The 57671-nt window shown below is 58.7% G+C and carries 47 protein-coding genes, 1 tRNA gene and 5 pseudogenes (1 of these 53 cut by a window edge); 28 read left to right on the top strand and 25 right to left on the bottom strand.

Annotation, left to right across the window (positions count from 1 at the left end):
• The first annotated feature begins 382 nt into the window (after window positions 1–382).
• Together F475_RS10535 and F475_RS10530 are read left to right on the top strand one after the other, a co-directional pair.
• Window positions 383–2041 carry a nitrite/sulfite reductase gene (locus F475_RS10535; protein WP_096480604.1) on the top strand — a complete coding sequence of 553 codons (1659 nt, stop codon included), beginning with the start codon at window positions 383–385 and terminating at the stop codon, window positions 2039–2041.
• The gene (locus tag F475_RS10530) at window positions 2025–2519 is read left to right on the top strand and encodes a DUF934 domain-containing protein (protein ID WP_018927639.1); all 495 of its coding nucleotides are present in this window, start codon (window positions 2025–2027) and stop codon (window positions 2517–2519) included. Before F475_RS10535 ends, F475_RS10530 begins: the two co-directional genes overlap by 17 nt.
• Window positions 2520–2561: 42 nt before the next feature.
• Here the strand turns inward: F475_RS10530 and F475_RS10525 are convergent, their stop codons facing one another.
• Both F475_RS10525 and sohB read right to left on the bottom strand, forming a co-directional pair.
• Window positions 2562–6392, bottom strand: coding sequence for a dermonecrotic toxin domain-containing protein (locus F475_RS10525; protein WP_111453872.1), 3831 nt, complete (start codon window positions 6390–6392; stop codon window positions 2562–2564).
• Between the two features lie 189 nt (window positions 6393–6581).
• Window positions 6582–7604, bottom strand: coding sequence for a protease SohB (sohB, locus tag F475_RS10520; RefSeq protein WP_018927637.1), 1023 nt, complete (start codon window positions 7602–7604; stop codon window positions 6582–6584).
• A 326-nt stretch (window positions 7605–7930) separates the two neighbouring features.
• Here sohB and F475_RS10515 point away from each other — a divergent pair, with 326 nt between their 5' ends.
• From F475_RS10515 to F475_RS10485, 7 genes are all read left to right on the top strand, one after another.
• On the top strand, window positions 7931–8641 hold the full coding sequence (locus F475_RS10515; protein ID WP_018927636.1) for a histidine phosphatase family protein: 711 nt from the start codon (window positions 7931–7933) through the stop codon (window positions 8639–8641).
• A gap of 64 nt (window positions 8642–8705) precedes the next feature.
• Window positions 8706–9020 carry an SCP2 sterol-binding domain-containing protein gene (locus tag F475_RS10510; protein WP_007941766.1) on the top strand — a complete coding sequence of 105 codons (315 nt, stop codon included), beginning with the start codon at window positions 8706–8708 and terminating at the stop codon, window positions 9018–9020.
• A 305-nt stretch (window positions 9021–9325) separates the two neighbouring features.
• On the top strand, window positions 9326–11173 hold the full coding sequence (locus tag F475_RS10505) for an amidohydrolase (RefSeq protein ID WP_064621239.1): 1848 nt from the start codon (window positions 9326–9328) through the stop codon (window positions 11171–11173).
• Window positions 11174–11371: 198 nt separating this feature from the next.
• Window positions 11372–13090 (top strand): hydrogenase maturation protein, encoded by a 1719-nt coding sequence (locus F475_RS10500; RefSeq protein WP_111453871.1) that lies wholly within the window; start codon window positions 11372–11374, stop codon window positions 13088–13090.
• 157 nt (window positions 13091–13247) lie between these two features.
• The gene (locus F475_RS10495; protein ID WP_007941771.1) at window positions 13248–14111 is read left to right on the top strand and encodes a LysR family transcriptional regulator; all 864 of its coding nucleotides are present in this window, start codon (window positions 13248–13250) and stop codon (window positions 14109–14111) included.
• A 114-nt stretch (window positions 14112–14225) separates the two neighbouring features.
• Complete coding sequence (locus tag F475_RS10490) at window positions 14226–15371, top strand: SRPBCC family protein (RefSeq protein ID WP_111453870.1); 1146 nt, start codon at window positions 14226–14228, stop codon at window positions 15369–15371.
• Window positions 15368–16456: an SMP-30/gluconolactonase/LRE family protein gene (locus F475_RS10485; RefSeq protein WP_018927631.1), complete on the top strand. Its 1089-nt coding sequence runs from the start codon at window positions 15368–15370 to the stop codon at window positions 16454–16456. Before F475_RS10490 ends, F475_RS10485 begins: the two co-directional genes overlap by 4 nt.
• 136 nt (window positions 16457–16592) lie before the next feature.
• Here F475_RS10485 and F475_RS10480 read toward each other — a convergent pair whose 3' ends face one another.
• The 7 genes from F475_RS10480 to F475_RS10450 all read right to left on the bottom strand — a co-directional run bounded on the left by F475_RS10480 (window position 16593) and on the right by F475_RS10450 (window position 25990).
• Complete coding sequence (locus F475_RS10480) at window positions 16593–16835, bottom strand: DUF465 domain-containing protein (RefSeq protein ID WP_019649197.1); 243 nt, start codon at window positions 16833–16835, stop codon at window positions 16593–16595.
• Between the two features lie 175 nt (window positions 16836–17010).
• The gene (locus tag F475_RS10475) at window positions 17011–19122 is read right to left on the bottom strand and encodes a PAS domain-containing sensor histidine kinase (RefSeq protein ID WP_111453884.1); all 2112 of its coding nucleotides are present in this window, start codon (window positions 19120–19122) and stop codon (window positions 17011–17013) included.
• Between the two features lie 180 nt (window positions 19123–19302).
• On the bottom strand, window positions 19303–22401 hold the full coding sequence (locus tag F475_RS10470; protein ID WP_218281482.1) for an error-prone DNA polymerase: 3099 nt from the start codon (window positions 22399–22401) through the stop codon (window positions 19303–19305).
• Window positions 22377–23792: a DNA polymerase Y family protein gene (locus F475_RS10465; protein ID WP_018927626.1), complete on the bottom strand. Its 1416-nt coding sequence runs from the start codon at window positions 23790–23792 to the stop codon at window positions 22377–22379. Before F475_RS10465 ends, F475_RS10470 begins: the two co-directional genes overlap by 25 nt.
• Before the next feature lie 7 nt (window positions 23793–23799).
• Window positions 23800–24417: a translesion DNA synthesis-associated protein ImuA gene (gene imuA / locus F475_RS10460; RefSeq protein WP_019578465.1), complete on the bottom strand. Its 618-nt coding sequence runs from the start codon at window positions 24415–24417 to the stop codon at window positions 23800–23802.
• Complete coding sequence (gene lexA, locus F475_RS10455) at window positions 24417–25034, bottom strand: transcriptional repressor LexA (RefSeq protein WP_111453868.1); 618 nt, start codon at window positions 25032–25034, stop codon at window positions 24417–24419. Before lexA ends, imuA begins: the two co-directional genes overlap by 1 nt.
• Before the next feature lie 38 nt (window positions 25035–25072).
• Window positions 25073–25990, bottom strand: a complete 918-nt coding sequence (locus F475_RS10450) for a LysR family transcriptional regulator (RefSeq protein ID WP_111453867.1) — start codon at window positions 25988–25990, stop codon at window positions 25073–25075.
• A 103-nt stretch (window positions 25991–26093) separates the two neighbouring features.
• Here F475_RS10450 and F475_RS10445 point away from each other — a divergent pair, with 103 nt between their 5' ends.
• Both F475_RS10445 and F475_RS10440 read left to right on the top strand, forming a co-directional pair.
• Window positions 26094–27836, top strand: a complete 1743-nt coding sequence (locus F475_RS10445; RefSeq protein WP_111453866.1) for an amidohydrolase — start codon at window positions 26094–26096, stop codon at window positions 27834–27836.
• Between the two features lie 104 nt (window positions 27837–27940).
• Window positions 27941–28678, top strand: a complete 738-nt coding sequence (locus tag F475_RS10440; protein ID WP_111453865.1) for a TorF family putative porin — start codon at window positions 27941–27943, stop codon at window positions 28676–28678.
• Between the two features lie 100 nt (window positions 28679–28778).
• On the opposite strand, the gene F475_RS10435 is transcribed toward F475_RS10440, so the two are convergent.
• A complete protein-coding gene (locus F475_RS10435) occupies window positions 28779–29666 on the bottom strand; it encodes a Dyp-type peroxidase (RefSeq protein WP_111453864.1) in 888 nt (295 codons plus the stop codon).
• Window positions 29667–29882: 216 nt separating this feature from the next.
• Between F475_RS10435 and F475_RS10430 the strand changes: the two genes are divergently transcribed.
• Together F475_RS10430 and F475_RS10425 are read left to right on the top strand one after the other, a co-directional pair.
• Window positions 29883–31508 (top strand): NADP-dependent glyceraldehyde-3-phosphate dehydrogenase, encoded by a 1626-nt coding sequence (locus F475_RS10430; protein WP_086946267.1) that lies wholly within the window; start codon window positions 29883–29885, stop codon window positions 31506–31508.
• 86 nt (window positions 31509–31594) lie between these two features.
• Window positions 31595–32614: an FUSC family protein gene (locus tag F475_RS10425; RefSeq protein WP_019578458.1), complete on the top strand. Its 1020-nt coding sequence runs from the start codon at window positions 31595–31597 to the stop codon at window positions 32612–32614.
• An 8-nt stretch (window positions 32615–32622) separates the two neighbouring features.
• On the opposite strand, the gene F475_RS10420 is transcribed toward F475_RS10425, so the two are convergent.
• Window positions 32623–33516, bottom strand: a complete 894-nt coding sequence (locus F475_RS10420) for a DMT family transporter (protein ID WP_019649207.1) — start codon at window positions 33514–33516, stop codon at window positions 32623–32625.
• 135 nt (window positions 33517–33651) lie between these two features.
• Between F475_RS10420 and F475_RS10415 the strand changes: the two genes are divergently transcribed.
• Complete coding sequence (locus tag F475_RS10415; protein ID WP_007941786.1) at window positions 33652–34089, top strand: Lrp/AsnC family transcriptional regulator; 438 nt, start codon at window positions 33652–33654, stop codon at window positions 34087–34089.
• A gap of 88 nt (window positions 34090–34177) precedes the next feature.
• Here the strand turns inward: F475_RS10415 and F475_RS10410 are convergent, their stop codons facing one another.
• Window positions 34178–34849 (bottom strand): Bax inhibitor-1/YccA family protein, encoded by a 672-nt coding sequence (locus tag F475_RS10410; RefSeq protein ID WP_018927616.1) that lies wholly within the window; start codon window positions 34847–34849, stop codon window positions 34178–34180.
• Between the two features lie 123 nt (window positions 34850–34972).
• Here F475_RS10410 and F475_RS10405 point away from each other — a divergent pair.
• The 4 genes and pseudogenes from F475_RS10405 to F475_RS30725 all read left to right on the top strand — a co-directional run.
• Window positions 34973–35060: transfer RNA gene (locus tag F475_RS10405), tRNA-Ser, on the top strand.
• A 205-nt stretch (window positions 35061–35265) separates the two neighbouring features.
• A pseudogene (locus F475_RS10400) lies at window positions 35266–35474 on the top strand (hypothetical protein).
• Window positions 35475–35785: 311 nt separating this feature from the next.
• Window positions 35786–36139 (top strand): annotated as a pseudogene (locus tag F475_RS30730) (hypothetical protein); the annotation flags it as partial.
• Between the two features lie 168 nt (window positions 36140–36307).
• A pseudogene (locus F475_RS30725) lies at window positions 36308–36496 on the top strand (integrase); the annotation flags it as partial.
• A 1098-nt stretch (window positions 36497–37594) separates the two neighbouring features.
• On the opposite strand, the gene F475_RS30340 reads toward F475_RS30725, so the two are convergent.
• From F475_RS30340 to F475_RS10375, 3 genes are all read right to left on the bottom strand, one after another.
• The gene (locus F475_RS30340) at window positions 37595–37762 is read right to left on the bottom strand and encodes a hypothetical protein (protein WP_156523284.1); all 168 of its coding nucleotides are present in this window, start codon (window positions 37760–37762) and stop codon (window positions 37595–37597) included.
• 239 nt (window positions 37763–38001) lie between these two features.
• Entirely contained in the window at window positions 38002–38538 is a 537-nt protein-coding gene (locus F475_RS10380) for a dihydrofolate reductase family protein (protein WP_018927610.1), read from the bottom strand.
• Window positions 38539–38705: 167 nt separating this feature from the next.
• Window positions 38706–39305 (bottom strand): TetR/AcrR family transcriptional regulator, encoded by a 600-nt coding sequence (locus F475_RS10375; RefSeq protein WP_026331592.1) that lies wholly within the window; start codon window positions 39303–39305, stop codon window positions 38706–38708.
• A 149-nt stretch (window positions 39306–39454) separates the two neighbouring features.
• On the opposite strand from F475_RS10375, the gene F475_RS10370 reads away from it, so the two are divergent.
• From F475_RS10370 to F475_RS30455, 5 genes are all read left to right on the top strand, one after another.
• Window positions 39455–40555, top strand: coding sequence for an alkene reductase (locus F475_RS10370; RefSeq protein WP_111453862.1), 1101 nt, complete (start codon window positions 39455–39457; stop codon window positions 40553–40555).
• Between the two features lie 52 nt (window positions 40556–40607).
• Window positions 40608–41396 (top strand): SDR family oxidoreductase, encoded by a 789-nt coding sequence (locus tag F475_RS10365; RefSeq protein ID WP_111453861.1) that lies wholly within the window; start codon window positions 40608–40610, stop codon window positions 41394–41396.
• A gap of 81 nt (window positions 41397–41477) precedes the next feature.
• Entirely contained in the window at window positions 41478–42347 is an 870-nt protein-coding gene (locus F475_RS10360; protein WP_111453860.1) for an alpha/beta fold hydrolase, read from the top strand.
• A gap of 67 nt (window positions 42348–42414) precedes the next feature.
• Window positions 42415–43413: an NADP-dependent oxidoreductase gene (locus tag F475_RS10355; RefSeq protein ID WP_111453883.1), complete on the top strand. Its 999-nt coding sequence runs from the start codon at window positions 42415–42417 to the stop codon at window positions 43411–43413.
• Between the two features lie 349 nt (window positions 43414–43762).
• Window positions 43763–43924: a hypothetical protein gene (locus tag F475_RS30455; RefSeq protein ID WP_018927603.1), complete on the top strand. Its 162-nt coding sequence runs from the start codon at window positions 43763–43765 to the stop codon at window positions 43922–43924.
• Between the two features lie 270 nt (window positions 43925–44194).
• Here F475_RS30455 and F475_RS10345 read toward each other — a convergent pair whose 3' ends face one another.
• From F475_RS10345 to F475_RS30335, 3 genes are all read right to left on the bottom strand, one after another.
• A complete protein-coding gene (locus F475_RS10345) occupies window positions 44195–44764 on the bottom strand; it encodes a DJ-1/PfpI family protein (protein WP_111453858.1) in 570 nt (189 codons plus the stop codon).
• Between the two features lie 153 nt (window positions 44765–44917).
• Complete coding sequence (locus F475_RS10340) at window positions 44918–45574, bottom strand: HAD hydrolase-like protein (RefSeq protein WP_018930324.1); 657 nt, start codon at window positions 45572–45574, stop codon at window positions 44918–44920.
• Between the two features lie 130 nt (window positions 45575–45704).
• On the bottom strand, window positions 45705–45860 hold the full coding sequence (locus F475_RS30335; protein ID WP_158538461.1) for a hypothetical protein: 156 nt from the start codon (window positions 45858–45860) through the stop codon (window positions 45705–45707).
• Window positions 45861–45939: 79 nt separating this feature from the next.
• Here F475_RS30335 and F475_RS30225 point away from each other — a divergent pair.
• Window positions 45940–46101: pseudogene (locus F475_RS30225) on the top strand (EamA family transporter); the annotation flags it as partial.
• A gap of 259 nt (window positions 46102–46360) precedes the next feature.
• On the opposite strand, the gene F475_RS10335 reads toward F475_RS30225, so the two are convergent.
• From F475_RS10335 to F475_RS10305, 6 genes are all read right to left on the bottom strand, one after another.
• A complete protein-coding gene (locus F475_RS10335; protein ID WP_064617068.1) occupies window positions 46361–47971 on the bottom strand; it encodes a gamma-glutamyltransferase family protein in 1611 nt (536 codons plus the stop codon).
• Between the two features lie 81 nt (window positions 47972–48052).
• On the bottom strand, window positions 48053–48832 hold the full coding sequence (locus tag F475_RS10330) for an amino acid ABC transporter ATP-binding protein (protein WP_018930320.1): 780 nt from the start codon (window positions 48830–48832) through the stop codon (window positions 48053–48055).
• A 2-nt stretch (window positions 48833–48834) separates the two neighbouring features.
• Complete coding sequence (locus F475_RS10325; RefSeq protein ID WP_086946256.1) at window positions 48835–49608, bottom strand: amino acid ABC transporter permease; 774 nt, start codon at window positions 49606–49608, stop codon at window positions 48835–48837.
• Window positions 49609–49620: 12 nt separating this feature from the next.
• Window positions 49621–50427 carry an ABC transporter substrate-binding protein gene (locus F475_RS10320; RefSeq protein WP_007941906.1) on the bottom strand — a complete coding sequence of 269 codons (807 nt, stop codon included), beginning with the start codon at window positions 50425–50427 and terminating at the stop codon, window positions 49621–49623.
• A gap of 72 nt (window positions 50428–50499) precedes the next feature.
• Complete coding sequence (locus tag F475_RS10315; protein ID WP_018930317.1) at window positions 50500–51168, bottom strand: GntR family transcriptional regulator; 669 nt, start codon at window positions 51166–51168, stop codon at window positions 50500–50502.
• A gap of 1793 nt (window positions 51169–52961) precedes the next feature.
• Window positions 52962–53417, bottom strand: coding sequence for a tautomerase family protein (locus F475_RS10305; protein ID WP_064617066.1), 456 nt, complete (start codon window positions 53415–53417; stop codon window positions 52962–52964).
• Window positions 53418–53513: 96 nt separating this feature from the next.
• Between F475_RS10305 and F475_RS10300 the strand changes: the two genes are divergently transcribed.
• The 3 genes from F475_RS10300 (at window position 53514) to F475_RS10290 (ending at window position 56056) form a co-directional block, all read left to right on the top strand.
• Window positions 53514–54473 (top strand): GlxA family transcriptional regulator, encoded by a 960-nt coding sequence (locus F475_RS10300; RefSeq protein WP_111453856.1) that lies wholly within the window; start codon window positions 53514–53516, stop codon window positions 54471–54473.
• 291 nt (window positions 54474–54764) lie between these two features.
• Window positions 54765–55406, top strand: coding sequence for a LysE family translocator (locus F475_RS10295; protein ID WP_052964729.1), 642 nt, complete (start codon window positions 54765–54767; stop codon window positions 55404–55406).
• 212 nt (window positions 55407–55618) lie between these two features.
• Window positions 55619–56056, top strand: coding sequence for a VOC family protein (locus tag F475_RS10290; RefSeq protein ID WP_111453855.1), 438 nt, complete (start codon window positions 55619–55621; stop codon window positions 56054–56056).
• A gap of 213 nt (window positions 56057–56269) precedes the next feature.
• On the opposite strand, the pseudogene F475_RS10285 reads toward F475_RS10290, so the two are convergent.
• Window positions 56270–56560, bottom strand: a pseudogene (locus F475_RS10285) (transposase); the annotation flags it as partial.
• A 259-nt stretch (window positions 56561–56819) separates the two neighbouring features.
• On the opposite strand from F475_RS10285, the gene F475_RS31015 reads away from it, so the two are divergent.
• On the top strand, window positions 56820–57671 hold the 5' portion of the coding sequence (locus tag F475_RS31015) for a sensor histidine kinase (protein WP_111453854.1). 276 nt of this gene lie beyond the right edge of the window; 852 of the gene's 1128 nt are visible here — the first part of the coding sequence; its start codon is at window positions 56820–56822; the stop codon falls past the right edge of the window.

The following is a 57671-nucleotide window of genomic DNA, read 5'->3' as shown; positions in this document are numbered from 1 at the left end:
CCGCCGTACCCACGACCAGGATGATCAGGAACAGAATCGCCCAAGCATCGACCGTGCTATCGCTTTTCCTTGCTTTGGTTGGGTTGCTCATTGCATCGCCTCTTGTCGGTTTTATCGGTGATTGCATAAAGACTCGAGCACAGTTAAGACGATGATTGCCCGCACGACAAATGAGGGTTTTATCACAACGACTTTCATTAGTCGTTTTGGTTCTTTGCATATACTCAAACATCACTTTTGCGCATAACTGCAAACTGGTATCTTGCGTCGGCTCCGTTGGGAGTGCGCGGCCGTGCGCGCAGAATTGCCGAGGCAGAATCGGATGAAAGCTTGCGAAAACGCAGCTGTATCCGACCGGCCCAAGCCTGAGAACAGGACTTATATGTACGTATACGACGAGTACGATCAGCGGATCATCGAGGACCGCGTCAAGCAGTTCCGTGATCAGACCCGACGCTATCTGGCAGGCGAGCTGAGCGAAGAAGAATTCCGCCCCCTGCGCCTGCAAAATGGCCTTTATATCCAGCGCTTTGCCCCGATGCTGCGGGTGGCGGTGCCTTACGGCCAACTCACTTCGCGCCAGACGCGAATGATGGCCAAGATTGCCCGCGACTATGACAAGGGCTACGCCCACATCAGTACCCGGCAGAACGTGCAGTTCAACTGGCCGGCCGTGGAAGACATCCCGGACATCCTGGCTGAGCTGGCGACCGTGCAGATGCACGCGATCCAGACCAGCGGCAACTGCCTGCGCAACGTCACCACCGACCAGTTCGCCGGTGTCGCCGCCGACGAGTTGATCGACCCGCGGCCATGGTGCGAAATCGTCCGTCAGTGGACCACGTTCCACCCGGAATTCGCTTACCTGCCGCGTAAATTCAAAATTGCCATCAACGGTTCGACGTCCGACCGTGCGGCCATCGAAGTCCATGACATCGGCCTCGAGCCGGTGCACAACGCCGCGGGCGAACTGGGCTTCCGTGTGCTGGTCGGTGGCGGCCTGGGCCGTACTCCGGTGGTGGGCGCGTTCATCAACGAATTCCTGCCGTGGCAGGACCTGTTGAGCTACCTCGACGCCATTCTGCGGGTCTACAACCGCTACGGCCGTCGCGACAACAAGTACAAGGCGCGGATCAAGATTCTGGTCAAGGCCCTGACGCCTGAAGTGTTCGCGCAGAAAGTCGATGCGGAAATGGAACACCTTCGCGGTGGCCAGACCACGCTGACCGAGGCCGAAGTGCATCGCGTGGCCAAGCACTTTGTCGATCCGGACTACAAGGCTCTGGAAAACCAGACGGCCGAACTGGCCGACCTCGACAAGCAACACCCGGGTTTCGCCCGCTGGCGTGCCCGCAACACCCTGGCCCACAAAAAGCCGGGTTACGTCGCCGTGACGCTGTCCCTGAAACCGACCGGCGTTGCACCGGGCGACATCACCGACAAGCAGCTCGATGCCGTTGCCGACCTCGCCGACCGTTACAGCTTCGGTCAGCTGCGCACCTCCCACGAGCAGAACATCATTCTGGCCGATGTCGAGCAGAGCCAGTTGTTCGCCATGTGGGGCGAGTTGCGCGAGCAAGGTTTCGCCACGCCGAACATCGGCTTGCTGACCGACATCATCTGCTGCCCTGGCGGCGACTTCTGTTCCCTGGCCAACGCCAAGTCGATCCCGATCGCCGAATCGATCCAGCGCCGTTTCGACGACCTGGACTACCTGTTCGACATTGGCGAGCTGGACCTGAACATCTCCGGCTGCATGAACGCCTGTGGTCACCACCACGTCGGCCACATCGGTATTCTCGGAGTGGACAAGAAAGGCGAAGAGTTCTATCAGGTGTCCCTGGGTGGCAGCGCCAGCCGCGATGCGAGCCTGGGCAAGATCCTCGGCCCTTCCTTCGCCCAGGAAGCCATGCCTGATGTGATCGAGAAGCTGATCGACGTGTACATCGAACAACGTACCGAAGACGAGCGCTTCATCGACACTTATCAGCGTATCGGCATCGACCTCTTCAAGGAGCGCGTCTATGCAGCGAATAATTAAGAACAACGAAGTCGTCGACGAAACCTGGCACTTGCTGCCGAAAGATTTCAACATCGACGAGATCAGCAACTGCGACGACCTGATCGTCCCGTTGCACATGTGGCGCGAACACAGCCGCATGCTCATGGCCCGCGATGGCGGCCTGGGTGTATGGCTGGATGCCGATGAAGAAGCTGAAGAAATCGGTGATGACGTGGCGAACTTCCAGGTCATCGCCCTGAACTTCCCGGCCTTCACCGATGGTCGCAACTACTCCAACGCCCGTCTGCTGCGTGACCGCTATGGTTTCAAAGGCGAACTGCGGGCAATTGGCGATGTGTTGCGCGACCAGCTGTTCTACATGCACCGCTGCGGTTTCGATGCGTTTGCCATTCGCGCCGATAAAGACCCCTACGAGGCCCTTGAAGGCCTCAAGGACTTCTCGGTGACCTATCAGGCCGCCACCGACGAACCGCTGCCGCTGTTCCGTCGCCGTTGATCGTCACACCTTGAACCCCTTGCGGGGTTCAAGGTTTTTCCCTTATTGCGTGCCTATCGGAAACGGTCGTCCCATGGCCTCCCAGTTCCGATAAAACCGGGCACGGTCCTCAAGTGCCGTGAACAGCGCAAACGGGTTTTCAGGATCGACCTCGGCCGATTCAATATCCTGGACCAGTCTTTCCCAAAGCGCTTGCGAAGCATCGGCTTCACCGAGCAGTCGCCACACCCTCGCCTGAAGCGGCAGATAATCGACCCGGAAGTCCGCCGTCAGGCTCAGTCCATCCATTACCCTCAAGAACCGGGCGCCAAGGGGCCTGGCTGCCAGCCTCTGCCAGATCAATCGTCGCGTCGCTTGCAACTCCCCATCGCCCTCGCGCAACCACTCGATGACATTCCCGTAATTAACCCCGGGATCACTTAACCACAGGTTGATACCCGTTCGCCGCCGATGATCGACAATGCGCAACAAGGTGTCCTCATCCGTCAATGGATTGCCCTGCAGCAGCACACGGTCCCTCGAGATAGCCTGGTTCAGCACTGCTGGCGGCACTCGGGTTATCTGGTTATTACGCAGGTCCAATGACGTCAGATAGGGCTGCTCCATGATTCCGACTGGGCAACCAGTGATCCCGGTGTTGCTCAGGTTCAGACAGCGCAAGTCGTTCATTCCGAGCACCAAAGGCGGGACGCCCAGCGGGTTGTTGCTCAGGTCCAGTGTCTGCAAGTGTGTCAACCCGGTCAATTGAGAGGCGGCGCGCTCATTGAACGTCAGATTCGTCGACCTTAGATTCAGCGAAGAGAGACGCGTCATCTGGTTGATCGAAGGAGGCAATGCACACTCCGCAAGGCCGCCATGGTTGAAGTGACTCAGGTCGACATTTTCCAGGTTCAGCGCTTCAAGATTTGGAAAACACTCGAGAAATCCGTTCAGACTTTCTTCTTCAGTCAGGTGAAAGCCGCGCATCGATAACTCGAGAATATTATTGAACCGGACATTCAACGTGGGTAACCGGTGATAATTCTCGAAGTCGAGATCCAGCCTGACGCCGCGTATCTGATCAGCAGGCAGTAACGGATCCTGCGGCGCCCTGCGTCGTTGCCAGATGGAGACCAGCTCCTCGGCCAACTCATTTCGAATCGCTCGCTCCTGTTGCATTTCGGTCTGCACCAACTGAATGTTATAGGCCTCGATTTGTGCAGCGCTCAATCCCGCTGCTTCGGGATCATTCGGGGCCAGGAAATCGATAGCCATGTCATGAATGTCATCCGCCACCTGATCTACCCAGGCGGTCAGGTCGATGTCGAGTTGCTGCAGCTGTTGCTTCAACCACTCAATGTGCGCCTGCGCGTTTACACCTTCGCGTTGAAGAACCGCATCTGCCTGGGCATCGGTGAAGTCTGGATAGACCTCTTTGAGTTGCAGCCTCATCATCTGGTGCGTCAGCGCCTCGGCCTGGGGCGTTCCCGGAAAACCGCCGCCGCTGAGCCCGTGGGCATCGAACGGCAACCCACCGTCCATTCTTCGCAGCCCGAGTATCACCTGTGATCGGGGCAACGCCTGGTCGCTGATGGCGAGTCGTAGTTCGTCGACTGAACCAGGCGACGTCAGGAGCAGCGCTGAACGGTCGTCGTCCGTCAACACACCGAGAAGCGCCGTATAAAAGTCTGTTGGCGAGGCCTGATGCAGATAGTGCTGTCCGACTCTGACCAAGCGCCGGACCTCCGTGGCATCCTGCGCGCCGATGCGGTCCAGCACTCGCCCCGCGACGGATTGATCAAGGACATCGATCCGCAGGTTCCGCGGCCAGCCCGGCAGGTTTTGCAGCGAGTGCAAGGCCAGGATGTCCGAGTCCGGGCTCGCCACCGAACGCAGATAAAGACCTTCATAAGCGCGATTGAGCCGCACATGCTGCTGGTACTGCCGCGCCTTGCTGTCCAGACGCGTGAACACTTGCCTGACCTCGGTCACATCGGGGGCTTGCTGGATATCCACGCCATAGCGGTCGAGCATTTGTTCGATGGCACCTTTGGGCAGCGCCGGGTATTGCTGCTGAAACAGCCGCACCCATTCATGTTCCGACTGTTGAAGTGCGGCGTAACGCCTGTTGAATTGCTCAGGCGTGCCGGCCGCCCCCAGATCCTGATCGATCTTGAAGCGACTGATCGTATCCGTCAGTAAAGGCGTTGGTGGACGCCCCGTTTGCATCAGTCGCAGCATGTCATCGTCAATCACACTGACCTTGCCGATCTGTGCCAGGACTTCATCGCTGAAAGACGCCACAGTCGGGCCGATTCCGCGGATCAGCTCCACGCGGGAGGACAGTACGGAAACCGGTGGCTCGGGCGTCGGGGCAACGGCGATTTGCGAAGACGGACGTACTGACTCGACAGCCGCTTCATCCTTCAGCGCCGCTTGTGCGCCGATCGGCAGCGCATTAAGCAAACCGAACACGGTGCGCGACACGCCCTCCGACCGTTCACGTGGTGTCTCACCGTTTACTGCCTGATCAAGACCGTAACCGGCGTCAATAAGCCCGGCCAGCGCCAATATGCCTTCGCCTCCCGGGACGAACAACGCCAATGGCCCGAACCGGTTGATCCATTGCACCACCGGTTCGACCACCGCACTTAAATTGTCACGATTGACCTGTGCATCGGTACGAATGCTTTCGATGCTGGCGTGGGCGGCCTGCTTCATCGTCAGCACCAGTTGCGCAAACGGATCGGTCGCCGATGGCGGATTGTCGTAGCCAATATAATCGGCGGGGTCCCAGTAGCCGTCGTTATTGAAAAAACCGGCGTTGTTGGTCAGCCGATGCATCGCGGGGTACTGCGCCATGCCGTCCAATGCCGTCAGCACCCCCGCATGAAACGTACCGTCCTCGCGATCATCTTCGGCAAAATGGGCGGCCAATGCCTGTTTTGTCTCGCTGAGTTTGCCCTGCGCGACGCCCCATTGGTGCAGTTGAGTGGCATCGGTGAATTCGTGCAGCGGGGAAGAGTTGCCTGGGATGTACAGCAGCACTCGGGTACTGGCAGTGTCACGGAACGCCCAGATATCTGTTGCGGTGTAACGGTATAGCTTCAAACGGCCGGCCCTGATGGACAAAGGGGTGCGCGTCGCCGCTTGCAGTTGTTCGATGGTCAGCGTTTCCCATGCCTGACCGGGCGGCAAGCCAGCCGCCTCCATCGCGAGCTCAAGTCCTTTTTTCGACAGGCAGCGCTCCTTGAACTGCAACCAGGCCGTCATCACAAACGCTGCCTTGACCGATGTCCTCAAGGCGTACGGGCCGGACGCAGTGAGCACCTCGTCAGAGGGCCAGACCTTTTCAAGATAGGTCTCGTACACGTGCTTGAAGTCCAGCTCCCAGACCCATTTCTTGAAATCGGCCGGCCTCAGCTTCAGTTGTGAGGCGGGACCGTAAGTCTGCGGCGTCGTTTGCCGATAGATGCCTTCATAGGTGTCGTGATTGCCGCTGCCGTAATCAGCGAACTCATCGACATGCTCGACAATCCGCACCGTCGGGCCGACGTCCGGCGGTGTGTACAGACCAAAGGCGGTTTCAGCAAAACGGCCGTCCCCAACCGTCTGGTAATTTGAAAGCAGCGCTTGCAGCAGCGACCGCGAGTTCGCCACCTGGCCCTGCTGGAAACCGTTCTCTTCAGGGTGGCCCTTGTAGTGGTAATCGAGGGTGACCATCAAGGTCGTCTGCGGGTCGATGTCCTGCCCCCATTTTTCCTTGATCAGGTGTGCGCCCAACTGGCCGGGGGTTTGGGGGAGAGCGATGTCCAGTGCAGCTTTCAGTTCGTCGCGCATTCGCAACGATGGGGCTGGATGAGGTGCGGCAACGTGGTGAAGGAGCTCATTCATGGTGCAATCCATTGCAGTCAATTCAGGCCAGTCACCCTACCCCACCTGACTCCACACGAAAGCGCGACCGATCGACAAAGGCATTAGGAAAATTCGTTATTTCTTGAGGGTGAGTGGACACTTTCTGAAGGTCAAAAAAAAACCGTGGGCAATCCACGGTTTTTTTACTGACGGTGATGCCTGGTACGGTTACCAGAAGCGTTGCTGGGTCAACCGGCTCCACCAGCTCAGCAATACGCGATCGATCGAACCGCTGGCCGCCATGCCGATGCGCTCCTGCAGGGTTTTACGTTCGGCGTAATGCAAATGATAGAGCTCGGACTGTTTAGCGCGCTCAGCGAGGTATTCGTCGCTGGTCTTGAGCTCGTCCACCAGTTGCTTGTCGAGTGCCGAAACACCGAGCCAGATTTCACCGGTGGCCACTTCGTCGATAGCCAGTTGCGGGCGATAGCGGGAAACGAAGTTCTTGAACAGCTGATGGGTGATGTCCAGCTCTTCCTGGAATTTCTCCCGGCCCTTCTCGGTGTTTTCGCCAAACACTGTCAGGGTGCGCTTGTACTCACCAGCCGTGAGCACTTCGAAGTCGATGTCATGCTTTTTCAGCAGGCGATTGACGTTGGGCAACTGCGCCACCACGCCGATCGAGCCGAGAATCGCGAACGGTGCGCTGATAATTTTCTCGCCGATGCACGCCATCATGTAGCCGCCGCTGGCCGCGACCTTGTCGATGCACACGGTCAACGGCACGCCGGCCTCGCGAATGCGCGCCAGTTGCGAAGATGCCAGGCCATAGCTGTGAACCATGCCGCCGCCGCTTTCCAGGCGCAGCACCACTTCATCCTTTGGCGTGGCGAGGGTCAGCAGCGCGGTGATTTCGTGGCGCAGGCTTTCAGTGGCCGACGCCTTGATGTCACCGTCGAAATCCAGCACGAACACCCGCGGCTTGGCCTCGGGCTTCTTCTTTTGCTTTTTCTCGGTTTTAGCCTGGGATTTGCGCAAAGCCTTGAGCTGGTCCTTGTCGAGCAAGGTCTGCTCCAGGCGTTCGCGCAGCCCTTTGTAGAAATCATTGAGTTTGCTGACTTGCAGTTGGCCGGTCGACTTGCGCCGACCTTTGCTGCGCAACGCCGCAAAACTGGCCAGGACCACCAGAATGGCGATCACCAGTGTCACGGTTTTAGCCAGGAAACTGGCGTACTCGGACAAAAACTCCACAGAGACTCCTTCAACACGATGCGCGGCATGAACACGCGCGGGATACCTTCAGCATACCCATGAGCCGGCCCGGCGACCAGTCGTGAAACCTCGAGTGTCCTGTCTCACAAATACTGTTCCCTTTTTACGGCGTCCGTTGTCGTCATGCTGCATTGCCGCTCCTCGCCTGACGACAACACTCGTCAAAAGAGAAACGTATTTGTGAGACAGGACACTACCAACAGGCCTGTAACGGGCATTTCAAACAAGCGTATGTTTTTTCATTGACAGCTCACCGTCATCCTCATAACCTCGCCAAACCTTCAACGTACCGGGATGACGCGGACGTGGGCAGCATCTATTTGATTCGACATGGCCAGGCCTCCTTTGGTGCAGACGACTATGACGTTCTGTCGCCGACCGGTATTCGCCAGGCAGAAGTCCTTGGCCGGCACCTGGCCGAGCTTGGTGTGAGCTTCGATCGCTGCCTGTCGGGCGACCTGCGCCGTCAGCAACACACGGCCACCAGCGCGCTGGAACAGTACGCCACCGTCGGTTTGCCGGTGCCGCCCCTGGAAATCGATTCGGCCTTCAACGAGTTCGACGCCGACGCGGTGATCCGCGCCCTGCTGCCCGCCATGCTGGAAGACGAACCCGAGGCGCTGGAGATCCTGCGCAACGCCGCGCAAAACCGTGCCGAGTTCCAGCGTATCTTCGCCCTGATCATCGAGCGCTGGCTCGCCGGTACCTATGACACACCGGGCCTGGAAAGCTGGCTGGGCTTCGTCGATCGTGTGCAGGCTGGCCTGCAGCGGCTGCTCGAACATGCCGACAACACCCAGAAAATCGCCGTGTTCACCTCCGGCGGCACCATCACTGCCCTGCTCCACCTTATTACGCAAATGCCTGCCCGGCAGGCCTTTGAGCTGAACTGGCAAATCGTCAACACCTCGCTCAACCTGCTCAAGTTTCGTGGTCGCGAGGTGGCCCTGGCTTCCTTCAACAGTCATACACACCTGCAACTGCTGAAGGCCCCGGAACTCATCACGTTTCGTTGATTCCGGACTATTGTGACCCTGGCTGTATTCACCCAGCTCTTATTACCCAAGAAAGGATCGAACCATGACCTCCGTAGCTGATGCCGTACAAGCAATGAAAGCCAAGTTCAACCCAGCCGCTGCTGCCGGTCTGGACCTGGTATTCGGTTTCCGCATCGACGACACCAAGAACTTCTCGTTGATCGTCAAAGACGGCACCTGCGAGCTGCAAGAAGGCGAAAACCCGGACGCCCAGGTGACTCTGGTGATGGACGGCGAAACCCTGGAAGGCATCGTCGACGGTTCGACCGACGGCATGCAAGCGTTCATGGGCGGCAAGCTGCGCGCTGAAGGCGACATGATGCTGGCCATGAAACTGTCCGAGCTGTTCCCAGGCTAAGACGACGGCTCCCGCTCTCGGGAGCCTCTCTGGCTGCATGCGAATCCCGCCCCTCGTGGCGGGATTCGTCGTTTTTCACCCTCGGAAAACGGCTATCTGTGGATATGCCGTCTATATTCCTTCTGGCCGCATGCGTCAGACATCGGCTGTTTGCCCTCGCTTCTTTTATGAAGAACTGTGTGGAGAGCACTGCCATGAGCCCACCTGACGAGCACAATGACTTCAGTCGCCGCCGTGTACTGCAAGGTCTTTCGGCAGGCGCCATCGGTGCCTGGATCAGTCCGCTAACCGCAGGGAGTAAAACCATGCCCGACACCCCCGCCGACCTGATTCTGTACAACGGACGCCTGCACACCGTCGACCGCAAGAAACCCCAGGCCAGCGCCGTCGCGATCAAGGACGGGCATTTTGTGGTGGTCGGCAGCGATGCCCAGGCCATGGCCCTGCAAGGCCCCGGCACGCAAATCGTTGACCTGCATGGGCGCACGGTGATTCCCGGCCTCAACGACTCCCACTTGCACCTGATTCGTGGCGGCCTCAATTACAACCTCGAACTGCGCTGGGAAGGCGTGCCGTCCCTGGCTGATGCGTTGCGCATGCTCAAGGATCAGGCCGACCGCACCCCTACCCCGCAATGGGTGCGGGTGGTCGGTGGCTGGAACGAGTTCCAGTTTGCCGAAAAACGCATGCCGACCCTTGAAGATCTGAACAAAGCCGCGCCGGACACTCCGGTATTCGTCCTGCACCTCTACGACCGCGCCCTGCTCAACCGTGCCGCACTGAAAGTGGTCGGCTACACCCGTGACACGCCGAACCCGCCGGGCGGCGAGATCCAGCGCGATGCCAATGGCGACCCCACCGGCATGCTGATCGCCCGCCCGAATGCGATGATCCTCTACTCAACCCTGGCCAAAGGGCCGAAGCTGCCGCTGGAGTATCAGGTCAACTCGACCCGCCAGTTCATGCGCGAACTCAATCGACTGGGCATCACCAGCGCCATCGATGCCGGCGGCGGTTATCAGAATTACCCGGACGACTATCAAGTCATCCAGCAACTGGCCAAAGATCAACAGCTCACGGTGCGCATTGCCTACAACCTGTTCACCCAGAAACCCAAGGAAGAACTGACCGACTTCAAGAACTGGACCAGCACTTCCCATTACGGCCAGGGCGATGACTTCCTGCGGCACAACGGCGCCGGCGAGATGCTGGTGTTCTCGGCAGCGGATTTCGAAGACTTCCTCGAACCACGCCCCGACCTGCCGCAAACCATGGAGCAGGAACTGGAACCGGTGGTGCGCCATCTGGTGGAACAGCGCTGGCCCTTCCGCCTGCACGCCACCTACAACGAATCCATCAGCCGCATGCTCGACGTGTTCGAGAAGGTCAACCGGGATATTCCGTTCAACGGTTTGCCGTGGTTCTTCGATCACGCCGAAACCATCACCCCCCGGAACATCGAACGGGTCAAGGCCCTGGGTGGCGGCATCGCGATTCAGGACCGCATGGCGTTCCAGGGCGAATACTTCGTCGACCGTTACGGCGCCAAAGCGGCCGAAGCTACGCCACCGATCGCACGCATGCTCGCCGAGGGCGTTCCAGTGGGCGCCGGCACCGATGCCACGCGCGTCTCCAGCTACAACCCCTGGACCTCGCTGTACTGGCTGGTCAGCGGCCGCACCGTCGGCGGATTAGCCCTGTACCCACAAGGCTTGAGCCGCGATACCGCACTGGAACTGTTCACCCACGGCAGCGCCTGGTTCTCCTCCGAACAGGGCAAGAAAGGTCAGATCAAAGTCGGGCAACTGGCGGACCTGATTGCGCTGTCGGCAGATTACTTTCACATCGAAGACGAAGCCATAAAGTGGATCGAGTCGGTGCTGACCATTGTCGACGGCAAGATCGTCCACGGTAGCGTCGAGTTTGAAAAACTGGGGCCACCGCCAATCCCGGTGGTGCCTGAGTGGTCGCCCGTGGTGAATGTGCCGGGGCACTGGAAACCCCTGGCGCCAATGACCGCGCAAGTGCACCAGTGTGTGGGCGCTTGCGCGGTGCATGCCCATAGCCATGAACGAGCGCGATTGTCGTCGGCACCGGTCAGTGACTTTCAAGGGTTCTGGGGGGCGTTTGGCTGTTCGTGTTTTGCGTTTTGAAAAGAGAAAAGATCGTCCGAAGGCGCGGGACGCGTTCGGACGATCTTTTGATTTTGAGCCTCTGCAACACTCGCTGACACAAGCTTGATCTCGATCAGTTGCCCTCCCCCCCACACTCTCTACTATCGCTCTTCCATCGAAGGCCAAGGACGGCTCATCGGGAGCCTGCGGCCGATCATTCTCAAGGAAGAGTCAATCATGCGGTCATTGAAGATCATTCTGCTGGCATCGGCGTTCAACGGCCTGACCCAGCGGGCCTGGCTGGACTTGCGTCAGGCCGGCCACTCGCCCAGCGTGGTGCTGTTCACCGATGAAGACGCGGTGTGCGAACAGATCGAGCATTCCGGCGCCGATCTGGTGATCTGCCCGTTCCTCAAGGATCGGGTGCCACAACAACTGTGGAGCAATCTCCAGCGTCCTGTAGTGATCATTCATCCGGGTATCGTCGGCGACCGTGGCGCCAGTGCGCTGGACTGGGCGATCACCCGTGAACTCAGCCGTTGGGGCGTGACCGCGTTGCAAGCGGTGGAGGAAATGGACGCCGGGCCGGTCTGGGCCACTTGTGAATTCAACCTGCCCCAGGGTCTGCGCAAATCCGAGTTGTACAACGGGCGCGTCAGCGACGCGGCAATCACCTGTATCCGCGAAGTCGTGGAAAAGTTTATCGACGGTTTCGAGCCAGTGCCTTTGGACTACAGCCAACGCCATGTGATTGGCCGCTTGCAGCCGAACATGAAGCAAGCTGACCGGATCTTCAGCTGGCACGACAGCGCACACTTCATCAAACGCAGCATCGACGCCGCCGACGGTCAGCCCGGCGTATTGGCCAGCCTGGCCGGCGGTCAGTATTACCTGTATGACGCTCATCTGGACTCGCGCAGCGGCACGCCGGGGGAGATTCTCGCGGTGCACGACGATGCGGTGCTGGTCGCGACTGGTGATCACAGCCTGTGGATCGGCTCGCTGCGACGCAAACCCCGGCCCGATGAACAAACCTTCAAGCGTCCGGCCCGGCATGTGCTCGCTGAACAGCTTGCGCACGTCCCGACCCTTGATTGGTCGATCGCCTCTCAGCCGTTTAACAACGAAAGCTATCAACCGATCCGCTATCGCGAGTCGGGGCATGTCGGCGAGCTGACCTTCGAGTTTTACAACGGCGCCATGAGCACCGAACAGTGCCAACGACTGGTGGAGGCCCTGCGCTGGGCCAAGTCCCGGGACACCCAAGTGCTGCTGATCAAGGGTGGACGCGGCAGTTTCTCCAACGGCGTGCACCTCAACGTGATCCAGGCCGCAGCGGTTCCGGGGCTGGAAGCCTGGGCCAATATTCAGGCGATCGACGACGTCTGCCAGGAACTGCTCAGCGCCCGGCAACTGGTGGTCAGCGGCCTGACCGGCAATGCCGGGGCCGGTGGCGTGATGCTGGCGCTGGCTGCCGATATTGTTTTCGCCCGCTCCGACATCGTGCTCAACCCCCATTACAAAACCATGGGCCTGTATGGCTCCGAATACTGGACCTACAGCCTGCCCCGCGCCGTCGGCCCGGCGATGGCGGAAAAACTCACTGAAGACTGCCTGCCGATCAGCGCCCTCCAGGCCTTGCAGTTAGGCATGGTCCAGGAAATCGGTCCGCGCTGCCCGGATGAGTTTGGTCTTTGGTTATTGCAGCGTGCCAATGGTGCGTTGAGTGATCCGGCGTACCAGGCGATACGTGAGCGCAAAAGTCAGCTCGATCCTCAACTGATGCAGCACTGCCGTAATGCCGAGCTGGAAGAAATGCATCAGGACATGGTGCAAAACCGTAAACAGTTCGCCGAGAAGAGCAAAAATTTTGTGCTTAAGCGCAAGGCGTGTGGCACGCCGCAGCGGTTGGTAGCCGATTGGGCGGTGGTGAGGGAGGTTGAGTTGGCGGACTGATTGTTTGGCACGGGTGATCAGGCCGGACAGTGAACTCTGTGGCGAGGGAGCTTGGGGCCGCTTCGTGCCCCAGCGGGAGCAAGCTCCCTCGCCACAGACGGTATCGGAAGACCATGGCTGCTCTTACAATGCCCGCACCTCCCACATCGGCCTGCCCATGGACATCGACCTCGCCCGTACCTTTCTGGAAATCGTCCGCCACGGCAGCCTGGCCGCGGCGGCTGAAAAGCTGCACGTCACCCAGACCGCGATCACTGCCCGGGTGCAGAAGCTCGAAAGTCAGCTGGGCAGCACGCTGTTTGTGCGCAATCGCGCCGGTGCGCGCCTGACGCCGAACGGCGAGGCCTTTGTGGTTTACGCCAATCAACTGGTGCAGACCTGGGAAGCCGCACGCCGGGACTTGCCGCTGCCCGAGGGCTACCGCGACGTGCTGCACATCGGTGGCGAGGTCAGCCTGTGCAACCCGTTGATGCTCAGTTGGGCCGGGGAACTGCGCGAGAAGATTCCCAGCCACGCCCTGCGCATGGAAATCCGCGATGGCGAAAACCTGCTGCGCCAACTGGAGTTGGGGGTGTTGGATGCGGCGCTGGTCTATCAGCCCGAATACTGGCCACGCCTGCAAGTCGAGCAGGTGCTGGAAGAAAAACTGATCCTGGTACGCCTGGCCGGAAAGCCCGATCCTTACGTGTATATCGACTGGGGTCCGGATTTCCGTCGCCAGCACGATGCGGCGCTGCCGGAAAAAGCCAAGGCAGCCCTGAGCTTCAACCTCGGCCCGCTGGCCTTGCAATACATCCTGGAAAACGGCGGCAGCGGCTATTTCCGCACCCGCGTGGTCCAGAGTTACCTGGAAAACGGCTTGCTGGAACAAGTGCCCAAAGCTCCGGAGTTCAGCTACCCGACCTATCTGGTTTACTCCCGGGACCGCGACTCGGCGACCCTGCAACGGGCGTTCGACTTGCTGCGTGAAGTGATCAAGACGGACGACGACTGGTCCCAGCGCTGGAACCCGCTGACCTGACACCATACGGGCGTCTTGCACCGGAGCATGGCGCTTGTGTCCTCAAGGTTCGGCCTGCCTGTGCGGAGGGATCGGCTAATCTGCTGGTTATAACAATAACCACAGGTGAACCCAGTGAGGCAGACCACCGAAGCGTTCCGCGCGCGCTACCGTGCCGATATTCATCCGCTCTACAACCCTTGGTTGCACGGCGCTTTTGTGTTGCTGTTCGGGTTGCTGGTCATCGGTGGGTTCTGGAGCACGGTGCATCAGGTGCAACCGCTGGAATGGCTGGCGGTGCCGCTGACCCTGTTGTTTTTCAACTTCGGCGTGTACGTCGTGCATCGGCATCTGGGGCACCACAAAAAGAGCCTGGCGCGGATGTTCTACGCCCGTCACGCCGGTGACCATCACAGTTTTTTCACCCCCGGCCACATGACCTACGACAGCGCCCGGGACTGGCGGGTGATTCTGTTTCCAGCCTGGTTGATCGTGTTGCACACCCTCGTCATCACGGCGCCTGGCTGGTGGCTGCTGGCTCAGTTCAATAGCAACGTCGCGGGGCTGTTTGGCGGCTGCATGGTGCTCGGTTACCTGACCTACGAGGTGTTCCATGCCTGCGAACATCTACCGCCCGGCAACCCAGTGACGCGTTTGCCGTGGATCCGCCAGATGCGCCGTCTGCATGAGCTGCATCACCGTCGTGAGCTGATGCAGGAACGCAATTTCAATATCGTGTTGCCCCTGATGGACTACCTGTTCGGCACCCTCTACTGGGAACCGGAGCAAGCGCCCCCGCACCTGACGAGCACGTCCATGACCCGTATGCAGCATGTGATCGACATCGCTGGAAACCCAGTGGCTGTGCTCGCCTACGCCAGCACAGCGACCCATTGGCCGCAGTGGCATCCGTCCTCCCTCAAGGTCGACGGCCAGAGCGGCCCGCTGTATGCCGGGGAGCGATTCGAGGAAGACATTCGGGCCGGCGGGCGTGAGGGGCATTTGAGCTGGGAAGTCGACGAATACCTGCCCGGACGCCGCTGGAGGGCTCGGGCCCGGGGCGATCATGGTCTGTCGTTGGTGGTGACTTACGAGTGTGAGGTTGAGGGCGATGACACGCGGTTTGTCCGCACTCTGGAATACAGCTTCAGCGGCCTGGCAATGCGCATTGCCAATCGTCTGGTGCTCAAGCGGCGCATCGAGCGCGAATCGGCGGAGTCGATGCTGGCGTTACGCGAGATGGTGCAAAAACATCTGGCCCTGGCAGGAGTCAGCGCATGAAAAGACCCCTCAAGTTTCGGCATTGGTTGCTGCTGCTGATCATCGTGATCAGTGCCTTGCTGTTTCTATTGCCGACCAAGGTTCAACCGGTAGCCTGGACACCGCCAACGGCGCCCTCCCTCGTCGAGGGCATCTACGCCGACAACCAGCGACTCAAAGGCGTGAAGCGGGTCGGTGCTGCTGACATCGACGGCCCTGAGGCGTTGCTGCTGGAGAAAGACGCCCTTATCACCGGCCTGCATGACGGCCGATTGATTCGCACCAGCCTCGACGGCAAAACCACCCAGGTGCTGGCTGATACCGGTGGCCGGCCGCTGGGCCTGGCGCGGCACCCCAATGGTTTGTTGGTGATCGCCGACGGGGTCAAAGGCTTGCTGTCGCTCGACGCTCAGGGCCGGTTGATTCCATTGACCACCACGGCCAACAACCTGCCCTTCGGTTTTACCAATGACGTGGCCATCGACAAGCCCGGGCATTACGCTTATTTCAGCGACTCCTCCAGCCGTTGGGGCTACGGCAAGGACGGCGAGGCGATCATCGAGCACGGTGGCGACGGCCGTTTGCTGCGCTATAACTTCCAGACCGGCAATACGGCGGTCCTGCTGGACAAACTGGAGTTCGCCAACGGCGTGACACTGGGGCCTGACGACGCGTTTGTGCTGGTCAATGAAACTGGCGCCTATCGCATCAGCCGCTATTGGCTGACCGGGCCGAAAGCCGGCACCCACGATCTGTTCATCGACAATTTGCCTGGGCTGCCGGACAACCTGGCATTCAATGGCCGCGACCGTTTCTGGGTGGCGCTGTATGCACCGCGTAATGCACTGCTCGACACCACGGCGCCCTACCCTCTGGTACGCAAAATGATCGTGCGGGCGATGACTATTCTGCCCAAGCCCCTGGAGAAACGTGCCTTCGTCCTGGGACTGGACCTCGACGGCAAAGTGATTGCCAATCTGCAGGACGCCAGCAGCGGCAACTACTCACCCATCACCACCGTGCGCGAGTATGGGGACTGGTTGTATCTGGGGTCGCTGAAAGCCCGGCACATGGCGCGGTTGCCGTTGAGTGCAGCATTGAAATAGAGGGTGTAGCCAAAAGATCGCCCGAAGGTTCGGACCGCGTTCGGACGATCTTTTGATTTTGAATCAACGCAGATCTCGTATTGATCCCCGTTCCAATTGTTCAGTCACCGGTCGTCGATGATTCTGCACAGCGTCCTCAGGACGGCGTCTTAAGTCGCTCAGCGATCTTGTCCTTGACCTGCACACGCTTCTCCTTGAGCTTCTTCAGTACCTCATCGCTGGGCGCATCCGATTGTGCGGACTCGGCCTTCACCACCTCTGCGTCCGCCTGGATGTACTTGTTAAGCAGTGAATCCAGTAACGGATCCTTGGTGCGTTTTTGCTGGATCTCTTCCTTCGTGCAGCGCAAGTCCTGATAAAGGTCATGGGTCACCGGCATGGAACACCTCCGTTTGTTAATCGGTGGCAAACGTGATCGATGGCGTTCGCCAATTATCAGAATGGCCTCGCTTACCCGGTTCTGTCGACCGTCTATCAGACCAGCGGCGTCCGTTCGTCGTCCTGTCGCAAACGCGATACCCCCTTGCCCGAGCGCCTGGAAAGCCCCCCTTGAATCAACCACCGAGTACCGTACGAACCATTCGTGTCAGCGCCTCGGGACCATAAGGTTTGCTCAGCAAATAAGTGTCAGAGCTGAGTTGGTGATCGCGCGAAATGATGTCGCGGGTGTGTCCGGAGGTAAACAACACCGCCACCGGAGGGTTTTGCACCTTGGCCCAGGCGGCCAGGTCCGAGCTTTTGATCAAGCCGGGCATGACCACGTCGGTGAAGATCAGGTCCACTGTCGCGCCGTCGAGCAACATCTGCATCGCCAGGTCACCGTTGGCCGCGGTCAGGACCTGATAGCCCTCTTCGCACAACAAGTCCACGGCCGAACTGCGCACCGCTTCGTTGTCCTCGACCACCAGAATGGTTTCATGCCCGCCCCGGTGCTGCGGAGCATGGCGCATTGTTTCGTCAGGCAACGGGCGCAAGCTGCGAGGGAAATACAGCTGCACCCGAGTGCCCCGCCCGACGACGCTGGAAATCTCGATATGCCCGCCGCTCTGTTTGACGAACCCGAACACCATACTCAAACCCAGGCCGGTGCCTTGACCATCAGCCTTGGTGGTGAAAAACGGCTCGAAGGCCTGTGCAAGCACTTGCGGCGGCATGCCGACGCCCGAGTCCGCCACCGTCACGCAGACATAATCGCCAGCGACGATGCCCTTGCCGGCGCAAAACTTGCGGTCGAGAACGATGTTCTCTGCGCTGAGGGCAATGGTCCCCTCGCCGTTCATGGCATCTCGGGCGTTGATCGCAAGGTTGAGAATGGCGTTTTCCAGTTGATTGCAGTCCACGTAGAAGTGCCATGGATCGTCAGGTGCGGACACCTTGATCTGGATCGTCTCTCCCAGCGCGCGCTGCAATAATTCCCCGAGGTCTTCGAAGATCTGCCGTGGGTCGCATACGGCCGGTGACAACGGCTGACGTCGGGCAAAGGCGAGTAATTGCGAAGACAATTTGGCCCCGCGCTCGACTGCGGCAATTGAGGCGCCAACCCGGCGCTGCACGTTGGCGTTGTCCGGCTCATGACGCGCCAGCAAGTGCAGGTTGCCGGCGATCACCTGCAACAGGTTGTTGAAGTCATGGGCCACCCCGCCGGTGAGACCACCAATGGCTTCGAGCTTCTGTGATTGACGCAGTTGCTCTTCGGCCGCCAGCCGCGCCTCGACTTCTTCAGCGACTCGTTGCTCCAGGTTGCGGGTGAACTTGAGCAAGGACTCTTCGGCAATCTTGCGTTCGTGGATGTCGATCAACACCCCTGGAAAGCGCAACGCTTCACCTTGCTCATTGAACTCGCAACACCCGCTGGCGAGCACCCACAGGTAACTGCCATCGGGACGCAGGACCCGATATTCGGCGTTATAGGGCACGCCGGTTTCCACCGACTGATTCATCCGCTCCCGGGCCCAGCTGCGATCATCGGGATGGATCTGCATTTGGGCGATGGCCGGTGGCAGGTTGGCCAGGTCCTGGCCTGGCGGATAGGAAAACGTGCGGGCGAATCGCTCGTCGCCCGATAGCACATCAGCCTTGATGTCCCAGACAAACGAGCCGAGCAAAGCCCCGGCATTGAGGGCCAGGCGAACCCTTTCATTATCGGCACGATAGGCGTTTTCGGCTTCCTGGCGTCGGCGTTCGGAAATCACATGGTCAGTGGTTTCGACCACCATTGCCATGACCCCGGCGGGACACCCTTCATCATTGGAGACAGGGCTGTAGTAAAGGTCCATCCAGACGTCTTCGGGAACGCCGTCGCGCAGCAATACCAGGGCTTTGTTGTGATAGGACAAGGTGCCGCCCGCAAGGCAGGTGTCCACCACTTGCCGATTGAATTCGGCGACCTCCGGCCAGCCCAACTCCACCGGGGAGCCCAGCAGGTAAGGATGGCGGCCACCGGCAAATCTTGAGTAGGCGTCGTTATAGATCATGTAACCGGGGCGGCCCCACAGCATCACCATCGGCAGCGGTGAAGCGAGCAGTAACTGCACCGCGCTGCACAGACTTCCGGGCCAGGTGTCGATGCGTCCGAGTTCGGTCAGGCTCCAGTCGAACGCGCGAATGCGTTCGGCCATTTCGCCGCTCCAGCCGGTACAACCGTGGCTATTGTCTAGAAACTGCATCGACTGGCCTATGTCTTGTGAATGACATGTTTTCAGGCAGTGCAACAGCATGAGGAGACGGTGCCTGCCCGTTTGTTTCGAGCACTGCCGACGCCAATGGTTTCATTGAGGTATAGCTGATTCTCGACCGGCCCCTGCGACAAGCTGCTCCTGCACAGGTGACATATCCACCACCAAGGCTCAGTGGAAATCCCGACTGCGCACATGGATACCGTCGAGCAATGAACTCAGGTCGCTCAAGCGTCCGGCAATCAGGTGCCGCACCTCGCCCACCTGTTCCCAGCGCCCGTCGACCTTGAGCAATTGCGAGCCGACCAATACCTGCCGTTGCCGTTCGGCCAGATCGCGCCAGACCACCACGTTGACGTTGCCGAATTCGTCTTCAAGTGTCACGAAGGTCACACCGCTGGCGGTTCCCGGACGCTGTCGACCGGTGACCAGCCCGGCGACGCTGACCGGACGCCCATGCTCGACCATCAGCAATTCCCTGGAGCTGCGACAGCGCCGGGCCTTGAGTTCCCCCCGCAGCAACGCCAGCGGATGCGGGCCGAGGGTGGTGCCGACACTGGCGTAATCGGCTTGCAGGTCCTCGCCCACGGTGGGTTTGGGCAGCTCCACTGCCGGCTCTTCCTGACTCGGCAGACCGGCAAACAAACCGAGCTGCTTCTGCACCCCCGCCACCTCCCAGCGCGCCCGATGCCGGTCACCGGCCAGCCCGCGCAGTGCACCGGCATCAGCCAGTTGTTCCTGGGCGCGAGCATCGAGTCGTGCCCGTTCGCCAAGGTCGGCGATGTCGGCAAACGCCCCTTTCGACCTTGCCGTCTCGATACGCCGGGCATCGTCTTCGCGAAAGCCCTTGATCATCCGCAGCCCCATGCGAATGGCCGGCTGCGCGCCGGTGATCGGTTCCAGGCTGCAATCCCAGTCGCTGGCCCGCACGTCCACCGGGCGAATCTGCAAATGATGGCGGCGGGCGTCCTGGAGAATCTGGTCCGGGCTGTAGAACCCCATCGGCCAGCTGTTGATCAGCGCACAGGCGAAAGCCGCCGGCTCGTGGCATTTCAACCAGCAACTGGCGTAGGTCAGCAAGGCGAAACTGGCGGCGTGGGATTCGGGAAAACCGTAATCGCCGAAGCCTTTGATCTGCTCGAAGATCTGCGCGGCGAACTCCGCCGTGTAGCCGTTTTTCTTCATTCCGTCCGCCAGGCGTTCCTTGTGCGGTTCCAGTCCGCCATGGCGTTTCCAGGCCGCCATGGAGCGGCGTAACTGATCAGCCTCGCCGGGGCTGTAGTCGGCGGCGACAATCGCGATCTGCATCACCTGCTCCTGAAACAGCGGCACGCCCAGCGTACGTTTCAGCACCGCTTCAAGTTCTTTCGACGGGTATTTCACCTCTTCTTCGCCCTTACGCCGCCGCAGGTAGGGATGCACCATCCCGCCCTGAATCGGCCCCGGACGAACGATCGCCACCTCGATCACCAGATCGTAGAAGTTCTTGGGCTTGAGCCTGGGCAGCATCGACATCTGTGCCCGGGACTCGATCTGGAACACCCCGATGGTGTCCGCATGGCCGATCATCTCGTAGGTTTGCGGGTCTTCGGCCGGCACCGTCGCCAGGCTCAGGTCGCGGCCCCGGTGCCGACGCAGCAGATCGAAACAACGGCGAATCGCGCTGAGCATGCCCAGCGCCAGAATATCGACCTTGAGCAGCCCGACCGCATCCAGATCGTCCTTATCCCACTGGATGATGGTGCGCTCGGCCATGGCGGCGTTTTCCACCGGCACCAGGCTGTCCAGAGGCTGCTCGGAAATCACGAAACCGCCGGGGTGCTGGGACAGGTGCCGGGGAAAACCGATCAGTTGCTGGGTCAGGCTCAGCACTCGACGCAACACCGGGCTATCGGGGTCGAAACCACCTTCACGCAGGCGCTCGACGGGCGGCGCCTGATTACTCCAGTGGCCGCAACAGTCGGCCAGGGCGTTGACCTGATCCGGCGGCAAACCCAACGCCTTGGCCACGTCGCGGATTGCGCCGGCACCGTGGTAAGTGCTGACCACCGCCGTCAGCGCCGCACGGGCCCGGCCATAACGCTGAAACACATACTGCAGGACTTCTTCGCGCCGCTCGTGCTCGAAATCCACGTCGATGTCCGGCGGTTCGTTGCGCTCCCTGGAGAGAAAGCGCTCGAACAGCAGCGTGCTGCGATCCGGGTCGATTTCCGTGATCCCCAGCACGAAGCACACCGCCGAGTTGGCGGCAGAACCGCGGCCCTGACAAAGGATGTGTTGCTGGCGGGCGAAATTCACAATGTCGTGAACCGTCAGGAAATAACTCTCGTACCCCAGCTCGGCAATCAGCTCCAGTTCTTTGTCGATCTGCGCCAACACCTCGGCCTTGGGGCTTTTTTCCCAGCGCCAGCGAATCCCCTTTTCTGCCAGCACCCGCAACCAGGACGTGGCCGTGTGCCCCTCGGGCACCAGTTCCCGGGGATATTGATAACGCAACTGACCGAGGTCGAAAGTACAGCGCCGGGCGATGTTCAGCGTCTCGTCGAGCAGCGCCTGCGGGTAGAGATCGCGCAAGTCGTCGAGGCTGCGCAAATGCCGTTCGCCATTGGGGTGCAGACACAACCCGGCCTCGGCCACGGGAACGTGATGGCGGATTGCGGTCATGGTGTCCTGCAAGGCGCGCCGGCCGCGGGCGTGCATATGCACATCGCCGCTGGCCACCGCCGGGATCCGCAGTTCCCGCGCCAGGGTCAGCAGTGCTGCCAGTCGCCGGGTGTCGTCCTGCCCGCGGTGTAACTGAACGCTCAGCCACAGGCGCTCGGCGAAGCTCTGCTTCAGCCAATGGCCCTGCGCAAAATCATCGACGGCGTCCGGCGCCCACAACGCCAACAGGCCCGGCAACGGCTCGCTGAAATCCTCCCGCAGCACCTGATACTGGCCTTTCTGCGTGCGGCGTCTGGCGCGGGTAATCAGTCGGCACAGGGCTTGATAACCTTCGAGGTTTTCCACCAGCAGCACCAGTTTCGGGCCGCCTTCGATGCGCATTTCGCTGCCGATGATCAGCGGCAGCTCCACGGTCTTGGCCGCCTGCCAGGCACGGACGATACCCGCCAGCGTGCATTCGTCGGTGATTGCCAGCGCCTGATAGCCCTGCTTTTTCGCCCGTTGAAAAAGCTCAAGCGCACTGGAGGCACCGCGCTGGAAACTGAAGTTGGACAGGCAGTGCAGCTCGGCATAGTCGACGCTCATGCGAACCAGCCTTGCAGCCACAACGGACCGTCTTCGCCCACCGCCCGATAGGCCCAGCCCTGCTGACCGGAACGGGTTTCGATCAGGTAGTAATCGCGGCGCACGTCGTCGCCGTCCCACCAGCCGGACTCGATGCGCTCCGGCCCCATGAGGATGCGCGTCGAGCTTTCGTGTACCGCCTGCGGTTCAGTCAGCAACCAGCCTGGACGTTGCACGGCAGGCAGCCCCTCGCAGGCCTGGCTGTCGACAGTGGTCTGCCACGCGCATTCCGGCCGGTGATCGGCCTGGAAGCGCAAGCCCTGCACCGCGTCATCCCCCAGCCGTGCGCGCAAGCGTTCACGCAGTTGCTCCCAGGGCAAGGACTGCTGCGGACGGTCGTCGAACAGCTCCTGACGCTGGGGCACGAAGGCCGGCAGATCTTCGGCGCGCAGACGAAAACCGCGCACCGGCGCCTCGACCTGAACCTGTTCCAGCCGCCCCCGGGCCAGTTCGAACAGCATCGCCGGATCGCGCTCGGCGCTGAGCAGGCCGACCTTGATCACGGTGTCCGGCAAGCCGGCGTGTTCCAGGTGCAAGTCGAAACGTTGCACGCCGCTGTCCCGGCCGCAGAGGAACGCCGACAGATCGCCGGTCAATCGCCTTAAAGGAAACAACAATGCCTGATGGGATTGCACATCGAAATTGAGTTCGATGCGCACATCGAAACGGTCCGGCGGCAGGTAAAACGCCAGCGCCAACCGCCGCTCACCGAACAGGCTGTCCAGATGCTTGAGCACCTGGGCCTCGAAACGCCGGGCCAGGCTATGCCGGGGCAGCGCCTGCACCTGACTCAAGGTGCGCAGCCCCATGCGCGATAACGCCGTAGCAACGCTGGGCTCCAGGGCAATGCGATCGACGGGCAGTTGCCCGAGGTGATGCTGCAAGGCTTGATTGTCCGGCACCACCAGACCGTCATAAACGTTGGCCAGCACCCGCGCCGCCACCGGATTTGGCGCGGCGACAATCCGATGGCGAAACCCCAGCTCAGCGAGCTCGGCGCGCAGCCGCGCCTCGAACTGCGGCCAGGGCCCGAACAAGCCCAGGCTGGATTCGATTTCAAACACCACGGCACGCGGGTAATGCACGCTGACCTGGGAGCTGAACCGATAGGCCCAGGCGGCCAGGAACTGCTGCCAATGTTCGATTTCGGCGGCATCGTATTCGGCGGTGACGAACCCTTTGCTCAGGGCCTGTGCGGCCGTCATCGACTGACCGGGTCGCAAACCCAGCGCCCGTGCCGCACCGTTGACTGCCTGCAGCACCCGCCGCTGGGCCGGGCCGGTCAGCAGCGCCAACGGCTCATCGGGGTCGGGGCGCTGACGCAGTACCGCGTCCAGCGCCAATTGCGGGAAGACAATGCACACCCAGCGCATGGCAACCTCAATGCCCCACGGCAAAGGCAATCGGCGCCGAACGGGCCAGCCCGCCCCGGCACTTGAGCACCCGCAACTGAGCAGGCTTGGCGTCGATGGCGATGCGCAGGGCCGCTGGCGACGGGTTGATGGCTTCACTGAGCGAGCGATAGGCGAACGCCAGGGTCTGCCCGGTTTCGGCCGCCACCTGCAAACGTCGCAACGCCCGGTCATCGGCCTTGTGCGGCCAGCACAACACCGCCCCGCAACTGCCCGAACGCAGGCATTGTTCCGCCGCCCACAGCGCATCGCGCTCGCTGGCCTGGATGATCGACAACTGGCGCAGATCGACCCCGGCGTTCTGCCAGGCCTGGGGATACGGCACGTAGGGCGGCGCCACCAGCACGATGCGCTCGCCCGCCGCCGACAGCCGTGCCAGCGTCGGCCACACCAGTTGCAACTCACCCACGCCCTGCCCGGCCAGGAGGATTTCGCTCAGCGCCGCTTCCGGCCAGCCACCGCTCGGCAACGCCGCATCCAGCGCCGCATGCCCCGTGGGTTGCGGGCTGACGGCCGGTGGCGCAGGTCGGCCCTTCCAGACCTGGCCGCCATTGAACAGCGTATCCAGCGCAACGACGGCGCCCATCACCCTTGCCTCACCAGACCACAGAACACGCCTTCGATGGCCAGCTCCTGATCGGCTCGAACAATGATCGGCTGGTAAGCCGGATTGCGCGGCAACAGGCGAACGGTATCGCCGACCCGCTCGAAACGCTTGATGGTGACTTCGCCGTCGAGCCGCGCCACCACGATCTGGCCGTTGAGCGCTTCAGGATTGCGCCGCACGCCCACCAGATCGCCGTCGAGAATGCCGTCCTCGATCATCGAATCACCCTGGACCCGCAGCATGTAATCCGGCACCCGCGAGAAGATCGACGGATCGAGCAGCAAGCGGCTGTGGACCTCGGCATCGGCACCGATCGGCGCACCGGCCGCCACGCGGCCCAGTACCGGAACGTCCAGCAGCTCGGGCCGCGGCGGCTGGTTCAACAAGCGGATGCCGCGCGCCTGATGCGGATTGACCTCGATGAAACCCGCCTCGGTCAGCGCCAGCACGTGCTTGCGCGCCACGCTACGGGAGGCGAAACCGAAGGCCTCGCTGATTTCAGCAAGGCTCGGGGGCTGACCGTGTTCGGCGATGCGATCGCGGATGAAGGTCAGGATGGCGGTACGGCGGGGAGTTAAAGTCGTCATGGAGTACATTTGTACTCTTTCGGCTTTTTCCTGGCAAGGGCCGCCAGTCAGCTCAGCCCGCGAGAGGCCAGAAACCCGGCGATGTAATCGATAAAAGCCACGACTTTGGCGGTCGCTCGCCGATGGCTCGGGTACACCGCCAGAATGTGCGGGCCAAAGCTGTCGGGATCGATGTCGTAGTCCGCCATCACCCGCACCAGTCGACCGTCGGCCAGATACGGCGCAGCGCTCCATAGCGGCGTGTGCAACAACCCGCGTCCGGCCAGCGCATTGGCCAGCAGCAAGTCGTAATTGTCGCTGCGCAGCCGTGGCGCCTGGGGTTGCGACAGGCTCAAGCGCTGCCCATCGCGCTCGGCCCACCAGAATTCGCGGCTGAGCAAGGGATGGCGATACAGCAACCATTCGTGCTCATCGAGGGTTTGCGGGGTGACCGGCAACGCCTTGCGCGCCAGATAGGCCGGGCTGCCACACAACGCCAGACGATTGCTGCCAACGACGCGGGCGATCAGCCCCGGCAGGTCGTCATGGCCTTCGCGCAGGGCCAGGTCGTAGCCGCTTTCCAGCAGATTGACGAACTCATCGCACAGGTCCACTTGCAGATTGATCTGCGGATACTGCTCCAGAAAACCGCCACACACCTGATCGAGAAAGGCATGCCCATAGGCCAGTGGCGCGGTGATTTTCAGATTGCCGCGCAGGCCATGCTGCAACTGCTCGATTTCCTCACCGGCCTCGTCCAGCCGCTGCAACACCTGACGCGCGGTTTCCAGGTAGAGCCGCCCCACTTCCGTCAGCAGAATCCGCCGGGTGCTGCGCTCGAATAGCCGGGCACCGAGCTCGGCCTCCAGGTGATTGACCGCTTTGGTCAGGGCCGACGGGGTCTTGCCCAGTTGCTCGGCGGCGCGGCTGAAACTGCCCAGTTGCGCCGTGACCACGAACATTTTCAACGCACCCAACTTGTCCATTCTTTTTCCATTCCGGCAAAAACGTTTTTCGTGAGTGAGGCGTTCTGTTGAGCATAAGCAGCCACTAATCTGGCCATCAGACGCAATAACAAGGAAACATTCAATGAAAAGATTCCTCCCGAATCTATTGATGGCCGCTGTGGCTTTTGCCTCGATGGAAGCCATGGCAGCGACCGATCTGGTGCTGCTCAACGGCAAGATATTCACCGCCGACCGCAACCAGCCCAAGGTGCAGGCCCTGGCGGTGCAGGACGGCAAAGTGCTGCAAGTTGGCAGCGATGCACAGATAAAAGCCTTGATTGAATCGCAAACGAAAGTGATCGACCTCGGCGGCAAGACGTTGATGCCCGGCCTGATCGACAGCCATTCCCACGCGATTTTCGGCGGTCTGGAAATGGCCTCGGCCAATATGGAAGATGAGGTGGTCGACCTCGATGAGCTGGAAAAACGCCTGCGCGGATGGCGTGATGACGGCAAGGCGAAACACGGCGATGTGCTGAGCGTGGCCGGCATGAGTTCGGCGTATTGGGCCCAGGCCGAGGCCCTCGGCAAAAAATTCAACAGCGGCGAATGGGCCAAGGTGCCTGTGGTGTTCACCGGCAGCGACCACCACACCGCCTGGGCCAACAACGTCATGCTCGAACGCGCGGGCATCGACGCCACCCTGCTGCAAAACCTGCCGGCCGACGAACTCGACACCATAGGCAAGCTTGCCGATGGTAGCCCCAACGGTTTTCTGGTGGACGCCGGTTGGGATCGGGTTGCGTTAAAAATGCCCGCGCCCAGTGCCGCCGACATGCTGCGCGCCGCGCAAACCGCCGTGCGCTACAACAACAGCCTGGGCATTACGGCCTGGATGGACCCCGCTGCCAACGCCGCCCCTGGCGAGCCGGTGTTTGCCCTTAAACCCACGGAGAAAACCGTCGGCGTACTGCCGGTGTACAAAGCGCTGTCGCAAAGCGGTGGCATGACCGCCCACGTCGCGGCCCTGCTGGTGGCCAATCCGAAAAGCGTACCGGCCGATCTCGACACGCTGGACAAGGTCCGCCAGCAATTCCAGGGCATCCCCAACCTGACCCTGCCCGGTATCAAGATTTTTGCCGACGGCGTGATCGAATACCCGGCCCAGAGCGCGGCGATGATCGATCCTTACACCAACTCGCAAAAACAGGGCGAGTTGCTGATCGATCCGAAGCACTTCGGCGAACTGGTCAGTGCCATCGATCAACGCGGCTGGCGGGTGCACATCCACGCCATCGGCGACCGCGCGGTACGCGAATCCCTGAACGGCATCGCCCAGGCGCGCAAGGATCGCCAGAGCGGCGTGACTCACTCGATCACCCACTTGCAAATGGTCAACCCGAAAGAGTTTGCGCGGTTCAAACCGCTCAACGTCATCGCCTCCATGCAGTTGCTCTGGGCCTCCGCCGACGATTACACCCTGGACATGATCAAGCCTTACGTCAGCGCCCTCGCCTTCCGCTATCAGTACCCGGCGCACTCGCTGCTCAAACAGGGCGCGACGATCGCCGGAGCCAGCGACTGGCCGGTGTCTTCACCCAATCCATGGAACGCCATCGCCCAGGCGATCACCCGAAACGGCCCGTTGGGTGTGTTGAACGCCGACGAACGCATCGACCGGGAAACGATGTTCTACGCCTACACCCTCAACGCAGCCCGCACTATCGGTCTAGAGAAGCAAATCGGCTCGTTGAGCCCCGGCAAGCAAGCCGATTTCATCGTTCTGGACCGCGACGTGTTCAGCGTCGATGAGAAAGCCCTGCACGACACCCAAGTGCTGCAAACCTGGTTCGCCGGTCGCGAAGTCTACGCCCCGACACTCTGAGAAAAATCGCCTGTACACGCAGCCCAACTCCGCGTTCATCGCTGGGGCCTGGAGCAGCGTTGTCTCAAATCTGCCCATAACAATCACAACAAAGGCACTGCACCATGAAAGCGTTCACCCTGTTCGCCCTCGCATCCTTCAGCCTGTTGCCCCTGGGCAGCCAGGCCCTGCCCTTGAATGACGACTTCGCCGTGCTGGTCGACCTGACCCTGGCCAGCGACTATCGCACTCGCGGCATCTCGCAAACCCAGAACGACCCCGCCGTGCAAGCCGGTGTGACCCTGGCCCACAGCAGCGGCCTGTACCTGGGCGCCTGGAGTTCGAACGTCGATTTCGGCGGTGGCCTGAAAACCCGCCAGGAAGTCGACTACTACGGTGGTTGGCTGTGGCAGGCGACCGACGCCGTCAGCCTGGATGTCGGCTATCTCAAATACGCGTATCCAAAAGAGAGCCAGTTCAATCAGAGCGAGGTCTACGGGATTCTCGACGTCTATGGCGTGAAACTCGCGGCCTATTACTCTGCCGATGCACCGGGCATCGACAGCAAACAGAGCACGTTGTACCGCTACGTTGGCTACGAAACCGAATTGCCCTATGGGCTGGGGCTGAAACTGCGCTACGGCGAAATGGACTTCAAAGACCCGCGCCTGTATTCGGCCTCGGGGCATGGCGAGGAGGCTTACCACGAGTGGGAGGCGAAGCTGACCCGCGAAGTGGCCGGGGTGCTGCTAGGGTTGAGTTACATCGATACCGATTTGTCGAAAAGCCAATGCATCAGCAACTGGGGGTTCGACGATGTGTGCAGCGCGACCCTGGTGGCGAGTGTCAGCAAATCCTTTTAATGGTTTTTTGTAGGAGCGAGGCTTGCCCGCGAAAGCGTTTTACCTGACACACCGCCTTCGCGGGCAAGCCTCGCTCCTACACGTGTACGCGATCCGCTATTTAGCCGACACGCAATGCGCGCAGGTCGAGGCGACCGTCCTTGAGCGGCGGGCACCAGTAGTAGCCGCCAGTGATCGGTCGGCTGATGCGGTACAAACCGTCGGTGATGCCGTCCTCCAGACCGCTCATGCGTCGCAGTTGGGCTTCGAATGCATCGAGGGAAAAACCGAATGCCAGGAACATCAGGCCGGCGCGATCGCCTTCGATCCACGGCATCGAGCGACGGACCACGAAGGCTTCCGGTGCGAAGCTTTCCTGGGCGGTGCGTTTGACGTGGGCAGAGATCGGCGCGTCGTCGAGTTCTTCGTTGTCGCTCAGGCGCCGGCCCATGATGTTGTCCTTCTCGTGGGACGGCATCGCGTGGAAGCCTTTCAAGTCATGCTGCCATTGCTGGATCGCGGCGAAGCTGCCACCGACCAGCCCCTCAGCGCCCTCGCCCAGCAGCGCGGCGGCGACAGCGGCTTCATCGTGAGGGTTTTCGGTGCCGTCTTCGTAACCGGTCAGGTCATGGCCAGTCATGTGGCGGAAGGTTTCGTTCATCTGCACCAGACGCAGGGCCGGTGCCAGCGCGGCTTCGATCGCGTGGCTGCGATTGAGCAGTTCGCCACGGTCAACACCGTGCAACCAGCACCAGAGCGCGCGTTGGGTCGACGGGTTGTCGACGCCGACACCGACCAGCGCAGGAAAGGCGCGCAAGCCGTCGATCTGCGCGTGCAGCGCCTTGACCAGGGACTCGCCGAAACCGACCACCGCCGATTTTCCGTCCACCAGGCGCGTCAGGTTATCCAGCGCTGCCGGCAGTGCCTCGGCGGATTCAAGGGCGAAGAACATATGACGAGCTTGAGGCGGAACTGGGGTGGCGAGGATGCCCGGCTGGTAGTAACTCATATGAACTCCTTTGAGAAAGAGCGCGAAGTTTAACCGGGGGATCGTTACTTGTGTGTTCTCAAGGGGAAAAGATCGGCTTTCATGAGCGGATGAGCCGACAGATTCGCGATCCACAACGCCGAGCCCAAAAAACCCTAAGATGAATCATGACAAGCCAGGCCGAGGTCTGCTAAAACGATTCATCAGTGCATCACCCAATCCAGACGGGGTAGCGACATGACCACAGCATCGATCCTTGGCAACCTGTTTCCCACCGCCGACGGCATCCCGGAAAAGTATCGCCTCAACGGCCAGACCGAACAGCGCGAATACCTGGTCGACGGTGAACTGAAAACCTGGTCCGGGCCCCTCGCCCAAGTCCGTAGCCCGGTGTACCTGAGCGGCGCGAATGGCGACGAACAAGTAATCCTCGGCAGCACACCGCTGCTCGATGCCGACACCGCCCTGACCGCGCTCGACGCGGCTGTCCGTGCCTATGACCGGGGCCAGGGCCTGTGGCCGACCATGCGCGTGGCCGAGCGTATCCAGCATGTCGAGACCTTCCTCGGTCGGATGCGCGAACAGCGCGAGGCGGTGGTCAAGTTGCTGATGTGGGAGATCGGCAAGAACCTCAAGGATTCGGAGAAAGAGTTCGACCGCACCTGCGACTACATCGTCGACACCATCAACGCCCTCAAGGAACTCGACCGCCGCTCCAGCCGCTTCGAACTGGAACAGGACACCCTCGGCCAGATCCGACGCGTTCCGCTGGGCGTGGCGTTGTGCATGGGGCCTTACAACTATCCGCTGAACGAGACCTTCACCACGCTGATTCCGGCGCTGATCATGGGCAACACCGTGGTGTTCAAGCCGGCCAAGCTTGGGGTGCTGTTGATTCGTCCGCTGCTGGAAGCCTTTCGCGACAGCTTCCCGGCCGGGGTGATCAACGTCATTTACGGCAGTGGCCGCGAGACCGTCAGCGCACTGATGGCCAGCGGCAAGATCGATATCTTTGCGTTTATCGGCACCAACAAGGCCGCCAGCGACCTGAAAAAACTCCACCCAAGGCCTCACCGCTTGCGTGCGGCACTGGGCCTGGATGCGAAGAACCCCGGCATCGTGTTGCCTGAGGTGGATCTGGACAACGCGGTCAGCGAAGCCGTTACCGGCTCCCTGTCGTTCAACGGTCAGCGCTGCACCGCGCTGAAAATCCTCTTCGTCCATGAAGACGTGGTCGAGGCGTTCATCGAGAAATTCAACGCCAGGCTCGCCTCACTGAAACCCGGTATGCCGTGGGACAGCGGCGTGGCCCTGACACCGCTGCCGGAGGCGAGCAAAGTCGATTATCTGCATTCGCTGGTGGCGGACTCGGTCAGCAAAGGCGCCGCCGTGGTCAACCCCAATGGTGGTGAGTCCCGGGCATCGTTCTTCTACCCGGCCGTGTTGTACCCGGTGACACCGCAGATGCGCGTCTATCAGGAAGAACAGTTTGGCCCGGTCGTGCCGATCGTGCCTTACCGTCATCTGGACACCGTGATCGATTACGTCCTGGAATCGGACTTCGGCCAGCAACTGAGCATCTTCGGCACCAACCCGGTGGCGGTCGGCAGGCTGGTGGACACCTTCGCCAACCAGGTCGGCCGGATCAACCTCAACGCCCAGTGCCAGCGCGGCCCCGACACCTACCCGTTCAACGGCCGCAAGAACTCCGCCGAGGGCACCTTGTCGGTGCATGATGCGCTGCGGGTGTTTTCGATCCGGACCCTGGTGGCGACCAAGTTCCAGGAAAGCAGTAAAGAGCTTCTCAGCGAGATCATCAGCGGCCGGAACTCGAGCTTCCTGACCACCGACTATATTTTCTGAGGACACCAAAATTTTCTGAGGACACCAGACTGAGCATCATCAAAGGCCTTCGACTGCCGCCGCTGTTGCGCCGAATACTGCGTCCATTGCTGGACCCGTACCGGCGCTACCGCCACGCCAAACTGATTCATGCGGTGCGGGTTTCGTTGGGGTTGCTGGCGACGATTCTGCTGACCACCGGCATCCATCTGCCCCACGGCGAATGGGCGTCGGTGACCATGCTGGTGGTGATCGGCGGCTTGCAGCACCACGGTAATATCGGCAAGAAAGCCGCCGAGCGAGCCATCGGCACCTTGATCGGGGCCGGTGTCGGCTTGTTGCTGGTGGCGCAACAGGCCTGGCTCGGGATGCCGTGGCTGACCTATTTCGCAATGTCGGTGGTGTGCGGGTTTTTCTCGTACCACGCCATCGGCAAGGGTGGTTATACGGCGCTGCTGTCGGCGATCACCGTGTTTATCGTTGCCGGGCACGGTGACAACCCGGTCACCGATGGCCTGTGGCGCGGGGTGGATATTCTGATCGGCATCGCCCTGGCACTGGCTTTCTCCTTTGCCCTGCCGCTGTACGCGGTGTACTCCTGGCGCTACAACCTGGCCGATGCGTTGCGCGACTGCGCGGCAATCTATGGCCGTATCATCAACGGCGAGTCCGTCGCCGCTGACGAGCACTTGAAGCTCATGAATCGCTTGAACGCAGTCATGGTGCAACTGCGCTCACTGATGCCCTCTGTGTCCAAGGAGGTGCGGGTTTCCATGACCGAACTCGATGCGATTCAGCGCAACCTGCGGATGTGCGTCAGCATCCTGGAAATCCTCGGCAATAGCCGGCCGAATGCCGATGACTCTGAGGCAATGGCCCACCTGCAATCGGCATTGAAAACCGAGCACCGACAGATCCGGGTGCAACTGATCGGTATGGCCCGGGCATTGAAATCGGGCGCTTCACAACGGCTCAGCCGGCCAGCCGAACCGCCATTGGACTCTACGCTTGATATGCCGGTCTACAGTCCACTGGATGGCTACCGATTGCTGACCCGACAATTGGCCGCGAACATCGGCGAGATGCGCCAGCGTCTGGCGAAAACCGCACCGCGCTGGAACATCTGAGAGGCCGTTTATTGTGTAGCCACCCGCCGAAGCTTCAGGCCCCAACCCTGTTGCATCCCGGCGGCGGCCAGCAGAATCGCGGCGACACCGATCCATTGCAGCGGCTCCAGGCGATGACCGAAGGCAAACCAGTCCACGAAAATCGCCGCAATCGGATAGATGAACGACAACGCGCCGGTCAGGGCGGTCGGTAGCTTTTGAATTGCTCCGTAGAGCAGCACATACATCAAGCCGGTATGCACGATACCCAGGGTCACCAGGCTGGCCCAGGCACTGGGCGCTTGCGGCATCGCCGAGAAGTGCGCAAAGGGCGCGAGCAACAGCACGCCGGTGCAGACCTGGATCAACGCGATCAGATGCGGTGGCGTGCCGGTCAGGCGTTTGATGATCAATGCGGCAATCGCGTACAGGAAGGCAGCACCCAGCGCCAGAGCGATCCCCATCAGGTAATCGTTGCCACCCTCGCCTTGCTCGCCATGTGCGCTGACAATCGCCAGCATCCCGAGAAACGAAATGCCCAGCCAGAACAGTTTTTGCAGGGTGATTTTCTCCCCGAGAAACAGCGCGGCCAGCCCCACCAACATGAACGGCTGGACGTTATAAACCGCCGTGCCGATGGCAATCGAGGCGCGAGAATAGGACGCGAACAACAGCACCCAGTTACCGACAATCGCCACGCCACTCAGTACGGCCAACACGAAAGTGGTGGACGTCAAAATGCCCGGGCGCAGAAAGCCGAACGCCGCGCAAATCAGCAACAAGGTGGCGGCACCGAACACACAGCGCCAGAACACCACGTCCAGCACCGGTTGCCCGGACACCAGCACGAACCAGCCAATGGTTCCGGAAATCAGCATGGCGGCGGTCATCTCGAATGAGCCGCGACGTAGTGTTCTGTCCATCATCAACCTCCTGTGTTTGAGGCCAAAGTATGCCAATCCGCCGAGGGGCTTCTCCAGCGCAAAAAGCAGGCTAAACTCGGTATCTGCCTTTTTTATCAAGGCTTATCCAGCCGATTGCCTAACAGGGGATTCGCCATGACCGACGACATCGACCAAGTGCTGATCAGCGCATTGATGGAAGACTCCCGCCGCTCACTCAAGGCCCTGGCACAGATCAGCGGCCTGTCCTCGCCCAGCGTTGCCGAGCGCCTGCGCCGCCTCGAAGAACGCGGCGTACTCAAGGGCTATACCGTCGAAATCGACCCTAAATGCTTCGGCTATCAACTCCAGGCCATCGTCCGCATCCGCCCGTTACCGGGCCAGTTGCAGGAAGTGGAACGGCAGATTCAGGCGATCCCCGAATTCACCGAGTGCGACAAAGTCACCGGCGACGACTGCTTCATCGCCCGCCTGCATGTGCGCTCGATGGAACAACTGGACACCCTCCTCGACCGCCTCAACACCCACGCCGAAACCAACACCGCCATCGTCAAGAAAACCCCGATCAAACGCCGGCTGCCACCGATGGCGTGAGTGCTGTTTGGTTCGCAAAGACGTGGATACCCCGATTCCCAGACGATAAAAAACCCGCCGAAGCGGGTTTTTTACTCAAGGCTGGCGATCAATCATCGCGGCCCATGATGCCGAACAGCTGCAGCAAGCTGATGAACAGGTTGTAGATCGATACATACAGGCTGATGGTCGCCATGATGTAGTTGCGCTCGCCGCCGTGAATGATGGCGCTGGTCTGGAACAGAATGCAGACCGAGGAGAACAGCACGAAACCTGCGCTGATCGCCAGTTGCAGACCACTGATCTTGAAGAAGAAGCTCGCCAGCGTCGCACCCAGCAACACGAAGAAACCGGCCGTGATGAAACCACCCAGGAAGCTCATGTCCTTACGGGTGATCAGCACATAAGCCGACAGGCCGCCGAACACCAGCGCGGTCATCGCGAAGGCCGAGCTGACCACTTCCGCGCCGCCCTGCATGCCCAGGTAACGGTTGAGGATCGGGCCGAGCAGGAAACCCATGAAACCGGTCAGCGCGAACGCAGAAACCAGGCCCCACGCCGAGTCACGGAGTTTGTTGGTGAGGAAGAAAAGGCCGTAGAAGCCGATCAGCACCACGAAGACGTTCGGGTAACCGACACGCATCTGCTGTGCGACAAACGCCATCACGCCGCTGAATGCGAGGGTGAGGGCGAGTAGGCCGTAAGTGTTGCGCAGGACGCGGCTAACCTCTAGCTGCTCAGCCTGCACGCTGTTATTAACTGCGTAATCCTGTTCGCGCATGGCGACACTCCTGTTGGTTTGAAACGTTCAGTCGCAAAGATCATAACAGACGCTCTGTAACAAGCCATGCAGAGAGTTTGACAGTGTGTTTCATTCAGGTATTATGGCGCCCGCAACGCAAACGGAGGTGTGGCCGAGTGGTTTAAGGCAACGGTCTTGAAAACCGTCGACTGTAACAGGTCCATGAGTTCGAATCCCATCGCCTCCGCCATCTTTATACGACAAAGCCCTGATTTTTCAGGGCTTTGTCGTTTCTGGGGTTTGGTGAAAATCTCGGCTCTCGGCATGTGTTCCATAACTATTATGGACGTGTTCCAGAACTCAGCGGCTGACCCCCCTCCTCCGGCGTCCTGCTGATCGTTAAAAATCCTTCACGTAAGGTGATGCTACGCTGTCCTCAAAACCGAGGATTTGCGATGCCACATTCGGACCTCCCCCCTCCCTGCTGCACAAGATCAACGAAAACCAACTCGCGCTCGAAGCCGCCATCATGGAGCTTTCCAACTGGGTCGAAGCCCGCGGCTCAGCCGACGTCGCCGACAACGTGCGCGGCGCCTTGGACACCATCGACAAGAACGAAGAGTTCATCAAGATGACGCTCGCGGTACTGATGACGCTGGAGTGAATTAGCACTGCATCTTATCGCTACCCCGCTACCACCTCGCCTCAAATACTGAGGCGAAACCGTGGATCCGTACGAAATCGAAGACACCCGCAACTGGCTGGAATGTCCTTAATCCTCCCTATCAAAACCAACGTACGTTCGATCTTTTTTAAAGATTTTATGATTGCTGAAACGTATCATCACCGAAATTAGCCGGTTTTAACCGAAATACACCCTGCATTGCACTGCGCCATCTCCGCTGACCTAGGAATTTCTCTATTTCGAGCCAGCTAGCGGAAGAGCAATACATCCAAAGAAACATCCTCACTTAGATGAATATCGATACGCCCCCCTCCAGACGACCCTCCGCTTTCGAGGCGCACGCCCCCGTTGAAAAGAGTATGTTCAACGCAATACGCGCACAAAGTTCAAATGCATGGATGCTAGTCGAGCCTCTGCGATTACTTACTAACAATGAAAAAACTATCAATCTAACCAAGATGGAGTACGCAGTACTCGACTTGTTAATAAGCAGCACAGAACGGATAGTAAGTAATGATGCCATTGCCAAAAAACTAAACAAAAACCTTGACCACTATAAGGGACTGGTGATGTGCCTCAGCAGGCTACAAGCGAAGTTCAAGAGGTCCGCTAGAGGAGATAACCTTTTCCGCTCGGTAAGAAATCGCGGCTACTGCATCGTCCAAACAATACACATTGAGAAGGACTTATCTAACAGGCATACCGCCTGCGATGAAAAAACCTGGAAGCGCTGCTCGCCCCCCCGCCACAGCATCTACTTGCTAGCCGATGCATCTGCCTATTGGGTTGACGTATGTAGCGGCTCTGGCACGGAGGAGGTGCCGAGCTTCCATGAAGTGCGGGCGCTGTCGCTGCACCTGTGGAAGAACGCCGGAAACGATGGACAGAAGATCGCAGGGCACGCGAGCGAGGGCATGACCAAAAACTACCAGCGGGACCACGAGAAAATCGTCCGGCCTGAGGCGATACCGGATCTGAATATCAGCGAAATCACTGGGTAGTTTTGCGTAGACCTGAAACGAGAAGGGGGACCAAGCCACTAAGCGCTTGATCTCCTCACGAAATATGGTCGGGACGGAGTGATTCGAACACTCGACCCCTAGCACCTCATGCCGGGGACTGTAACGACCTAAGCTATTGTTTTAGAACGAATATGACCCCCTTTAAGAGTGGCAAAACATTCGATTTTTTGTGCTTATGCAAACGGAAACACGCGGCCTCCAGAGGAGGTTTTGCGCAAGCCACCGCAGGAGAATGACGAGGTGACATTGCGAAACTTTCTGCATCCGCTAGAACTTCGAGATGGCGCAGAATTGTCTGCCCGTCACCTCGAGGAAGGGACATGGCTGTAATCACGAAGAGTGACTTGGTGTACAAGTACACTTGGTCGGCAGATCAAGGCGACAACCCGCATTACACTGGGTTGCTGGATCGCGACAAGGTAGACCGGGACGAGGGACACGAGGTTGTACATTTTCCGACAGTAGTGCCCTCCCTTCCAGGCATTCTGCCGACCTGAACCCCAAGCCCCTAGTTTGCCCCTGCCCTTACGCACCAGCCAAAAAACCGAGTAATCAGCGTGTTTTTTCCTCCTAAAGACCAAGCGCCGGATATGTATTAACCCTGATACATGAAAGGTTATTATTTGACGCTTTTCTAACAGAGGCACATTGCTATGATCCCGGCAAACTCCACTGCTAGAGGCTCTGAAGTGAAATTAACACCTGCCGAAAAGACCAAGTCTCGGGGTTGGGAATGGGCCTATAAAAAAATCCGGAGTTTTGGTTGCTCTCGAAGAACGGCCATCTACAGGGCAAGCCTCTATGCTCTTCGAGGTGACTCGGGAGGTTTCTCAAGCGAGCGGAGCTTGCAAAGATTCCGACTACGGCGTTAACCAAGCTGGTCATCACCGGTACGCCATGGCTCGACCCGATCCCCCTTCGGGCTGCAGGGCTGCGGCCACAAAGACAACCCTGACTACAAGACCGGCGCCTGCAAGATCTCCATCAACTGCTAAGACAAGCGTTGGAACTCCTTCTCGGGGCGGCATGGGGCCGCGTACGGTGGCCGAGTAGGTCCCTTGATCTCCCCCGACGGCCTCACGCTGGCGTCACACATTCCGCCGCCGACGATGACACCCCGCCCGAACCAATGACATGCATGACCGACTCGACCTGCCAAAGTCTGTTCGCGCTGGCGCGATGGTTGTGCACATCGATCCGCCCCTCGGCGACCATTCCAGGCGTCAGCGGCCGAGTGATGGACATGGTCGATCTGAGCCACGCCCCTGGGCACCACCACCAGGCGACCGTCGACCGGCTTCGCCACGGCGCCCAGTTCACGTGCCAAACGCGTCAGTAGGTTCATATCGGATTCGGCGCGCTGGTCGATATGACTGAAAATATGCTTTGCCAGCTCCGGCGCTACGGCCGCAATGTAGCATGCTCCTTGGCCATCTTGGCGACCAGAGCGCCCAGCGTTTTGGATCGGGCCTCCCTCCGGAAAATCAAGGAACCAACTGATAGGTTGACTGCACTAGACCGGAAGGAAAACACCGGCTATTTACTAGCTTCAATTCAATGTCCTGCGTAAGGGCCCCGAACAATGGTCTTCCCGACCCAATCAGCACGGGAACAGTGGTGATCACCATATCGGCGACTAACCCGTCACGCAGGAATGACTGCACCAATTGCCCGCCATCGACATAGACTCGATGCACACCTTGCCTCGCCAGTTCCGCCAGCAGGTCTGAAGGAGTGAGGTTGGAAAAACGCACTTTCCCCTCTAGCGCATTAGGCACCTGTGAATCGGCCAACTGTTGAGACAACACGATTACTGGCAGGTCGTAGAACCAAGTGTCGAAGGTCAGCACTTTCTCATAGCTCCCCCTCCCCATCACGATAGCATCCTTATCGGCGATGAAGCCCAGGTAGCCGTGATCCTCACTCTGATCATCGCGCTGCAATAGCCAGTCAATGTCACCGTCGGACCTGGCGATATAGCCATCTAGACTGATGGCGATGAAAACATGTGCAGTAGTCATAGAAGTTTCCTTATTCAGACGACGCATGACTGACCGCAAAGAGGATAGCAAAACTAATATATAGCTAAATTTCTTAGCTGGTTTTCTACAAATCCCGCTCAATTCAAATTGGTCAAAAAACTGTGTAGCGTATTTTGATCGCGCGAATAGACCGTTCACGCTTTGAATTAATCTTCCTTCAACACCGGTTCAACTTCATCGACCGGCAACGAAGCCAACATTTCAGCGCGACAAACCTCAAGGATCTCATCCGCGAGCGCAGAATCATCCGGGCAGGCACGCGACAAAATAATCGCGCCGACAGCACGAGACAGCAGGTCGATCATTTTCTTTCTCCCCTCTCCCGCCTCGGCATCCGGTCCCGTCGGATATTTCTCTCCCAGCGTTTGCAGGGTGTGTTCAATGCCTTCGGCAAATGTCGTTTTCACATCATCCGATTGACGTGCCGCGTCGCTGCACAACGCGGCCATGGTGCAACCGCTGCCACGTCCGTCCCGATGTTCTCGGGTCACATAGACGTTGATGAAGCCCGGAACATCGAGCGCTTGGGCGCCAGTCAGCGATTTGGCAAGACTGCAGGCCGAGGCTTCGGCCATCAGGTCGGCCTTCGACCCGAAGTGCTTGTAGAAGCCTCCATGGGTGAAACCGGCAGCCGCCATGAGATCCGCCACACCGACGCCGTCAAAGCCGCGCTCACGGAACAGCTCTGAGGCCGTTTCAACGATGTGCTCTCGATTGGCCTGCGCCTGGGCCTTGGTCACTCTCACGTGCAATACCTCGTGTTTACCGGGAAATCATGCGTCCAATCATACATAGATGCTGGTCATAATCAAAACCGTTGACAGTTTAGATTTCGATCATCATCCTAATTGCACGCAACACCGATCTCCATCAACGGGCACGGAAGAAATACCAGATGACCAATCAGAATCTGTTCACCCCTTACACCCTTGGCAGCCTAACGCTGTCGAACCGGGTAGTCCTTGCGCCGCTGACACGTAACCGCGCAGGCCAGGGCTTCGTCCCCAGCGAGTTCGCGGCCACCTATTACAGCCAACGCGCCAGCGCCGGCCTGCTGATCAGCGAAGCCACGCAGATTTCCCGACAGGGCCAGGGCTATCAGGACACCCCCGGGATCTACACGCAGAAGCAGATAGACGGCTGGCGCACCGTGACCGATGCCGTCCATGCCAAGGGCGGAAAAATCTTTCTGCAACTGTGGCATGTCGGCCGCGTGTCGCATGTTGATCTGCAAGAAAACGGCGCCGCTCCTGTGGCCCCTTCTGCACTGCGCGCCGCCACCAAAGTGTTCGTCAACAACCGTTTTGAAGACGTCTCCGAGCCGCGCGCACTGGATATCAGCGAACTGCCGGGGATCGTCTCCGATTTCCGCCAGGCCGCGGCAAACGCGGTCGCCGCCGGGTTCGATGGTGTGGAGATTCACGGTGCAAACGGCTATTTGCTGGATCAATTCCTCAAGGACAGCGCCAATCTGCGTACCGACGCTTACGGCGGTTCGATTGAGAATCGTGCGCGCCTGTTGCTCGAAGTGACGGCGGCGGTTGTCAATGAAATCGGCGCGGATCGCACCGGTGTGCGCCTGTCTCCGGTTTCGCCGGCCAATGGCGTATCCAGCAGCGATCCGCAGGCGCAATTCGATTACGTCGTTGAACAACTCGACGCCCTCGACGTGGTTTATCTGCACGTGGTCGAAGGCGCGACCGGTGGCCCGCGCGACGTGGCGCCCTTCGATTTCGGCGCCCTGCGCCAGCGCTTCAAAAACACCTACATCGCCAACAACGGCTATGACCTGGACCTGGCGGCTTCGCAGCTCGCTGAAGACCAGGCCGACCTGATCGCCTTCGGTCGCCCGTTCATTGGCAATCCGGATCTGGTGGAGCGCCTCAAACGTGGCGCGCCGTTGTCCGCGTTCAATCCCGCCACCCTCTATGGCGGCGGTGCGGCTGGCTACATCGACTACCCGACGCTGGCTGAATCGAGCGCTATCGCAAGCTGAGCCATCAGTGATCGCGCTTTCTGTTTCTCACATCCTGAAAGAGAGATAACCCATGAGCACTCGCCCTACTGTTCTCATCACTGGCGCCTCCACCGGCATTGGCGCGGTCTACGCCGAGCGCTTCGCGCAACGCGGCCACGATCTGGTACTGGTCGCCCGCGATCAGGCGCGCCTGGATGCACTTGCAGCGCGCTTGCGCAGCGAACACGACGTCGCCGTCGATGTCATTGCGGCGGACCTGACCCAACTCAGCGATCTGACAACCGTTGAAAGCCGCCTGCGCGACGACGCCCGCATCGGCATCCTCGTCAATAACGCCGGCGCCGCGCTGTCCGGTAACTTCATCGACCAAAGCACCGACAGCGTTGCGCAACTGGTCGCCCTCAACACCACGGCGCTGGTGCGGCTCGCCAGCGCCATCGCCCCACGCCTGGCCAAGACAGGCGACGGCGCGATCATCAACATCGGTTCGGTGGTAGGCCTCGCGCCGGAGTTCGGCATGACGGTCTACGGTGCGACCAAGGCATTTGTGCTGTTCCTTTCCCAGGGCCTGAGCCTGGAACTTTCGCCTCAGGGCGTCTACGTGCAGGCCGTGCTGCCCGCCGCCACCCGCACGGAAATCTGGGATCGCTCCGGCGTCGACATCAACACCTTGAGCGAAATCATGGAAGTGGGCGATCTGGTGGATGCCGCCCTAGTCGGTTTTGATCGTCGCGAACCGGTGACCATCCCGCCGCTGCACGAAGCGGAACGCTGGGATGAGCTGCAGAGCGCACGTCAGGGCCTGCTGGGGCAAATCCGCCAGTCTGCAGTCGCCCAGCGCTACCAGACCCAACCGTGATCTTTTGGTAGCGAGCATTCGCGCCGGATTCGATGCAGGCGCAGGGCACTGCATCGAACCCGGCCACTGTCCGGAGTAGCAATGAATTCAACGCAGACAAGTACGCCCTCGGGTTCACAGACGTCGTTCATCAATGCGACGAACCAGACGATCACGGTCAACGGCATTCCCTTTGCCTATCGCGATACCGGCCCAGCAACCGGTGTGCCCCTCGTACTGTTCAACCATTGGGGCGCGGTGCTGGACAACTTCGACCCCGCGATCATCGATGGCCTTGCACAAACCAGACGCGTCATTACCACCGACTATCGCGGCATCGGCGGCTCTGGCGGAAGCGCACCACTGACCGTCGGCGAAATGGCTGACGATGCCATCCAGCTGATTCATGCGCTGAGGTTGGAAACCGTTGATGTGCTCGGTTTCTCCCTCGGCGGCTTCGTCGCTCAGGACATCGCCCTGAAGGCGCCTGATTTGGTGCGGCGTTTGATTCTGACCGGCACCGGACCAGCCGGCGGCAGCGGTATCGACAAGGTCGGCTCGGTGACATGGCCATTGATGCTCAAAGGCTTGCTGACCTGGCGCGATCCGAAGTTCTACCTGTTCTTTACTTCGACGCCCAATGGTCGTCGATCCGCCTCGCAGTATTTACAACGCCTGAAAGCACGCAAAAAAAATCGCGACAAAGGCCCGACGCCCAGCGCTTTCCTGCGGCAGTTGAAAGCCATCACTGCGTGGGGCAAACAGGCGCCACAAGACCTCAGACGCTTGCGGACGCCGACGCTGATCGTCAACGGCGACAACGACATCATGGTGCCCAGCGTTAACTCGAGTGCACTGGCAAAGCGTATCCCCAACGCACAACTGGTGATTTATGAGGATGCCGGGCACGGCGGTATTTTCCAACACCACGTTGACTTTGTGGCCAAGGCGCAGGCGTTCCTCGATGCCTGACAACACGGCGCAGCAACGCCGCAACACACCGGCTACCCTCCTTACAACCGAAAAGAGCTGCACCACGATGAAAGCATTTCTAATTGATCGCTATGGCAAGAACCCCGGGCGGATTGGCGAAGCGCCCGCCCCCGCAGTGGGTGCCCACGACGCCTTGATCGAGGTACACGCCAGCAGTGTCAACGTGCTGGATTCGAAGATCAGCAAAGGCGAATTCAAGCTGATCCTGCCCTACTCATTTCCGTTGATCCTGGGTAACGATCTGGCAGGCGTCGTGATTGAGGTGGGCTCGAAGGTGACACGCTTCAAACCGGGAGACGAAGTGTACGCTCGCCCACCGGAAGCGCGGATCGGCACGTTCGCCGAATTGATCGCCGTGAACGAGAACGCGATCGCCCTGAAACCTGCCAATACCAGCATGGCACAGGCCGCGTCCCTCCCCTTGGTTGCACTGACCGCCTGGCAAGTACTGGTCGAAACCGCCCAACTGAAAAAGGGTCAGAAAGTGCTGATTCACGCCGGCTCCGGCGGCGTCGGCACCCTCGCCATCCAGCTCGCCAAACACCTCGGTGCGTTTGTCGCTACAACCACCAGCACTGCGAATGTCGAATGGGTGAAGGCATTGGGGGCCGATTTGGTGATCGACTACAAACAGCAGAACTTCGAAAGTGTCTTGCACGACTACGACGTAGTGTTGAACAGTCTCGGCGCCGATGTCCTGGAGAAGTCACTCAAGGTGCTCAAGCCAGGTGGCCAGCTCATTTCCATCTCTGGGCCACCCACTGCGCAGTTCGCGCAGGAGCAAGATTTGTCCTGGCCATTGAAGCAAATCATGCGCCTGCTGAGCCTCGGTATTCGGCGCAAGGCCCGCAAGCAAGACGTCAGCTACAGGTTTGTATTCATGCGGGCCAACGGCGCCCAACTGCAACAAATAACCGCGCTCATCGAGGCCGGCATCATCAAACCGGTGATTGACCGCGCCTTCCCCTTTGAATCAACGGCAGAGGCGTTGAAGTATGTCGAGCAGGGACGAGCCAAAGGCAAGGTCGTTGTTTCGATCAAATGACTAAGCCGCCTATCGATGAGTCGACCGAAGAGCCCGACAAACTTTTAGCACGCCAGCATTCTTCATCCGGGCTGAGCGAGTTGACGACACTAGAGTTGCCGAAACCGGATGCGCAGCAAACGGACGTCGTGCCTGTAGCACCAACTGTGATCCTATGGCGCAGTTTGATGCTTAAGCAGTAGATCTCGGCCTCGCCACAGCCACCGTACAAAGCACATTCATAATCAGTTTGGCGACTCTCTCCGTAGCACAATTGACGAACCCGAGGATGAATATACGTTCATCAAAAACATTGTTCTATGCGTCTAGCCTGTGGGTTCCGACATAGTGAATACAGGAGTAACCCACCATGTTCTCGCACGAAAGCATCCCGCTGATCATCATTTTCATCATCCTGCTGCTTGGCGTGCTTACCGCCGTCCTCCATCCGGTACATGCGTTCTATAGCTGGCTTCAGAGGCGCAGGGAAAAATCATCCGTCGAGATCGCGAAAGAGGTGGATTCGCGCTGAATTTTTTTTAACGAGCCCGGCTAAGTCCGGGCATTTTTTTGAAGCTTTCGGGCCGATTCTGTTGAAAAAGTCGGCCTTGGTTTGCGCATCAGAAAAGTACGCGTCCGAGATTGAAATCCGAGTCCTGAACCTTCTGCCCAAAACACAGATTTAAATCTCAGGCACGTACTTTTCTGCCGTGGAAACCGAAGCCGACTTTTTCAACAGAATCGGCCAAGAGCGGACACTCGAGCACATCACCTGGTTGGCTGTTTTTTCAGGACGAAGCGGTCACCCGTGTTCTGCTGCCAACATTGACCTGAACTGAGAAATGATCTCTGAAGATAACCCGGCAGCTTCGAACACTGCGCAGGTAAAGCTAACGGGAGCAGGACCTGGCGCAGTTATGATGCGGTCAGCAACCACAGCTACTGGACTGCGTCGATAAAGCGAGGACCCTTCATAACCTGCGGCATTCTGTTGTAAAAAGTCAGCGCTGTTCGAGGTATGAGAAACCGTGTCGAGAAGCCCGGCTCTCGCAAGTGCCAGCGTTCCCCCACAGATACCGGCAATTGTCGCGCCACTTGAACGACTAGTATGAAGAAAGTCCCGAATATCCGGTGCATCTGCACGTTCCCAGATCATTCCACCGATGACGACAACAACGTCCGGTTTCCAGTCCAGGCATTGTTGCAAGCTGCAATTCACAGTTACTGCCAATCCACCCTGCGAGCGGAACTGTCCCGTAGTAGAGGCGAAAAACCTAACGTCGATCCCGTAGAACGGGGATGCGGTTCCTGCAATGAAAGCATATTCCCAGTCCGCAAAACCGGGTGTCAGTATCAATCCCACGCGTGCCATCAGTCAGAATCCTCCATGAAAACGAATAACATAAAGCGACAACATATAGGTCTCAACGGCTGCCTTGGGTCGAAAGTTTCCCCTCACCACTGACAGCTTTCGGCCAGAGGCTGATTGTTGAAATCGACTGAAATCGCCACTCAATGGTCAAGCCTATAAACTTGCGGATGACTCAAGGTGCGTATCACTTCCTGCCAGTCGCCGTAATTCGCTCACATCGGCGAACCACTCATGGGACTGAAGACTGTGGAATGCATCATATGCTCCATACCCCCAGGCGACCGCACCAAAGGCGATACCGGCAGTCGCAGCTGCTTCACCATCCGTAGGTTGGTCGCCGATGTAGATAACTTCCTCTTGCGCCACGTCGAATTTGCGCATGACACGGCGCAAGCGAGACGCCTTGCCGAAAATGGAGGCGCCGCACTCGAAGGCCCGGATATGTTGACAGCTGGAGCCCAAAATTTGCTTGATATTTTCTTGGGAGTTAGAAGATACCACCGCCAGAATCAGTCCTCTCTCGTCAAGATGGGCGAGGGTATTTGCAATGTTATTGAACAGTGGGATCGAGCTTCGATGTTTCTTCATCAAGCTCATGAAGGTTCGCGCCACCAGAGGCAACTTCCAGCGAGGCATTCCGATATGAGCCATGATCTCCCGAGCCCCCTGCTTGCGCAAACCGTCCAACTCTTGCGGGTGAATTCGACTGAATGCGTGTCTGTCAGCAACCTGGTTGAACACTGAAACAAAGAACGGAAAGGAATCAGCGAGCGTGCCGTCAAAGTCGAAAATGGCAAGCCGGTATGACATGTAAAAGCTCCTTCCTGTAGTGGTGGCAGCCGAGTCCGGGCGGCTGCTTGTGCTGGGCGATTGATTCACCCGATTGGTGGGAAAGGCGCATTATCCCTGCTCCGGAATCTGCCCGGAAGGAGTAAGTGGCTTAACGCTGTTGCCGTATCTCACTACCTTCAAGGCCTTGACTTGATTTATCGAGCTCGCCGAGCATATTCCGATGATTGCCAAGGCCAAAGTCGTTTTTCTCGCCACCCGCAATCACCTCAACCATCCGCTTCAGCACTCCTTCACGGCGATGCATGGGAGTAAACGTCCCATCGATGTGGGGCGGCATTCTATCGAACGACAAATCAGCGACAGGGATCGTCATCAATGCAATGCTGACCGAGCCGTTGTTCGCCGCGCTGCTGGCGTTTTTGGTGCTCAATGAAGTACCGCGCGAAAGCCTGTACGCAGGAGCAGTACTGATCATCGTCGGCCTGTGTTTTTCCAATGAGCTGATCCGCTTGGGCAGCAAAGCATCCGTCCCTTCGACCGAGTGAGCTACTTTCGGATCCTGATTGCTTTAGCAATCAGTGGTTTTGAAGTGTTTTCAGGGCTTTGTCGTTTCTGGGGATGCGAGCGAGCAGCCCCTCTAAGCCCCAGCAATCTCCACTGAACCTACCGCGCCCCAACCACGTCCAGTCGAAGAAGGCTAGAGAACACGCGAGGCCACGCTGTGCATCAGTTCCGCGCACGGATGCACAGCGTATTTCTCACGCAGAAGAGACCGAGTCGTCTTCGTTTGTTTTCAGCTACCCGTTACCACACAGCAATATGGGAATCGGCCCGCGGCTCGGTGCCGCCGCACAACACACCGGTGTCCGGGTCGCGGATGATGATCTGCCCTCGGCCATAGTTGATCAGGTCGCAATCGACCTGAACCTTATGTCCGCGCCGGGCCAGCGAAGCGGCCAAGTCCCTCGACGCCCCCTGCTCGATGCCGACTTTCATGCCTCCCAGCCATTGCCATCGCGGTGCGTCCAGCGCAGCTTGAGGATTGAGACCAAAATCCACCAGGTTCATGACCATCTGCACATGGCCTTGGGGCTGCATGTAGCCACCCATGACGCCGAACGGTCCCACCGGCGCGTCACCTTTACTGATGAAGCCAGGAATGATGGTGTGGAAGGTCTTTTTGCCCGGTGCCAGGCAGTTGGCGTGGTCAGGGTCGAGACTGAATTCCTGCCCACGGTTCTGCAAGGCGATGCCGCTGTCTGGCAGCACCACGCCAGAACCGAAGCCGTGGTAGTTACTCTGGATGAAGGACACCATATTGCCCTGCGCATCTGCCGTGGCCAGGTACACCGTACCGCTGGCGTGAGGATCGCCGGGATCAGGTTGCTGAGCCTGATCAACGATCTGTTCACGGCGTTGGCTGCTATAGGTGTCGCTGAGAAGATCAGCCACCGCCACACGCATGTGCAGCGGATCGGTGATGTAATGCAGGCCATCGCTGTAGGCCAGCTTCATGGCTTCCAATTGACGATGCCAGGTCTGCTGGCTGTCTCGGTGATCGAAGTCGAAACCCTGAAGGATTTTCAGGGTCATCAGGGCCACCAATCCTTGCCCGCTTGGAGGGATTTCCCACACATCGTAGCCGCGGTAATTGATGCTGATCGGGTCCACCCATTGGGCGCGATAGTCCTGCAGGTCGCTGGCTCGCAGGTAGCCGCCGGTGGCGCGGGAATGGGCATCCAGACGCTGAGCCAGAGCACCGCGATAGAGGCTTTCGCAAGCGCTGTCCGCCAGTTCTTCCAGCGTTCGGGCTTGCGCCGGGTTGCGGAATAATTCACCGGCCTTTGGCGCACGGCCATCAATCAGGAACGTGTCGAACCAGGCGTCTAGCACCGGGTCTCGATGGGGGCTGAATTCATCCAGAGCAGTCTGCCATTGTCGGGCGACCACCGGCGACACTGGGAAGCCCTCCCGGGCCAGACTGATCGCGGGCTGCAGCAACTCGGCAAAGGGCAGCTTGCCGAACCGTCTGGACAACTCCGCCCAGGCCGAAGGACAACCGGGCACCGTGACCGGCGTCCAGCCATAAAGCGGCATCCGCTCGTGACCACACGCCTTGACTGCATCGATCGTCAGTGCCGCCGGCGCTTGGCCGTTGCCGTTCAGTCCGTGCAATTGGCCTTTGCTCCAGACCAGAGCAAAGGCGTCGCCGCCCAAGCCGCAGCCGGTGGGTTCAACTACCGTTAGCGCCGCCGCTGTAGCGATCGCGGCATCAATGGCATTGCCGCCGTTGCGCATGATTTCGATGCCGGCCTCGGCGGCCAGTGGCTGTGAAGCCGCGACCATGCCACGGCGGGCAAACACACTCTGGCGTTGCGACGGATAGGGATATTCGTGGGCAGAAAATTTCAACATGGCAAAAGCTCTTCCAAACAAAGATTCAATGGCCGCAGGTATCCGGTTCCATTGCCGGGTAAAAAACCCTGACTGAGAAGGTCACAGCACGCGACTGAGAAAGGCCCGAGTTCGCGGGTGTGTCGGTCGACTGAAGATCTGCTCCGGCGGACCCTGCTCAATCAGTTCGCCCTGATCGAGAACCACCACGCGATCAGCGACTTCCCGGGCAAAACCCATTTCATGGGTGACCACTACCATGGTCATGCCGTCATCGGCCAACTGCTTCATCACCTGCAGGACCTCGCCGACGGTTTCCGGATCCAGGGCGCTGGTGGGCTCGTCGAACAGCATGGCTTGAGGTTTCATCGCCAACGCCCGGGCGATTGCCACGCGCTGCTGCTGTCCACCGGACAACATCGACGGGTAATGCATGGCCTTGTCCGCCAGGCCGACCCGGGCGAGCAAGGCCCGGGCCTGTTCCAACGCTTCGGCGCGTGGCACGCCGAGCACCTGGATCGGTGCCTCAATGATGTTTTCCAGCGCGGTCATGTGGGGGAACAGATTGAAACGTTGAAAGACCATGCCGATGTCCCGACGCTGGCGAGCGATGTTGCGCTCGGAGTCGCGCACCAGGCTGCCGTCGGCGCGCTCGCGATACCCCATGGAGCGACCGTTGACGCGTATGCGCCCGCCTTGAATGTCCTCCAGCAGATTAATGCAGCGAATGAAGGTGGTCTTGCCTGAACCCGATGCACCGATCAACACCACCACTTCACCGCGCCGCACCTGCAAGGAAATCCCCTTGAGAATCTCCAGGTCGCCAAAAGACTTATGAATGTCCAGGGCCTCGATAATCAGTTCTTCACTTTTGTGCGCCATGCTTAACGCCCTCTCAGCAATTTGAGCGTGCCGCGGCCAAACATGCGACTGCCGGCCGCTGGCGGTGCGGGTCGATCGGACTGTCCGAAACGCGCTTCCAGCCAACGCTGGAAGAAGCCCCAGAGGGTGGTCAGCAGCAGGAAATAAATCGCCACCACCAGGTACAGTTCAAATACCCGGAATGTCGCCGACGTGACCATTTGCGTACTCAGCAGCAACTCCTGCACGCCAATCACGCTGACCAGCGTCGTATTCTTGAGCATCACGTTGAATTCGTTGCCCAACGGCGGAACGATGACCCGGAACGCCTGAGGCAAAACGATACGCCGCATCAGTTTGGCGAAGGTCATGCCCAGCGAACGCCCAGCCTCATACTGTCCCTTGTCGACAGCGCCGATCCCGGCACGAATGATCTCGGCCATGTAGGCACCTTCGTTCAGGCCCAGGGCGATGATCGCTGCCTGAATATTGCCCGGCACCACCAAACCAAACAGTTCCACGTCCTCGAAACGGAAGATGCCGCCGGCCGCCAATGCGGTATAGAGAAAAACGATTTGCACCAGCAGCGGAGTGCCGCGCATCAGCCACACATAGAACCGTACCGGCAGGTTGAGCAACGGGTTGCGCGACAGACGCATCAGCGCCGCTGCCAGCCCAAGCACGCAGCCCAACACCATTGCCAGCACACTGATCAGGCAGGTCAACCAGAGCCCAGTGAGGTACACCCCGCTGGGCTGCAAAAGGTATTGCCAGAACACATCCCAATTGAAATTCATCGAGCGCTCGCCTCAGTCGAGTGTGTCGCTGGAAACATGCCATTTGCTCAACAACTGCACATAGCTGCCGTCACTGCGCATGTCACTGATGATCTGCTGTACTGCGGTGGTGAGCTGGGAATCATCCTTGCGGGTCCCTAAACCCGTGAGAATCCGGCTGAAGGCTGGCACCCCCTCCTCGAATAAATCAGGCGCCATTGCGGCGTAGTAACCTGCTGTTTCTACGGTGGTGCCGTAAGCGTCCACCTGACTGATACGCAGCGCCTGGAAGGCGTCAGTGTCACTGTTGTAAACCACCAGTTTCATCGGTGTCTTGCCGGCCTTGGTGAGCTTTTCGTTCTCGGCGTCCAACAAGGTTTTGATCGTGGAGCCATTGAGCACTGCCACCTTGTGCCCAGACAGTCCATCCAGGGTTTTGATGCCCTTGGGATTGCCTTTGGGAACGACCACTGACTGGCTGGAATACATGTAGTTGACGATGTCGATCACTTCCCGGCGTTCGGGCTTGTCGAACAGCTGATCAACGATCATGTCGCACTGCTGGGCGAGCAATGCCGGCAGCAACCCGGAGAATGGAATGACCCGCCATTGCACCGGTTTGTCTCCGAGCCGTTTGGCGATTTCCAGCCCCAGATCGACAGTCAGGCCCCTGGGTTTTTGCGCCTCATCGAAAGACACCAAGGGTGGCGAGTCCATGCCAGAGCAATACGTGAGTTTTTCGGCCTTTTGCAGTCGTTCCGGCACTTGGGGTGTGGCGAACGCCCACTGTGCGCAGAGTCCCAGGGATACAGCAGCAAGCAACACACGGCGTTTATGCATGACCAGACACTCCAGTTGTTTAGTAACGGGGCAGTACTCAAAGTCAACACACGGTCGGGCTCGAGCCCGATTCTATTTTTCCGATTGCAGGAACTGAATCAGCGCCGGCACTGTGCCCTCGATGTGCTGACGCACCACCGACTCGGCCTGGTCGGCATCGCCTGAGCGAATGGCATCAAGGATCACCGCGTGTTCCTGGCGGGCACTCAAGGGCTTTTCACCGTGTTGCAGCCACAGGCGCATGGGCGCCTCGATCAACGAGTACAGGGCCGAGATTTGCTTCATCAAACGCGGACGGCCGCTGAGGCTGCACAGGTATTCATGGAAAGCCCGATGACGGCTGACCCATTCCGCGCTTTCGTCGCGGTAGTCATCCATCTCGTCCAGCATGCGTTCCAGAGCCGCCAGCTGACGCTCACCGATCTTGGCCACGGCGACGCGGATGGCCAGGCCCTCGAGGGCACTGCGCATCTCGAAGACTTCGTGCAGTTCGTCGATGTTCAGGCCGCTGACTATCGCCCCGCGGTTAGGCCGCAAGGTCACCAGGCCTTGAGCATCGAGGCGTCGGAAGGCTTCGCGCACCGGCATGCGGCTCATGCCGATCTCAGTGGCGATGTCCTCGGCGATCAACCGGTCGCCTTTGCGGTAACGACCGCCACAGATCGCTTCCAGCAGAAAGTTGTAAGCCTCCTCCTCGGCGGTCAGGGGCTGACGCTCAATGTAAGCGGGAGCGAATTGCATAAAGTCACCTTTTGCAGTTTTGTATCCAATTATCCATGGATTCAAAAAAGCAGAAACCGTGCCAGGCTGCGTAGCACTGCTTCAAGCGCTTAATTGGAAAGGATTTTCGACTCAAGAGACGCTGATCTATAGATCAGCGTGGTACTCACCGTGCGCTACGAAATGGCCCAGTGCGCCCCAAATGGGTGAAAAATGGTACCCAGGTAACAAATCATTTCGCCGAATGCCCCCAAAGCCCTTGGCGCGTTCTCTGAGTAATTGCACAGACTTGCCCACCCATTTACATTCGGCCTGAGCTGTCATTTGCAACGGATCTGACCAGCGCATTTCGCGGACATGACCGGCAGAGAATGACCCAAAGCTGACCCCTCAGGATTTCGTACTCTCAGACCCCATCCGCGAATTTGCACACCACTGATGACATATTGGTACGTCTGGAGAGGGGCATGACCACCACGCAAAAACTGACTCAAACAATGCTATGTGCATTGTCAGATCAAACAAAGGTTATGGTTTGTCATGAAATGAAAAAGCGCTGTCGCCAAATGAAAGGCTGGCGCGCGCCCCGTCTATAAACTCCTCCTCAAGCCTGCGCAGCAAGCCCAGGGCTCTCACGGGTGCGAAACACCTATGGAGAAATCCACGCATTTCCCACGAATGGAGAAGAGACAATGAGTGAGCGGTCGATCAAGCCACGGCTGATCGATACATCCTACGATTACCTGCTTCAACGTTGAACCTGGATAATTAAGAGTTTTAAAAAACCAATTCTATTAGTAATCGCTTAATGCCCAGCCTACAAATATATTACTGAAAGCCCACGACCTACCGTGCACTCACCTCAATAGAACTCACACTTAAAAATACGCCCCTAGAACTACATTGCGGAAGACAAAAATAAGTAATGTTTTTGCGATTTGTTTTTTGTTGCATTCATGAATTTTATAATCAGAAACCATGACAAAACTTGCAGAGACATCACTTCAACACCCTCAATGCTGGAAGCTCGATATAAATAATCGAATCTTATTCGACGACGCCATTCAAATACACTTAACAAATATTGAGGGCATCATTGTAAAAAACATGCTCCTCAAGGAGGAACGCGTAATCAGTAGAGCAGAGCTAATTAGTAGTATTGGGAGAGATCCTGAGCTCTATCGCGGCCTGGAGATGAGTTTGAGTAGACTGCAAATAAAATTCAAGAAAAACGCAGGAGGACGGCATCTCTTTCGCGCAGTCAGAAATCGCGGCTACTGCCTCACTCAAGTCATACATATTAATGGGGAGCCGTCTCGGAAATTTACGTGAGGTAAGCGGCAATACACCCCTCGCATGGTCATATGGCTGATGATGACTAACGAACTTATGAATTTAGGGGTGGCCGTGGGCGCAGCGTTCAAGATGAGTGAGTTCACTTTTTACGATTGACCTTGCGCCTTGATACTGGTGCAGCGGCGTTAAAAAACTGTCGCATAACTTCTAAGTTATGCGACGACTCACTCGGGCTTGACAGTAAAGGCTTTGTGATATCGCGTGACTCTGTCGCAGGTTCTCAATTATCTGCGACATGAAATGTGATAGATGTGACATTGAGAATGTTGGAATGTTAATCCGATATGCTCGTCCCCCACTCCAGGCAAAAATCTGGAGCCGCAGCAAGGCCTGCTGACGAGTTTGTATCTGTCACGGTTGACCGGAAATGGCCGTTTTCAGCCGGCCGCGACCGACTGAAAACGCCCTATAGCAACCACTCGCAGTGGTGCGACAAATGTCCTGCGAGCTGTAATGCCTTACTGCTCCGCCTGCCCTTGCAGATGTCGGTACCCAGCCGCCTGAATGAAATCGGCCAAATGCCAAATCGCTCCGTTGGCTGCCCAGAAGCCATCTCTGACTTCATCAAGGATGATCGAAGTCATGATGATCCGCTGGTCGTCCGCTGCTTGCGACCGGGTTACTGCTTGATGCAAACGCTGCACATAGTCGCTTCGCATGGCCTCATTCAGCACACCGCCGGGGACCTTAACCTGCACAATGCAGGGGATGGCTTGAGCGCTGATATCCACTGCGCCGCATGTCCAGGAGCCAGAAGCCACTTCGTCAATGAGAGTCCAGCACAGGCCCCGTTGACGTGGATCGTCGCCGATTTGCTCGACCGCGATGGCCACTTTCGTAATCTCTTCGCACAGCAGTGCCCGTTGTTCGCAAGTAAAAGAACCTTGAGGCACCTTGATCAGGATATTTGGCATACGGGTTAACGCTCGATGAAATGGAAGCGTTATTAAGTCAGCCCTCGACCACTGCAACCAGCGACCGATTCGACATCTTTCGTGCATAATCAGCCAATGAATGACTTCACGATTCTGGTAGTTCCTGGCGCCTTTGCCTCCAGTGTCGCACTGACTCTGGATATCCGTTCAACGGCGGCCGTACTCGCCCAGCGACTGGGCTCCGCTGTACCTCGCTGGCAAGTCTGTGGGGTGAACACGGATTGCGTGACGCTCGGCCACGGTATGCAGATTGCGGTTCAGCCCTTGGCTATCAACCCTGATGACCGCTCTTGCTGGATCATCCCCGGCATCGGAGTGGCTGACGCCCCCATGATCGAGCACCGATTACAACAGGCGGATATTGCTCTGCTGGTTCCGGCATTACGCGCGCACGTGCAGGCCGGGGGTAACGTAGCCGCATCATGTTCTGCAGTATTCGTGCTGCAGGCTGCAAACCTGCTCGCTGGGCACTGTGTAACCACTTCTTGGTGGATGGCACCCTTACTCCAGCAGTGGGCGCCGGAGTGCCAGGTAGATGCCGAGCGCATGGTAATCCTCGATCCGCCGTTGATTACTGCGGGTGCAGCGCTAGGTCATAGCGATCTGATGTTGCATCTTCTGCGAAGCCATTTCTCCCCAGCTTTGGCAGATGGCGTTGCTCGGGCGCTACTGATCGATGGTCGGCAACTGCAATCGCCTTTTATGGTTCCGGCAATGATGGCTCAGGGGAACGAATTGATCGCACAATTGACGGCTCATATTGAAGCCTCGCTACCGGCGATTATCAGCGTCAGCACACTCGCATCCGACTTTGGTCTGTCAGAGCGGACCTTGTCTCGACACATCCACAAGGCCACCGGATATAGCCCGTTGCGGCTGATCCAGCGTGTCCAGGCCAATAAAGCCCGGGAACTGCTGGCAAACAGTAAATACTCAATCGACACCATTGCCGAACAAGTTGGATACAGAGATCCCACATCCCTGCGGCGACTGATGAAAAAAATGCTGAACGCAACACCACGGCAACTGCGTTAACTGCAGCGACGATTTTTTCAATTCAATTATCCGATTTGGCGTGCGACTCAGGCAGTTCAATATTGGCCGTTTGCTGCCAGTCGCGAAGGGCTGCAATTGGCCGATTTCTGCCTGTCCCCACTGGCAGCCATGGGGTGTGGATTCAACCGATCGACGCGACAGATTGGCTAAATCGTTCAGCGGGCAAGGAACGCTTTTAATCCAATGACCGTCTGGCAAACCGAGCACCACCTAACTCCTTGTCCCGTTCGTTCCTGTAACATGCCAGCCCCCACCACCACGAGCTTGAAAATGGATTCTCACTCGATTCTGACGTTTACATTGGTCGCCGCGATTGCCATTGCCAGCCCAGGGCCTGCGACCTTGATGGCGATCAACAATAGCCTGGCCCATGGGCAGCGCAGCGCCATATGGTCATCGCTCGGCAACGCCAGTGGCCTGTTCTGCCTTTCGTCCGCTGCCATGCTGGGGCTGGGGGCGCTGCTTGCCAGTTCCGAATGGCTGTTCAATGCAGTGAAGTTCATTGGTGCCGGTTATTTGTTCTACCTGGGCATCAGACAATTGTTCAAAAAGGGCCCGATGCTCCCGGACGGGATTCAGGACGACTTGAAGGAAAGCCGACCGACTCGTTCCAAACTGTACAAAGCGGCCTTCCTGACGGCGGTGACCAACCCCAAGGCGACGATGTTCTTCACCGCGTTGTTCCCGCAGTTCATCGATCAGAGTGCGGCATTGCTACCGCAATTTCTGATCCTCACCTCGATCTTCATGGCATTGTCGGTATCGTCCCTGAGCCTCTATGCCGCGCTCGCATCGCGGGCCAAGGGGGTGCTAACCCGGCCTGCGCTATCCCGTTGGGTCAGCCGGGTGGTGGGGTCGACATTCATCGGTTTCGGTGCTGCTATCCTGACCATGCGGCGGCAGGCGGCGTAGGGGCGTCGGGCTTGTAGCTCCGCCACAGGGAAGGCTGATAGGGCGAGAATGGTACGTCTTGAGCCGAGTCGGAGATGGCGCACTTCAAACTGTGGCCACGTCGCTAAATGCCCCGAATGCTGGAATGCCCCGGTTAAAAAGTGATTCGATCGGGGCTTTTCGCCGAAAGTCCCACTGCTCGAGGGGTGTTATCAACGACAAGGAGTCCGTTTATGAAGATGAACACGTTAGTTCCAGAGATGATTGTCTCTGACTTAAAACGAAGCTTGGATTTTTACTGCCTGATTCTGGGTTTCCAAATTGAATACGAAAGGCCTGAAGACAAATTCACTTTCCTGTCCTTTCAAGGGAGTCAATTGATGCTGGAGCAGGATGACTTGGAGGCGTCTCCATGGCGTGTTGGCCCTCTATTATCACCCTATGGCCGAGGGATGAATCTTTCGATTCAGTGCTCTGATACCAAAGCTTTGGCTAAGGCCATCGAAGACGCTGGTATTGAATTGCGCAGACCCATTGAAGAGTGCTGGTACCGAGATAAAGAGCGCCTGCACGGAGAGCTTAACTTTTTGGTGCTTGATCCAGATGGCTATCTGTTGCGGTTCACTCAGAGCTTAGGTTTCAGAGCAGTCGAGCATCAAGCGATAGCCTGAACAAGTGATGTTGCATAGCGTGATTCTGAGCATTTCAACGACCGCTGTTGGCCGATTCTGTTGAAAAAGTCGGATTTTCAGCTCACCTGAACTCAGGCACGACCACCATCGGAGAACCGACTCACCACATTGAGTGGTTTCTCGGCCCTTCGTTGACCGTTGCTGCTCAGTTAGCGGGTTAATTTGAGGTTTTTTTGCTGAATGCAGGCGCACCTATTCCGTGAGCGGTGGCCCTTTAGAGGTAAATTTGGCCAGCCGTCGCAGGTTCTGCACTGCGGCGGCCAGCGTGAACTCATCGGTTGCACCACTCATGCCACGTAATCTCAGGCGATCCAATTTCAGGATGCGTTTGAGGTGGGCAAACAACGTTTCGACCTTTTTACGTTCGTGGCGAGAGCGCACATACGCAGGCATCGCTGCGATTCGCCGAGCCACATCACGCGCGGCTTCATGGACGCTGCGAACGATCTTGCGAAACGCAGTGTTCGGGCAGCACTTGGCCTTTTTCAACAGAATCGGCCAGAACCGGTCAATCGCTTTCCCTCTCAACCGCTAGCAATACTCTGCATCACAAGCCTCTATAGCGTTGCACTAGCCGTTGGCGACATCATCAATATCCGCTTCCCTGCCCAGGGTGGTGCGGATGATCACCGATTAGAACTGACCAACGGCATTGCACGCAGAAACACCGGTTTCTGTCATTCCGCTAGGCTAATTGCAGATAGCAAAACTCACTTGATTAATGTCGTCCATTAGGATCCCCATGAGACTTTCAGATTTCATCCTCAAAAACCTTGAGCCTATTCTGCAAGCGTGGGAAGCATTTGCCAGGTCTGTTGATACCTCGATGCCCGCTATGGATTCCCAAGGCCTGAGAAACCATGCCGAATTTATTTTGAGGGCTGTTGCGCTCGATATGCGTACCTCTCAAACCCAGCAGCAACAGATCGACAAGTCCCATGGGCTGGCACCTGTAACAGAAGAGGAGTCGGCGGCTCAAAGCCATGCAGTGACGCGCCTAATGGCTGGTTTCACTCTGGACCAGGTGGTCTCCGAATATCGCGCCCTCAGATCAAGCGTCCTCAGGCTTTGGCTGGCCCAGGAAGGCACAGGGGACGACCATGAAATTGTGGACATAATCCGATTCAACGAGGCGATAGATCAAGCGCTTGTCGAGTCAATTGCGACGTATGGGCGAGCGGTGGAAACAACCCGAAAAACGGTCTTGGGGGTATTGGGCCACGACCTTCGCACTCCGTTGGGCGCGGTAATGCTGGGCGCCGATCTGTTGAGGCAGACTGAGGAACTGGGCAGCCGTGGAAAAAAAATAATTGCGCAGATTTCTACAAGCGTTCAAAGCGCCAACCAGATGGTGCAAGATCTGCTCGACCTGGCGCGCTGTAACCTTGGCACGGGCATTCCGGTACAACCAGAAAATACTGACCTAACTTCTGTTTGCAAATCAGTCGTGGATGAAATCACCGCTGCCCACCCTAAAGCAAAAATCATTTTCACCGACACGGGACCGGTACCAGGCCTATACGATCCATCACGCATGGCACAAGTGTTCTCGAATCTTATTGGCAACGCCGCGCGACACGGCCACTTACAGCGT

It is taken from the genome of Pseudomonas sp. URMO17WK12:I6, assembly GCF_003253625.1.
In the GTDB taxonomy this organism is placed as follows: domain Bacteria; phylum Pseudomonadota; class Gammaproteobacteria; order Pseudomonadales; family Pseudomonadaceae; genus Aquipseudomonas.
The sequence above is the reverse complement of the archived record's forward strand: the minus strand, read 5'-3'. Positions and strand labels throughout refer to the sequence as shown.

What these genes read in the sequence shown, in the direction of transcription:
- F475_RS30340 (WP_156523284.1), bottom strand. Translation starts at nt 37,762, where the DNA reads ATGTCCATCACTCGGCCGCTGACGCCTGGAATGGTCGCCGAGGGGCGG.
- F475_RS10465 (WP_018927626.1), bottom strand. Translation starts at nt 23,792, where the DNA reads ATGCGCTGGGTGTGCATTGTCTTCCCGCAATTGGCGCTGGACGCGGTA.
- F475_RS10295 (WP_052964729.1), top strand. Translation starts at nt 54,765, where the DNA reads ATGGATTCTCACTCGATTCTGACGTTTACATTGGTCGCCGCGATTGCC.
- F475_RS10355 (WP_111453883.1), top strand. Translation starts at nt 42,415, where the DNA reads ATGAAAGCATTTCTAATTGATCGCTATGGCAAGAACCCCGGGCGGATT.
- F475_RS10510 (WP_007941766.1), top strand. Translation starts at nt 8,706, where the DNA reads ATGACCTCCGTAGCTGATGCCGTACAAGCAATGAAAGCCAAGTTCAAC.
- F475_RS10500 (WP_111453871.1), top strand. Translation starts at nt 11,372, where the DNA reads ATGCGGTCATTGAAGATCATTCTGCTGGCATCGGCGTTCAACGGCCTG.
- F475_RS10335 (WP_064617068.1), bottom strand. Translation starts at nt 47,971, where the DNA reads ATGTTGAAATTTTCTGCCCACGAATATCCCTATCCGTCGCAACGCCAG.
- F475_RS10315 (WP_018930317.1), bottom strand. Translation starts at nt 51,168, where the DNA reads ATGCAATTCGCTCCCGCTTACATTGAGCGTCAGCCCCTGACCGCCGAG.
- F475_RS10505 (WP_064621239.1), top strand. Translation starts at nt 9,326, where the DNA reads ATGCCCGACACCCCCGCCGACCTGATTCTGTACAACGGACGCCTGCAC.
- F475_RS10450 (WP_111453867.1), bottom strand. Translation starts at nt 25,990, where the DNA reads ATGGACAAGTTGGGTGCGTTGAAAATGTTCGTGGTCACGGCGCAACTG.
- F475_RS10325 (WP_086946256.1), bottom strand. Translation starts at nt 49,608, where the DNA reads ATGAATTTCAATTGGGATGTGTTCTGGCAATACCTTTTGCAGCCCAGC.
- F475_RS10320 (WP_007941906.1), bottom strand. Translation starts at nt 50,427, where the DNA reads ATGCATAAACGCCGTGTGTTGCTTGCTGCTGTATCCCTGGGACTCTGC.
- F475_RS10340 (WP_018930324.1), bottom strand. Translation starts at nt 45,574, where the DNA reads ATGTCATACCGGCTTGCCATTTTCGACTTTGACGGCACGCTCGCTGAT.
- F475_RS10430 (WP_086946267.1), top strand. Translation starts at nt 29,883, where the DNA reads ATGACCACAGCATCGATCCTTGGCAACCTGTTTCCCACCGCCGACGGC.
- F475_RS10495 (WP_007941771.1), top strand. Translation starts at nt 13,248, where the DNA reads ATGGACATCGACCTCGCCCGTACCTTTCTGGAAATCGTCCGCCACGGC.
- F475_RS10440 (WP_111453865.1), top strand. Translation starts at nt 27,941, where the DNA reads ATGAAAGCGTTCACCCTGTTCGCCCTCGCATCCTTCAGCCTGTTGCCC.
- F475_RS30335 (WP_158538461.1), bottom strand. Translation starts at nt 45,860, where the DNA reads ATGCATCGCCGTGAAGGAGTGCTGAAGCGGATGGTTGAGGTGATTGCG.
- F475_RS10305 (WP_064617066.1), bottom strand. Translation starts at nt 53,417, where the DNA reads ATGCCAAATATCCTGATCAAGGTGCCTCAAGGTTCTTTTACTTGCGAA.
- F475_RS10525 (WP_111453872.1), bottom strand. Translation starts at nt 6,392, where the DNA reads ATGAATGAGCTCCTTCACCACGTTGCCGCACCTCATCCAGCCCCATCG.
- F475_RS10435 (WP_111453864.1), bottom strand. Translation starts at nt 29,666, where the DNA reads ATGAGTTACTACCAGCCGGGCATCCTCGCCACCCCAGTTCCGCCTCAA.
- F475_RS10415 (WP_007941786.1), top strand. Translation starts at nt 33,652, where the DNA reads ATGACCGACGACATCGACCAAGTGCTGATCAGCGCATTGATGGAAGAC.
- F475_RS10445 (WP_111453866.1), top strand. Translation starts at nt 26,094, where the DNA reads ATGAAAAGATTCCTCCCGAATCTATTGATGGCCGCTGTGGCTTTTGCC.
- F475_RS10290 (WP_111453855.1), top strand. Translation starts at nt 55,619, where the DNA reads ATGAAGATGAACACGTTAGTTCCAGAGATGATTGTCTCTGACTTAAAA.
- F475_RS10370 (WP_111453862.1), top strand. Translation starts at nt 39,455, where the DNA reads ATGACCAATCAGAATCTGTTCACCCCTTACACCCTTGGCAGCCTAACG.
- F475_RS10360 (WP_111453860.1), top strand. Translation starts at nt 41,478, where the DNA reads ATGAATTCAACGCAGACAAGTACGCCCTCGGGTTCACAGACGTCGTTC.
- F475_RS10485 (WP_018927631.1), top strand. Translation starts at nt 15,368, where the DNA reads ATGAAAAGACCCCTCAAGTTTCGGCATTGGTTGCTGCTGCTGATCATC.
- F475_RS10480 (WP_019649197.1), bottom strand. Translation starts at nt 16,835, where the DNA reads ATGCCGGTGACCCATGACCTTTATCAGGACTTGCGCTGCACGAAGGAA.
- F475_RS10345 (WP_111453858.1), bottom strand. Translation starts at nt 44,764, where the DNA reads ATGGCACGCGTGGGATTGATACTGACACCCGGTTTTGCGGACTGGGAA.
- F475_RS30455 (WP_018927603.1), top strand. Translation starts at nt 43,763, where the DNA reads ATGTTCTCGCACGAAAGCATCCCGCTGATCATCATTTTCATCATCCTG.
- F475_RS10535 (WP_096480604.1), top strand. Translation starts at nt 383, where the DNA reads ATGTACGTATACGACGAGTACGATCAGCGGATCATCGAGGACCGCGTC.
- F475_RS10530 (WP_018927639.1), top strand. Translation starts at nt 2,025, where the DNA reads ATGCAGCGAATAATTAAGAACAACGAAGTCGTCGACGAAACCTGGCAC.
- F475_RS10380 (WP_018927610.1), bottom strand. Translation starts at nt 38,538, where the DNA reads ATGACTACTGCACATGTTTTCATCGCCATCAGTCTAGATGGCTATATC.
- imuA (WP_019578465.1), bottom strand. Translation starts at nt 24,417, where the DNA reads ATGGGCGCCGTCGTTGCGCTGGATACGCTGTTCAATGGCGGCCAGGTC.
- F475_RS10365 (WP_111453861.1), top strand. Translation starts at nt 40,608, where the DNA reads ATGAGCACTCGCCCTACTGTTCTCATCACTGGCGCCTCCACCGGCATT.
- F475_RS10410 (WP_018927616.1), bottom strand. Translation starts at nt 34,849, where the DNA reads ATGCGCGAACAGGATTACGCAGTTAATAACAGCGTGCAGGCTGAGCAG.
- F475_RS10330 (WP_018930320.1), bottom strand. Translation starts at nt 48,832, where the DNA reads ATGGCGCACAAAAGTGAAGAACTGATTATCGAGGCCCTGGACATTCAT.
- F475_RS10475 (WP_111453884.1), bottom strand. Translation starts at nt 19,122, where the DNA reads ATGCAGTTTCTAGACAATAGCCACGGTTGTACCGGCTGGAGCGGCGAA.
- F475_RS10300 (WP_111453856.1), top strand. Translation starts at nt 53,514, where the DNA reads ATGAATGACTTCACGATTCTGGTAGTTCCTGGCGCCTTTGCCTCCAGT.
- F475_RS10420 (WP_019649207.1), bottom strand. Translation starts at nt 33,516, where the DNA reads ATGGACAGAACACTACGTCGCGGCTCATTCGAGATGACCGCCGCCATG.
- lexA (WP_111453868.1), bottom strand. Translation starts at nt 25,034, where the DNA reads ATGTACTCCATGACGACTTTAACTCCCCGCCGTACCGCCATCCTGACC.